We start from the raw sequence: 53787 nt of genomic DNA, 5'->3' as shown, positions 1-53787 counted from the left end.
GCGCACACAGTGCTCACCGACCAGCGGCTCGGCAATCAGCTTCACCCGATCAGACCACTACCGGTCGTAGGCTCGCTGATCAGTTCCCATTAGGCGCGCACGGCGATGGTCGACAGCAGATCGGCCAGCCGGTCCGGTCGGTCGACCATCGAGAAGGTGCGGGCGCCGTCGATGACCTCGAGGCGGGCCCCCGGGATGATCTTCGCGAGGCGTTCACCGTCGCCGAGTTCGAAGAACACGTCGTCGGCCGACCACGCGATGAGTGTCGGCTTGTCGAATTCGGGCAGCCGCTCGGCCACCTTCGTGGTGACCTCGGTGCGCAACGAAAGCGTGAACTGCCGGAGATCCTCGGCGATCGCGGGATTCGACAGCGCGGTACGCACCCACTCGTGGGTGAGCGCGTCGATGTTCGAGTGCGCCAGCCCGGCGTATGCCCGCTTGCGCACGGCCGGGATCCGCACGGCCTGGGTGCCGACCCGGAACAGTGCCTTGGATTTCGCCGCCGCGATGAGCGGTTTGAGGATCGGCGGCGGAAAGTGTTCGAACGCATCGCAACTCGTCAATACGAGGGCGCCGATCCGCTCCGGATGATGCACCGCGACCAGTTGCGTGACCACGCCGCCCGTGTCATTGCCGACCAGCACGACGTCGTCGAGATTCAGCGCGGTCAGGGTGTCGGCGACGATGTTCGCCACACCTGTGATGCTCCGGTCGACGCCGGGCCGCAGCGGCTCGGGGTGGGCACCCAGCGGCCAGGTCGGGACGATGCAGCGGAGGCCCTGCGAGGCCAGCCGGGCGCTGACCTGCCGCCACAGCTGACCGCCCATCATGTAGCCGTGCACGAAGACGACCGGCCTGCCGTCGGTTGGTCCGAATTCCTCGTAATGGATGGTTCCGGCGTTAATCTCAATGGTCGACATGGATGACTCCCAGCTCGATACACATTTACAAACAGCGTGTCCGTAACTTACCAACAGGGTGTATGGAAAACAAGAGACGTACCCAGGAAGAGCGTTCTGCGGCGACCCGCGAGGCGCTGATCGCTGCCGCCAGGAGACTGTGGGGCGAACGTGGGTATGCCGAGGTCGGCACGCCGGAGATCGCCACGGCCGCCGGCGTTACCCGTGGGGCGATGTATCACCAATTCGCTGACAAGGCAGCGCTTTTCCTCGCGGTGGTGGAGGTGGTGGAGCAGGACGTGATGGGCCGTCTGGCGGCCGAGGTGGCGGCATCGGGTGCGACGACGCCGGCCGACGCGATCCGGGCCGCAGTCGACGGCTGGCTGGAGGTGTCCGGTGATCCCGAGGTGCGGCAGTTGGTCTTGCTGGACGCCCCGAGTGTGCTCGGTTGGGCGGGCTTCCGCGACGTCGCGCAGCGCTACAGCCTCGGGATGACGGAGCAGCTGCTGGCCGAGGCGATCAAGGCAGGCCAGCTCGCCAAGCAGCCGGTGCGGGCGCTGGCTCATGTGCTGATCGGTGCGCTCGACGAGGCGGCCATGGCCATCGCCACCGCCGAGGATCAGAAAAAGGCCCGCCGCGAGATCCGGCAGGTGTTGCGCCGTTTGGTCGACGCGATGTTCACCCCCTGAGTGCCGAAACGGCATTCCAGCAGGAAAAGTCCGAGTAGGGACCTGCTGGAATGCCGTTTCGCGGGGGAGCGGGAGGAGCCCTAGCGCTCGGCGCGTTGGTAGGCCGTCACGACGGCGGCGCCGCCGAGGCCGATGTTGTGTTGCAGGGCCGCGTTGACTCCGTCGACCTGACGCTTGTCGGCGGTACCGCGCAACTGCCAGGTCAGCTCGGAGCACTGGGCCAGGCCCGTCGCGCCCAGCGGGTGACCCTTGGAGATCAGCCCACCGGAGGGGTTGACCACCCAGCGACCGCCGTAGGTGGTGTCGTTGTTGTCGATCAGCCGCGGGGCTTCACCCTCACCGCACAGGCCCAGGGCCTCGTACAGCAGCAGCTCGTTGGCGGAGAAGCAGTCATGCAGCTCGATAACCTGGAAGTCCTCGGGACCGAGACCGGACTGCGCGTAAACCTGCTGTGCGGCTTGGACATTCATGTCGTAGCCGATGATATTGGCGGCGCTGCCGTCGAAGGTCGAAGCGAAGTCGGTAGTCATCGCCTGACCGACGATCTCGACGGCCTGCCCGGCCAGGCCGTGCTTGTCGACGAACGCCTCGCTGGCCACGATCGCCGCGCCCGACCCGTCGGAGGTGGGGGAGCACTGCAGCTTGGTCAGCGGATCGGAGATCATCTTGGCGCCCAGGATGTCGTCGAGGGTGTACTCGTCCTGGAACTGCGCATACGGGTTGTTCACCGAATGCTTGTGGTTCTTGTAGCCGATCTTCGCGAAATGCTCGGCGGTGGTGCCGTACTTCTTCATGTGCTCACGGCCGGCGGCGCCGAACATCCACGGTGCGACGGGGAAGGCGAACTCGTCGATCTCGGCCAGCGCCTTGACGTGCTTGCCGAGCGGGGACTCGCGGTCCTGCGCACCCGCCTGAAGCGAGCCGGGCTGCATCTTCTCGAAGCCCAGCGCCATGGTGCAATCGGCCAGGCCGCCGCGAATCGCCTGTGCGGCAAGGTAAAGCGCAGTCGAGCCGGTGGAACAGTTGTTGTTGACGTTGACGATCGGGATGCCGGTCATGCCGAGCTCGTAGAGCGCGCGCTGGCCCGAGGTCGAATCACCCGAGCAGTACCCGACGTAGCCCTGCTGAACCTGGTCGTAGGAGATGCCGGCATCCTCGAGCGCCTTCGTGCCCGACTCGCGCGCCATGTCGGGGTAATCCCAACCCTCGCGCCGACCTGGTTTCTCGAACTTCGTCATCCCCACACCGACGACGAACACTTTGTTAGCCATGCAACGGAACATACTTCATCGCGAAACCGGGTCAACCGTCTTCAACTGGAGCTGTCGCAGCCGCACCACCAGCGCTGCCCCGGCCAGCACGGAGAACACCCCGAGCTGCCACCAGTTGGCCGGATTGCCGCCGTCGCGGTCCAAGAAATGATTGACCGCGTGCAGGGTGTTGGCCACCAGGAATCCCGTCAACACCACGGCGATCACGTCGCGCCACCAGAGCGCGAACAGCATGGTCACCGCGATGCCGATCTGGAAGACGCCGGCATCGTGCAGGAAGTGGACGTGGTTGGGCCAGTTCGCCCATTGGGCGAACGACGCTGGGTCGATACGCATCCACACCCCGGTCACCAGCATGCTCAACGCCGCGAGGACCACGACGATCTGAATGAATTTCATCTGCATCACCATCAGACGGCACAGCCCGCCGGGATGTGACAGTCACGTTTGGCCGGGCTGTCTCGTCCACGGAGCATGACCTACCTCGCGGACCATTCCCTGCTGCTGACCGTGCCGGCATTTCTCCCCGCGGTCCTGGTGGTGCTCGCCGTCTCGTACGCCGCGCGGCGGGGACGTACTTCCGCTGACGACGAGGGTGGTGTAGACCAGTAGAACGTGTTCTAGTTTCGCCGAGGAGGGGTCTTGACGCTCAAAGTCGTGCAGTGGGCAACCGGTGGCGTCGGCGTGGCCGCGATCAACGGCGTGCTGGAACACCCTGACCTGGAGCTGGTCGGCTGTTGGGTGCACTCGGACGCCAAGAACGGCAAGGATGTCGGCGAGCTCATCGGCACCGAGCCGATCGGGATCACCGCGACCAACAGCACCGAGGAGATCCTGGCACTCGACGCGGACGCGGTGATCTACTCGCCGCTGATCCCGAACCCCGACGAGGTGGCCGCGCTGCTGCGCTCGGGCAAGAACGTGATCACCCCGGTCGGCTGGCTGTACCCGAGCGAGAAGCAGGCCGCACCGATGCGGGCCGCGGCACTGGAAGGCAATGCCACGCTGCACGGCACCGGCATCGCGCCCGGCGGGATCAGCGAGAAGTTCCCGCTGGTGTTCTCGGCGATGGCGACGGGGGTGAACTTCGTTCGTGCCGAAGAGTTCTCCGACCTGCGCACCTATGACGCGCCCGACGTGGTGCGTCATGTCATGGGATTCGGCGGTACCCCCGACACCGCGCTGAGCGGGCCGATGCAGAAGATGCTCGACGGCGGCTTCATCCAGGCCGTCAAGATGGTCGTCGACCAGATCGGGTTCAAGATCGATCCACGGATCCGCGCCACCCAGGAGATCGCGGTGGCCACCGCGCCCATCGATTCGCCGATCGGCGTGATCGAACCCGGCCAGGTGGCAGGCCGCAAGTTCCACTGGGAGGCTCTCGTCGACGGCGAACCCGTCGTGCGGGTCACTGTGAACTGGCTGATGGGGGAGGAAAACCTCGACCCCGCATGGAATTTCGGGCCGGCTGGGCAGCGCTACGAGATGGAGGTCCGCGGCAACCCGGACTTCACCGTCATCATCAAGGGCTTCCAGTCCGAGGCCGGTGAGGAGGGCCCAGAGTCCGGCGTCGTCGCGACCGCCGCGCACTGCGTCAACTCGGTGCCCGCGGTGTGCGAGGCCGAGCCCGGCGTCGTCACCTACCCCGATCTGCCGCTTATCACGGGTAAGGCCCGCCGAACCTGAGCTTGTGTGCGAGATTTTCGCGAAAACTCGCACATGTCTTCAGATTCGGCGCGTAGCCCCTCAGGGCCGCACCAGGATCCGGATCGGATTGCCCTCCTGGCGCTCCAGCTTGTCGATGCCGAGGGCAATATCCTCCAGCGACACGATCTCGCTGATCGAGCGGGAGAGGTCCAGACGGCCCAGCGACACCAGCGTCGCCAACGTGGAGATGTCGACGTTCTGATAGCCCAGGTGGCCGAGCACCTGCTTCTGAGTAAGGCCGAACAACGACGTCGGACCGATCGTCGGCTCCTGGGCACTCATCCCGACCGCGACCAGTCGGCCGCCGACGGTCAGTTGGCTCAGCGCCTGCTCGAACGTCGACTTGAGTCCCACCGCGTCGAACGCCACGTCCAGACCACGGCCGCCGGTGACGTCGGCGATCTTCTCGCCCAGTCGCTCGTCGGCGGCGTCGAACGCATAATCGGCGCCGAGCTCCAGCGCGCGCTCCAGCACCTCGGGCTTGATATCGATGGCCACCACCGGCACCGCGCCCACCAACCGCGCCAGCTGAGCGATGTGCGTACCGACACCACCCAGTCCCCACACCCCGACCGACTCGCCGATCCCGACCTTGCCGGTGCGCACCACAGCGCCGTACGGCGTCGACACCGCGTCGGCGAGGATCGCGGCCTGCTCCAGTGGCACGTTGTCCGGAACTCGCGTCAGCCCGACCGCCTGCGCCAACGTGTATTCGGCCCATGCCCCGTCATAAGCGAAGGCCATCAACCGGATTCGCATGCAATTGGCGATGTCGCCGCGAGCGCAGTTCGGACATTCCATGCAGGGCCGGCCCGCCGCCACGATGACGCGGTCGCCCTCGGCCCAACCGGTGACGCCGGGGCCGAGCCGGGCGATGGTGCCCGACGCCTCGTGGCCCTGCGTCACCACCGGGGCCTGCGCCGGGAAGGTGCCGTTGATCAGGCTCAGGTCGGAATGGCAGATCCCGCAGAACGCCACCTTGACCAGAACCTCGCCCGGCCCCGGTTCCGGGATCGGAACATCCTCCACCACAACTCTTTTGGTGTCAGCGTAGAAGCGCTCGGCCCGCATGGTCGGCCCAAGATCGGATGTCATGGCGTCCCCTTCTTCTACCCGGCTACTATCGGAAATCATGGCACTTCATCGGGTGGGCTGAGGGCATGTGCCGATTGTTCGGTCTGCACGCCGGGCGCCGGCTCGTGCCGGCGACCTTCTGGCTACTGGACGCGCCCGACAACCTTGCCGAGCAGAGCAGGCACAACCCCGACGGTACCGGCCTGGGCGTATTCGGGGCCGACGGCGTCGGAGTCTTGCACAAGGAGCCCGTCGCGGCCTGGCAGGATTCCGAATTCGCCACGGAGGCGCACGATGTCACCGCTACGACGTTCATCGCGCACGTCCGTTACGCGTCGACCGGGGCGCTCGACGTTGCGAACACCCATCCCTTCCTCCAGGATGGCCGGATCTTCGCGCACAACGGCGTCGTCGAAGGATTGCCGGCCCTCGATGAGCGGCTGAAAGAACTGGGAGCCGCAGACCTGGTCAAAGGCCAGACCGACTCCGAACGCGTCTTCGCGCTCATCACCGCAGCCGTCCGGGCGAACGACGGTGACGTCGGCGCGGGCGTCGTCGAGGCCATCGGCTGGCTGGCCGACAACGTGCCGATCTACGCCGTCAACCTCCTGCTCAGCACGGCAACCGACATGTGGGCCCTGCGCTACCCCGATACCCACGACCTGTACGTGCTCGACCGCAGAAACCCGGCACAGCGCCGTCTCCGCCTGCGCAGTGCTCGGATCCGTGCCGAATCCGAGCACCTGACCTCCCAGCCATCGGTGGTGTTCGCCAGCGAACCGATGGACGGTGAGGACTGGCAGCTCATCGCCCCCGGCGAGTTGGTTCATGTCGACGCGGACCTGCGGATCGACCGGCAGCCGGCATTTCCGGACCCGCCGCGTCACGTGCTGCACCGCGACGACCTGTCCGAGAAGGCGGCCGCGTCGCAGCACGCGTAGCTGCCCCTCGAGGAGCCCTGGCACACTCGACTGTCGTGACTTCCAAACGCGCACTGGTCCTCGCCGGTGGCGGTATCGCAGGCATCGCCTGGGAAACCGGCATCCTGCAGGGCATCGCCGACGAATCCCCCGAAACAGCCGATGCATTGCTGGCCGCCGATGTGCTGGTCGGAACGTCGGCGGGTTCGACGGTGTCCGCGCAGATCAGCAGCGGGCTGCCTCTGGAGGAGCTGTTCGAGCGCCAGATCGGCGCGGAATCGGCCGAACTGGATCCCGGCGTGAGCATCGACACCGTCACCGACCTGTTCGTCAAGGCCGTGCTGACACCCAACACCACCAAGGCGCAGAAGCTGCAGCAGATCGGTGCCGTGGCACTGAGCGCCGCGACGGTCGATCCGGCCGTGCGGCGCAAGGTCATCGAAGCGCGCCTCCCGTCGCATGACTGGCCCTCTCGGGTGCTGCGGATCTCGGCCGTCGACATCGATACCGGCGAACTGGTGACGCTGGACCGGGACTCGGGAGTGTCGCTGGTCGACGCGGTGGAGGCCAGTTGCGCGGTGCCCGCGGTGTGGCCGATCGTGACGATAGCCGGCCGCCGGTTCATGGACGGCGGCATCGGCAGTGCGGTCAACATGGTGCTGGCCGCCGACTGCGACACCGTGGTGGCCCTGGTGCCGCAGGGCCGCTCGACACCGTCGCCCTTCGGGACCGGCGCCGCGCAGGAGGTTGACGGCTTCGCCGGACGGTCGCTCGGGATCTTCGCCGACGACGAGTCCCTGGCCGCCTTCGGGGAGAACCCGCTCGACCCCGCCTGCCGGGTGCCCTCAGCACAGGCCGGACGGGCACAGGGACGGCGTCTGGCGGCCGAGGTCGCGAAGTTCCTCGCGGGCTGATCAGCCGTCGAGTGCGCGCGCGGTCAACTCGCGGCCGACATCGATGACCTCTGCGGCGCGGTGGAACTCCAGGCTGCGGCACACCGTGCGCGGCACCTCGATGAGCAGGTCGGGCGGATAGGCCGCCAACGTGTGCCGGGCCAGCGCGGCCTGGGCGATGTCGACGGCACGGTTCAGCACCTCGAAGCTGCCGAGACGCGGAACCTCGACCGGATCGGCGGCTTCGGCAGGGGCGCTGGTGTCTTCGGTGGCGACAGGTTCCACAGCATCGGCCGCCTCATCGGACTCAACACCGTCCTCGGGTGGAAGCGAGGCCCCGAAACGGCTCAGCACCGCGCGGGCGGTCGGCCGGTCCAACACCGACCGCACCGAGGCAGTATCCAGCACAGCTGAAGTGCTGCGCATCATGCGGTTGAGCCACTCGGCGGTGGGGCGTCGTTCCGGGTCATCGGGGGTGGCCGCGGCGGTGCCCGGGTCGCCACCGGACAGGCTGACCGCGATCGTCAGGTCGGCGTTGACCGCGGCGATCGGCGCCATCGGAAGAGGGTCGAGGATGCCGCCATCCCCGAGCAGACGACCGTTGAGGACGTGCGGCGCGATCACGCCGGGGATGGCGATCGATGCCCGGATCGCCGAATCCACCGGGCCGCGTTGCAGCCACACCGACTTGCCCGCGATGAGATCGGTGGCAACCGCTGTGTAGGGGATCGGCAGATCCTCGATGGTGGCCTCGCCGAGGATGTCGCGGACCGCGTCGAGGATCTTCTCGGCACGCAGGATGCCGGACGCGGTGATCGACGGGTCCAGCAGCCGCAACACCGCCCGCTGGGTCAAAGTCCGTGCCCAGTCGGAGAAATCGTCGAGCTTTCCCGCCGCGTGCAGGCCGCCGACCAGCGCGCCCATCGATGATCCGGACACCCCGATGACCTCGTAACCACGATCGCAGAGCTCGTTGATCACTCCGATGTGCGCGTAGCCACGGGCACCACCACTGCCGAGGGCCAGAGCAACACGCATATGACCATTCTGAAGCACCTGAGGGGGATGGTCACCACCTCGACCCGGATCCGCGGCGCCGCTACCGAAAGTCTTAGAACATGGTTTGAGACGAGTTCTGGCTGCGCCGTACGCAGGCGATGCCAATTAACATCAGTACGAGGATATTTCGGCCTGTCCTGTGCCGCTGAGCGGGCAGGGTGGCCATATTCGTGGGCTGGCATGGTTGCATAGTCAGTCATTTCGAAGATGTGCAGATCGGCACTGCTGGGCCAGGTCCCGGATGCCTACCGTTCTGGCATCAGGTCAACCGACAACAGGAGAAGGCGTGACCACGATCGAACACACTGCGGCCGACCCCGCCCAGCTGGCCACCCCGGGAAATCCGTTCGGCGACGCGCGTGCTCAGTTGCACGACGCTGTCACGATCCTCGGCTACGACGACGGCACGTACGAGCTGCTGGCCAACCCGCGACGTGAGCTCACCGTGGCCGTACCGCTGCATCGGGACTCCGGTGAGATGGAGCTCCTCATCGGACATCGGGTGCAACACAACGTCTCTCGCGGTCCGGCGAAAGGCGGATTGCGCTATTCCCCCGACGTGACACTCGACGAAGTCCGTGCCCTGGCGATGTGGATGACGTGGAAGTGTGCGCTGCTCGACGTGCCCTATGGCGGCGCGAAAGGCGGCATCCGCATCGATCCGCGTCAGTACAGCCGCTCGGAACTGGAGCGGGTCACCCGTCGCTACACCAGTGAGATCAGTCCGCTGATCGGGCCGGACCATGACATCCCCGCACCCGATGTCGGCACCGACGAGCAGACCATGGCCTGGATGATGGATACCTATTCCGTCCAGAAGGGGCACACTGTTCTCGGTGTCAGCACCGGAAAACCGGTGAGCCTCGGCGGTTCTCTGGGCCGCGCCACGGCGACGTCGCGCGGGGTCGTTCATGTCGCGCTGGCCGCCCTGCGGTCTCGAGGCATCCGCGCCGACGATGCCACCGCGGCGGTGCAGGGCTTCGGGAAGGTCGGCCGGCACGCAGCACGCTTTCTGGCGGATGCGGGCATGCGCGTGGTCGCCGTATCCGACCAGTACGGCGCCATCAGAGCAGATTCCGGCCTCGACATCGCCTCGCTGGCCAGCCATGTCGACGCGACCGGTTCGGTGATCGGTTTTGCGGACGCCGACGCGACCACCAACGAGGATCTGCTCGGCGCCGACGTCGACCTGTTGGTTCCGGCTGCGGTCGAAGGGGTCATCCACGCGGGTAATGCAGCGCAGATCAAGGCGTCGATCGTCGTCGAGGGTGCCAACGGGCCCACGACGCCCGAGGCCGATCGGCTACTCGATGAGGCTGGAACACTGGTGGTTCCCGATATTCTCGCCAATGCCGGCGGCGTCATCGTGTCGTATTTCGAGTGGGTGCAAGCCAATCAGGCCTATTGGTGGGGCGCCGACGAAGTCGAGGCCCGACTGGCCGAACGCATGCTGACCGCATGGGAGCACGTCAGCGCCCACGCCGAGAAACTGCGCCTACCACTTCGAGCCGCCGCAACCTGCTTGGCGGTCGAACGTGTTGCCCAGGCCGGACAACTGCGCGGGCTCTACCCGTAGCGCCGATTCGGCCAGACCTGCCGCCACGCGGAATGCATCCGTGGCAGGGTTGACCCGTGGCTGCGCCGACATTCGCGCGAAAACTGGGCCGTCCCAAGCCTCGTGACGTTATCGCGGGCCTGGTAACCGGTCTGTTCTCCATTCCGGAAGGCATGGCCTACGCCAGCATCGGCGGTTTCAACCCGGTCACCGGTATCTATGCCGGTGTCATGCCCGGCATCATCGGATCACTGTTCGCCCGCACGGTGCTGATGGTGACGACGTTGACCAGTGCGATCGCCCTGACGTCGCGCAGTGTGCTCAAGGAAGCCGGCCTCGACCCGGCAGACCCGGCCAACGTCGCCGCACTGGCCCTCGTGGTCGGTGTCGTGATGCTGTTGTTCGGTCTCCTACGGTTCGGCTCGATCATGAACTTCGTCTCCAACGCGGTGATGACAGGCTTCTCCACCGGCATTGCCCTGCAGATCATCGCCGGCGTACTCGGCGACTCGACGGGGTACAAGCCGCAGAGCGGCAACACCATCGGAAAGTTCATCGACTCGCTCGCGCACATCGGGCTGTGGCACCCCGCGGCGGTAGGCGTGGCGCTGGGCACCGTGGCGGTATGGGCGGTGTTCCACTTCATCAAGCCGCTCGAATCCTTCGCGACGTTGCTCGCGCTCGTGGTGGTCACCGCGGTGGTGGCCGTCGCGCACATCGACGTCGAAACCGTCGGCGACATCGCATCGATCGCGAATGCGCTTCCGCCCGTGACCGTTCCGAACTTCGCTGCCATGCCCGAACTGATCGTCGGCGGCGTGGCAGTGGCACTCGTCGCGCTGGCCCAGGCCGCCGGAATCTCGGCGGCGGTGCCGAACCCGGATGGCAGCCGCACCAACATGAACGGGGATTTCCTGGCCCAGGGCGCGGCCAATGTGGCCGGCGGGCTGTTCGGCGCGCTGCCTGCCGGCGGCTCACTGTCGCGGACCGGGGTGGCGACCTCGGCGGGCGCCCAGACCCGGTGGGCCGGCATCTTCGCCGGGCTGTGGCTGGCCGTGCTGGTGCTGGTCGCGGGGTCGGCCGCCGAGATCATCCCGATGCCGGTGATCGGCGGGTTGATCCTGGTGATCGGCGCCGAACTGGTGGTCGGCCGGCTGCCCGACATCAAGCTGGTGCTGCGGGTCGCCCCGTTGTCGGCGGTGGCGATGCTGGTGACGTTCGCGGCCACCACCCAGCTGCCGCTGCACACCGCGATCCTGATCGGCGTGATCACCTCGCTGGTGCTCTACTGCGCCAAGGCGGCCGAGACCGTGCAACTGATGGCACTGACTCCGGACCCGGACGGCGGCTGGCAGCAGGCACCCGTACCCGAGCAGTGCGCGAGCAACGACGTCACCGTGCTGCACTACGCCGGGGTCGGGCTCTTCGCCGAAGTGGCCCGCATCGACGAAACCTGGCCGCGCGCCGAAGGCACCACCAATGCCGTCGTGGTGCTCAGCCTGCGGGCGCTGCCCGACGTGCCGTCGTCGGTGACGATCAAAGCCTTGCGGCGCTGGGCCGGCCAGCTGACGGCCAACAACGGCAAGCTCATCATCTCCGGGGTCAACCCCGGCACCGCCGAGGTGCTGCGGCGCGGGGGACTCGACGACCTGCTGGGCGATGACGGCATCGTCCCGGCCGACGACCGGATCTTCGGTGCGCTCGACACCGCCGTCGAGCGCGGCCGCGCCTGGGTGGCTGCCCAGGGTAGTCAGGGGGATTTACCGCAGCGTGATTCGAACTGACGGCGCCTAGCTGCAGAGCTCGTCGGCCGCCGCCTGCGCCGCGACGATCACCGCGGCCTGACGGCCCGGCTCCAGCTCGGGCCACGCCACGTTGTAGGTGCCCGGACCAGGTGCGGCTCCCGGAGCCTGCAGGCTTGCCAGGTAGGGCTCGATCTGTGCCTTGAGGTCCCCGCCCTTGCCCTCCATCCAGATCTTGGCGGCGTGACAGGCCTGGAAATACTCCTCTTCGGTGGACTGGGCGTCGGCGCCGACCGCCGTCGTGACCCCGCCGGGGGACGTCGCGATCTCGCCGGGCTTGACCGTCGGGGCCGCTGCCTCGGTGGTTGCGGTGGCTTGCGACGACGGTGCCGCCGACTCCCCGGACTGATCCTTGTCGGCCTGTGTCGAGCATCCGATGAGCAGGCTCAGACCGGCGGCTGCGACGGTTCCGGCGGTCAAGCGGGTGGTCCACGTGTAACGGCGCATCCCGCCAATCTATGCAACACTGGCGGCCATGACGGAAGGGACCGGATTCCGGGAGTGTTGTCGGGCTCGCTAGCGCGCCTGTCTGCCCTGTTCCGCCGTCATTCTTGGAGTTTCTCTGATGCTGTCCACGCTCGCGCCCGTTCCTGCCGTCTCGGCGCCCACCCGGCTGCGATTGCCCGACCTGCTGCACACCACCGACCGCGCTGCCGACGATGTGCTGTCGGGCCGCTACGACCGGTTGCTGCGCGGGCTGCCGAAGGACGACCGCTGGTACACCCGCTTGTCGGGTGATGACGAAGTCGAGGTCTGGCTGATCAGCTGGGTGCCCGACAAATCGACCGAAATGCACGACCACGGTGGCTCGCTGGGGGCATTGACCGTGGTGTCCGGTGCGCTGCGCGAAACCCGTTGGGATGGTGAGCTGCTCCGGAGGCGTCGTCTCACCGCCGGCGATCAGGCGGCGTTCCCGTTGGGGTGGGTGCATGACGTGGTGCATGCACCGGCGGCTATTTCCGGACCGACGCTGAGCGTGCACGCCTACTCGCCGCCGCTGACGGCGATGTCCTACTACGAGGTGACGCCGCAGAACACGTTGCGCCGCAACCGTACCGAGCTCACCGACGCGCCGGAGTGAATGCCATGAGCCGTATCGACACCGTGCTGGAGCAGGCCCGTACCCGGCTGCACCGGCTGCCCGCTGCCGACCTTCCCGAGGCGCTCGACGCCGGTGCCGTCCTGGTCGACATCCGTCCGGCCGCCCAGCGTGCCGCCGAGGGGTCGGTACCCGGGGCGCTGATCATCGAACGCAACGTGCTCGAGTGGCGCTGCGACCCGACCAGTGACGCGCGGATACCGGAGGCCGTCGACGACGACGTCTACTGGGTGATCCTGTGCTCGGAGGGCTATACGTCAAGCCTGGCCGCGGCCGCGCTCGTCGACCTCGGACTGCATCGTTCGACCGACGTCGTCGGCGGCTATCACGCGTTGGTCGCGGACGGCCAGGTGTAAACGCCTGGCGCTCAGGCGTTCTCGTTGCTGCTCAGCATGGGCCGCAGTTTCGCGGTCATCTCCGGTGTCCACCCCGGCGGCTGCAGGATCGCCGCCCAGGCGTCGGCCACATTCTGGACGTATACGTGCCCGTGGCCGTCGGGAACGTCGACGGCCACTGCCATGTCCGCCGAGACCTGAAGGAACGTCACCACCGGAATCCATTCCATCCGGCGGGACACGTCGTACCCACGGGGCTCACGCAGCCAGTCCGGCTTGGCGAACAGCAGGTCGGGCGTCCACCACGAGATCGGGTCGGACGCGTGTTGCAGGTACACCGCGCGCGGGTGACCCCACGGCGCGTCGGGCCGGTTCAGATTCTCGGCCTTCGCAACGAACCGGGCGTTCTCGCCGTTGTCATAGATCGGCAACCACTCCGGCGAACCGGCGTCGCGGTCGCGGGTCAGCGTCGTCCAGATCGTGTTCTTGAACGTCGGGCCGGAGAACAGCGCGCCGTCGGTCCGGGCGACGAGATTGTTCAGCGACAGGAACGGTGCCTCACCGCCGAACGATCCCAGGCTCTCCCCGAACACCACCAGCTTGGGGCGCTTGTTCTCGGGCATCGCCCGAACCAGGGCGTCGACCGCCTCGAACAACGCCTGCCCGGCCTGCCGTGCGTTCTCCTGGTCGACCAGGAACGACAACCAACTCGGCAGGAACGAGTACTGCATCGACACGATCGCGGTGTTGCCGTTGTACATGTACTCCAGGGCGGAGGCCTCGGCCTCGTTGATCCAGCCGGTGCCCGTCGTGGTCGCCACGGCGACCACCGCCCGGTCCAGGCCGCCGGTGCGCTGCAACTCTCGGGCCGCCAGGGCCGCGGTGGCCTTGATGCCGTCAGCGGAATGCAGACCCGCATAGGCGCGGATCGGTTCGATCGCGGGCTTGCCGGTGAACCGCGAAAGTTGTTGCACCGTAGGGCCTGCCGAGACGAACACCCGGCCCTGATGGCCGAGCGACTCCCAATCGGCCAATGACTGCGGGCCGCCTGAGCGCAGGGGCGACATCGGGGCGGCGAAGTCAGGATCGCTCTCGTCGTTGACCGCCGCGAACGTCCGGTTGATGGTGTCCATCGCCACCCGGACCACGACACCGTTCAGCAGGGCGATGCTCAACGCCACCAGCAACGCCACCACCACGACGGCCGAAACCCGCGGCGGCAGAAAGCGATCCAGCTTGAGGTCCAGGAACCGCACCAGCTTACGGATCAATTGCCCGATCTCGACGAACGCGAACAGGACCACGAGCGACAGCACCGCGGTCAGCGGGTGATCCCAGAATGTCAGCCGGGGTACCCCCATGAAGTCGCGGATCTCGTCCTGCCAGACGTGGAAGTAGACGATCATCAGGATCTGGCCGACGATGCCGACGGTCAGCAGGGACAACCATGCCCACTTCGGTGCCCGCGGGCTGGTTTCCGCCGAACGCATGTAGCGGACCAGCCACACCCCGAACACGCCCAGCCCATAACCGGTGGCGCCGGCCGCGCCGCTGACCAGACCCTGGAACAGCGGGCCACGGGGCAGCAGCGACGGAGTCAGCGAGAACCAGACGAAGACCAGACCGACCGCCGTCCCGAAGAACGTGTAATGACGCGCCCACCAGACAGGTTTGTCTGCCTCACCTGACTGGACTTCGGGTGCGTCGGCCTCGGGTTCGGCGGTCTCGGTCACCCGTCGACCTTAGCGATGGGTGAAGTTGGCGGCGCGCTTCTCCGAGAACGCTGCCATGCCTTCCTTCTGGTCTGCGGTGGCGAAGGCCGAGTGGAACAGCCTGCGCTCGTAGAGCAGTCCCTCGGCCAGGCTCACCTCGAAGGCGCGGTTGACCGCTTCCTTGGCCATCCGGGAGGCCGACAGGGACATCCCGGCGATGGTCGCGGCCACGGCCAGGGCCTCGTCGATCAGCGAGTCCGCCGGCACCAGACGGGAAACCAGGCCGGCACGCTCGGCCTCGACGGCGTCGATGGTGCGGCCGGTCAGGATCAGGTCCATCGCCTTGGCCTTGCCGATCGCCCGCGTCAGCCGCTGGCTGCCGCCCATGCCCGGTAGCACACCCAGCTTGATCTCGGGCTGACCGAACTTCGCCGAATCAGCGGCGATCAGGATGTCGCACATCATCGCCAGCTCGCAGCCGCCGCCAAGTGCGTAACCGGCGACCGCGGCGATCGTCGGGGTGCGGGTGGCTGCGAACTTCGACCAGAGCTCGAAGAAGTCGGCCGAATACACGTCGGCGAACGACAGCTCGGCCATCTCCTTGATGTCCGCGCCGGCGGCGAACGCCTTCTCGTTGCCGGTGACGATGATGGCGCCGACACTGGGGTCGCGGTCGAGTTCGGCTGCGGCCGTGGTCACTTCGGTCATCACCTCGGTGTTGAGCGCGTTGAGCGCCTTCGGCCGGTTCAGCGTGATGGTGGCGACCCGGTCGGTACGGGTCACCAGGATCGTCTCGAACTCACTCATTGGTTGTCCTCCTGGAAGATCAGATCGGGGTCGGCCGGAACGAAATACGCTTCGACGTCGGCGGTGGTGACCGCTGCGATCGAGGCGGGGGACCATTGCGGGTTGCGGTCCTTGTCGACGAGCTGAGCGCGGATGCCCTCGACGAAGTCATGCGATTTCACCGACGCGCACGAGGTCCGGTACTCCTGCTGCAGCACGTCCTCCAGTGTCTCCAGCTTGGCGGCCCGGCGCACCGCTTCCAGCGTGACGGCCAGGGAAACGGGGGAGCGGGTCTCGATGAGGTTGGCGGCATCTTCGGCGGCGGTGCCGCCAATGTGGCCGGCCGGCCCTGCGCTGTGGCCGCGCAGCGCGGTGAGGATGTCGGCCACGGTGTCGCCGGCGTAGCACTCGTCGATCCAGCCGCGCTGCTCGACCAGCGGGCTGGCGGGCGGTTCGACGGCGTAGGCCGCGAGGGCCTTCTCCACGCCGTCGCTGACCACGGCCGCGGTGAACTCGGCGACCTGGTCGTGCGGCACATAGTGATCGGCGAAGCCCATGGCGATCGCGTCGGCCCCGGAGAACGGGGCCCCGGTGAGCGCGGCGTGCAGCCCGAGGGCGCCCGGGGCGCGCGAGAGCAGATAGGTCCCGCCCACATCAGGGATGAAGCCGATGCCGACCTCGGGCATCGCCATCTTCGTGGTGTCAGTCGCGACGCGGATGTTGCCGTGGGATGCGACGCCGACGCCACCGCCCATGACGATGCCGTCCATCACCGCCACATACGGCTTCGGGTAACGGCCGATATAGGCGTTGAGCAGGTATTCGTCGTACCAGAACTGTCGCGCGGCCTCGCCGCCCTCACGGGCGCTGTGATAGAGCGCCACCACGTCACCGCCTGCGCACAGGCCGCGTTCGCCGGCGCCGGTCAGCAGAACTGTGTGAACCGCATCGTCGTTCTCCCACGCATGCAGCGCTTCGGAGATGCCCGCGACCATCGCATCGTTGAGCGAGTTGATCGCCTTGGGCCGGTTCAGCGTGAGGATCCCGACGCCGTTGCGGACACTTACTAGGACGTCCTCGTTTTCTGTCACGAGATGCAATCTAGTTCGGTCCCCCAGTTGTGGTGCGCTACGGGTAGGGTTTGCCCCAAGATCAAACCTGTCAGTTTCCTGGGAGTCATTTCGCCTCCACGGGAACCCGCCCGGAACATTGATCGTTGAGCTACTAGTTCGTACTCGAACACATCTCATCAGAGAGGACCCGACGGTGCGCGAAACCAGCAACCCGGTATTCCGCAGCCTGCCCAAGACGCAGGGCGGATACGCACAATTCGGTACCGGAGCCAGCGGCTTCGGTGCACAGCAGGTGCATGCGCAGCCCTACGCGCAGGAGTACCTGGAACAGCCGCAGACCGGCGTTTCCCGTCCGCTGACCATCGATGACGTCGTCACCAAGACCGGCATCACGCTGGCCGTCGTGTCGGCCGTCGCGGTCGTGTCCTACTTCCTAGTGGCCGGAAACACGGCCCTGATGATGCCGTTCACCCTGATCGGCGGCCTCGGCGGTCTGGTGATGGTGCTCATCGCCACCTTCGGTCGTAAGCAGGACAACCCGGCCATCGTGCTGACCTACGCGGCGCTGGAGGGTCTGTTCCTCGGCGCGGCGTCGTTCCTGTTCGCCAACCTGGTGTCCAGCGGTGGACCGAGCATGATCTTCCAGGCCGTGGTGGCCTCGATCGGTGTGTTCATCGGCATGCTCGTGGTCTACAAGACCGGCGCCATCCGCGTGACGCCCAAGTTCACCCGGATGATCGTCGCCGCGATGTTCGGTGTCCTTGCGCTGATTCTGGTGAACTTCGTACTCGCGATGTTCGGTGTGGGCGGTGGCGAAGGCCTGGGCCTGCGTTCCGGCGGCGGCCTGTCCATCGCGTTCTCCCTGTTCGTGATCGCCCTGGCGGCGTTCAGCTTCCTGATCGACTTCGACGCTGCTGACCAGATGATCCGCGCCGGTGCTCCGGAGAAGGCCGCATGGGGCATCGCCCTGGGCCTGACCGTCACCCTGGTCTGGCTGTACATCGAGATCCTCCGGTTGCTGTCGTACTTCAACAACGACTAGCAACCCTGCCCCGAGAAAGGCGTCCGCGATTGCGGGCGCCTTTTTCTTTTGCCCTGTGGTCAGGTTGAACTCTGCGCTGAGGGCGTTGGCTACTCGTACTTTTGCGCCGTGGATGCAGAGTGAATCGTGTGCCTGGTCGTGGCGGGCTTGACTCTGCGGTGAGGGCGTTGGCTTCTCGCACTTTCGCGCCGTGAGCGCAGAGTGAACCAGCACTGGGTCAACCAGCGCGGGTTATCCCCACAGCGAGCTTCATGCCCAAGGTCAGGCCATGGCGTGGCCTGGGCTGAGTCGGGTGTCGGCAGCTCAAACCAGCCTGGCGCCATGGACATCGGCAGCGATCCCTTCGTCGGCAGCGAGGCTCGGGCAGGTGGCGCACTGAACCGCCATGAATTGCGCCGCTACTACCGGCCGCTGATGCCAAATGTGTACCTGGACAAACGGATTGCTCCGAATCTGCGGCGCCGAACGCAGGCAGCATGGTTGTGGTCACATCGAGAATCGGTGGTCGCGGGGCTCACGGCATCCGCCTGGCATAGGCCAAGTGGATCGATGACGACATTCCCGTCGAGTTGATCTGGGCGAACGCGCGGGCGCCGAAACGGGTGATCACCCGTGCTGACCTGCTGCTACCGGGGGAGTCGCAACGGCGCGACGGGCTGAACGTGACCACACCGGAGCGGACGGCCTTCGACATAGGCCGGCGCGGAACCCTGAGGGAGGCGGTGGCTCGGCTCGACGCGCTGGGCAATGCGACGGGGATAAAAGCAGCTGATGTGTTGGCACTGGCGGATTGTCACGCCCATGTACGTGGTCTACGTCAGCTCGAGACGGCCCTGGACCTCTACGACCCAGGGGCACAGTCGCCGCAGGAAACCTGGCTTCGGTTGATGATCATCAACGAGGGATATCCGCGGCCGCAGACGCAGATACCGGTGCTCGGTCAGAATGGCCGACCGCGCTACTACCTCGACATGGGCTGGGAGGAGCACATGCTCGCGGTGGAGTACGACGGAATCCAGCATGCCGATGCGCTCGGCTACGACATCGTCCGTCACGAGTACATCAGCCAGGCCGGCTGGACCACGATCCGAGTGGCGGCGGGCCATCGTCGGCCGGAAATCATGTGGCGGCTGCGCCGTGCATGGGATCAGGTTGCGCCGCCATTGGCTCTGCGGTGAGGGCGCGAGCTACTCGCACTTTTGCGCCCTCAGCGCAGAGCCAAAGCTGAAACTAGGAGAGACGCTCCACAACCATCGCCATACCCTGGCCGCCACCGACACACATGGACTCGATGCCGAAGGTCTTGTCGTGGGTCGACAGGTTGTTCAGCAGCGTGGCGGTGATGCGGGCACCGGTCATGCCGAACGGGTGGCCCAGCGCGATCGCGCCGCCCGAGACGTTCAGCTTGTCCTCGTCGATGCCGAGCTCACGAGCCGAACCGAGCACCTGCACGGCGAACGCCTCGTTGATCTCGACCAGGTCGATGTCCGAGATCTTCTTGCCGGCCTTGGCCAGCGCCTTCTTGATGGCCTCGATCGGGCCCAGGCCCATGATCTCCGGCGACAGGCCGGACACCCCGGTGGAGACGATGCGGGCCAGCGGGGTCAGGCCCAGCTCCTTGGCCTTGGTGTCGCTCATGATGACGACCGCGGCCGCGCCGTCGTTCAGTGGACACGCATTGCCCGCGGTGATGGTGCCGTTGGGCCGGAACACCGGCTTGAGCTGGCTGATCTTCTCGTAGGTGGTGCCGGCGCGCGGGCCGTCATCGGTGGAAACCACCGTGCCGTCGGGCAGCGTGACGGGAACGATCTCGCGCTCGAAGAACCCGCTCTTGATGGCCTCCTCCGCGCGGTTCTGCGAACGCACGCCCCAGTGATCCTGGTCCTCACGGCTGATGCCGGTGAAGGTGGCGACGTTCTCGGCGGTCTGGCCCATGGCGATGTAGACGTCCGGGATCAGGCCGTCTTCGCGCGGGTCATGCCACTTGATGTCGCCCTCGGCCTGCGCGAGCGTGCGGGCCTGGGCCTCTTCGAACAGCGCGTTCTTCGAATTCGGGGCGCCGTCGGCGGCACCGACGCCGAAGCGCGACACCGTCTCGACACCGGCGGAGATGAACACGTCACCCTCGCCGGCCTTGATGGCGTGGAAGGCCATCCGGGTGGTCTGCAGCGACGACGAGCAGTACCGGTTGACGGTGGTGCCGGGCAGGAAGTCGTAGCCGAGCTCGACGGCCACGGCGCGGGCGATGTTGTAGCCGGCCTCACCGGCGGGCTGGGCGCAGCCCATCATCAGATCGTCGATGTCGCGGGGATCCAGCGAGGGCACCTTGTCCAGAACGGCCTTCACCATCTGCGCGGCGAGGTCGTCGGGGCGCATGGTGGCCAGCGACCCCTTGACGGCGCGACCGATAGGCGAGCGGGCGGTGGCAACGATGACGGCTTCAGGCATGACGGCTCCTGCTGATCGAATGGCTTAGAAAACTCAGTTGAAACTAGCCCGCGTGCACCACGATGGGTGCGGGCACCCCGGTTGAGCGGCGCCAAAGCCTGCTGACACCGCCCAGGCGGGTCAACAGTGTCCTCGTGTCGGCGGCTCCCGATTCCAGCGCCTCGTCGCCGTCCCAGTCGCCGAGAGCAGTGCACACTGCCGGCAGCAACTGCTTGGCGGCCAGTGCGTACCCGGCTGCCGACGGATGGAACATGTCCTCGGAGAACAGCAGGTCAGGGGCCTTGTAAAACTCCGGAGCCAGCAGATCCGAGAACGGCACCGGAACGCCGCCGGCGGCGCGTACCGCAGCGGCCTGGGCGCGGGCCAGTCGCAGGCCTTGACGGCGGGCGAACGCGCGCAGTGGCTGGGGGATCGCGCTGATCACCCCGAAGTCGGGGCAGGTGCCGACCACGACGACGGCTCCGGCCGCGCGTAGTCGGCGCACCGCGTCGCCGACCCGGCGGGCCGACGGACCGATGCCGTTGGGTTTGGTGATGTCGTTGGCGCCGATCATGATCACGGCGGCATCCGGCGGTGGGCCCGCGACGAACATGGCGTCGATCTGACCGGACAGCCCCTTCGAGGTGGCGCCGACGATTGCCTTGGTGCTCAAGCGAATCCGCTTGTCGAATTGCTCCGCCACGCCGCGGGCGATCAGCACCCCGGGTACCTCGTCGGGCACCCGGCAGCCGTATCCGGTGGCGGTGGAGTCGCCGAAGATCATCAGATGCAGGTCGAAGGGGACTCCGCGTTCCCATTTCTCGACGGGCCCGCCGCCGGGCAGATACACGCCGTCCGCGCGGGGAGGGATGTCCCAGGATTTGGGGATGACCTGACGCGCCTGGTTGGCCTGCCCGCTCAGTAAGTTGCGGGCTCCGATATAGGCCGATCCCGTAGAAGCCAGCGTCGCCGCAGCGGCGAGGGCGATGGTCGACCGGCGCGGGACGCGCACGTGAGGAGCACTTCGGCTTGGACCCACGAGATCAGTTTAGGCGGATGAGACAGGTTGTCCGCGTGGCGGCGCAGCGTGCCGATCACAGTGCTGTATCAAGTCCGGTATCAATTCAGTTTATTTGACTGTTGAACTGTTTACGGATGTCAAGCTAAGTTACCCGGGTTGTCTGAGTGACGAAGCTCACCTAGCACTACAAAGACGTAGGAAGTGGTGACGATGACTGCACCGAGCAAGGTATCCAGGTCGCATCATGCTGGCATAAGCCCAGCTAGGGCCCACCGCGGGCGTAGGTTCCCGATCAGTGACGGCGCGCCCGTCGAGGTGGTCGAGGACGGACCGAGCCTGGCGGGCCGATTGGCTTCGCTGGCGGCCACGCTGACAATCAAGCCGACCTTGGCGATTGGTAGCCATGTGCCGCATCTGCCGTGGCCATTCGGGTTGGTCAATTTCGCCGCCCGGCTGATCCGGCCGGTGCCCGGGACCATCAAGGCCACCATCGCGCTGCCCCACTGCACCGCGCAGCTGGTGCGGGCCGACGGCGTACTTCCCGCCGACGGGAAGCGCAGCGTCATCCTGTACCTGCACGGCGGTGCGTTCCTCGCCTGCGGGGCCAACACGCACTCGGGGATCGTCACGGCGCTGTCGGAGTACGCCGACAGCCCGGTGCTCGTGGTCGATTACCGGATGGTTCCCAAGCACTCGGTGGGCACCGCGATCGAGGACTGTTACGACGCCTATCAGTGGCTGCGGCTACGTGGATATGAGCCGGACCAGATCGTCCTGGCCGGCGACTCGGCGGGCGGCTACCTGTCGTTGGCACTGGCCGAGCGCCTGGTCGACGAGGGCGAGATGCCTGCCGCGTTGGTGACCATGTCGCCGCTGTTCGAGATCGACAACGAGTCACGGGCCAACCACCCGAACATCCACACCGACGCGATGTTCCCCGCCAAGGCGTTCGACGCGCTCGTGGAGCTCATCGAGCGCGCCGCCGGGCGCAAGGGCGAGGAAGTCTACGAACCCCTCGACCACATCGAGCCCGGTCTGCCGCGCACGCTGATCCACGCATCGGGCTCGGAGGCTCTGCTCAGCGATGCCCGAAAGGCCGCGCACATGCTGGCCGCTGCCGGGGTTCCCGTCGAGCTGCGGATCTGGCCCGGTCAGATGCACGTTTTCCAGCTCGCGTCGCCGATGGTGTCCGAAGCGAAGCGCTCGTTGCGGCAGATCGGCGAATACATTCGAGAGGCCACCTGGTAAGCGTTTCGCGGGCCTGAGACCATTGACGTATGCGCATCGCCAGGCACATCAGTGAGCTCATCGGCAATACCCCGCTGGTAGAGCTGAACTCGGTTGTCCCCGAAGGCTCGGGCAAGGTCCTGGCCAAGATCGAGTACCTGAACCCCGGCGGCAGCTCCAAAGACCGCATCGCGGCCAAGATGATCGACGCCGCCGAGGCCAGCGGCGAGCTCAAGCCGGGCGGCACCATCGTCGAACCCACGTCCGGCAACACCGGCGTCGGGCTGGCGATAGTCGCCCAGACCCGCGGCTACAAGTGCATCTTCGTCTGCCCCGACAAGGTCAGCGAGGACAAGCAGAATGTGTTGCGCGCCTATGGCGCCGAGGTCGTGGTGTGCCCGACGGCGGTGCCACCGGATCATCCGGACAGCTACTACAGCGTCTCCAACCGCCTCGTCGAGGAGATCGACGGCGCCTGGAAACCCGACCAGTACTCCAACCCGATGGGGCCGGAGAGCCACTACGAGACGACCGGTCCGGAGATCTGGGCCGATACCGACGGCACCGTGACGCACTTCGTGGCCGGGGTCGGTACCGGCGGCACGATCACCGGCACGGGCCGCTACCTCAAAGAGGTGTCGGACGGCAAGGTTCAGGTGATCGGTGCCGATCCGGAGGGCTCGGTGTACTCCGGCGGGACCGGGCGGCCCTATCTGGTGGAAGGCGTCGGTGAGGACTTCTGGCCGTCCGCCTACGATCCGTCGGTTCCCGACGGGATCATCGCCGTCTCCGACGCCGACTCGTTCGACATGACCCGGCGGCTGGCCCGCGAAGAGGCGCTGCTGGTCGGTGGATCCTGCGGTATGGCGGTCGTCGCCGCACTCGAGGTGGCCCGCACGGCCGGACCAGACTCGGTTGTCGTGGTGCTGCTGCCCGACGGTGGACGCGGTTACCTCTCAAAGATTTTCAACGACGCGTGGATGTCGTCGTACGGATTCCTCCGCAACCGGCTCGACGGTTCGATCGAGCAGTCGACGGTCGGCGATGTCCTTCGCGGCAAATCCGGGGCGCTGCCCGACCTGGTACACACGCACCCTTCCGAGACGGTGCGCGATGCGATCGGCATCCTGCGCGAATACGGCGTCTCGCAGATGCCGGTGGTCGGGGCCGAACCTCCCGTGATGGCGGGCGAGGTGGCCGGCAGCGTGTCCGAGCGGGAGCTGCTGTCGGCGGTGTTCGAGGGCCGGGCGAAGCTGGCCGACGCAGTGGCCGAACACATGAGCCCGCCGTTGCCGTTGATCGGCGCGGGAGAGTTGGTCTCCACGGCGGCGAAATCGCTGCGGGACTGCGACGCGGTGATGGTCGTCGAGGAGGGCAAGCCCGTCGGTGTGATCACCCGCCACGATCTGCTCGGGTTCCTGTCCGAGGGCAGCGGCAGGCACTAGTCAGGGCGAATTGCGCGCCTTCGCGTGGAATGCCTTGTCTTCAGCGACTTCTCAGCTAGGGTGAGTTCGCCTCGGGCTAGCAAACTCAGACAGCATCACTGCCCGCGGTGAGAACCGGCCCACTGTGCCCGGCGAATACGCTCGTGTTGTTCTGCCAAAGGGCGTTGGCGATGCGTAATCTGCCTGTGGAGCAGTCTGTCTGTATAGGTGCTGGCAGAACGTAGCGTCCGCCCGCGGAGCGCTATCCGAGATGAGGAGAGCTTTCGACGTGACCGATCAACCGCCCCCGCCCGGGAACTACCCGCCGCCGCCGGAGGGTGGCTATCCGCCTCCGCCCCAGCACGGCGGTTTCGCACCGCCGCCTCCGCCGCAGGGTGGTGCCTATCCGCCGCCGCCTCCGCCGCAGGGTGGCGGCTACCCGCCCCCACCACCGCCACAGCAGGGTGGCTATCCGCCCCCGCCGCAAAGCGGTGGCTACCCGCCGCCTCCGCCGCAGGGTGGCGGCTATCCACCGCCTCCCGGTGGCTACCCGCCTCCGGGCGGTTACCCATCGCCGGGCGGTTACCCGCCGCCCAGTTACGGGGCCCCTGGCTACCCGCCCGCGGGCGCACCCGGATTCGGCGGTGCGCCGTACAGCGTCGGTGACGCCTTCTCGTGGGCCTGGAACAAGTTCCTCAAGCATCCGGCCGAGCTGATCGTGCCGACGGTGGTGTACGCCTTGATCGCCGGGGCCGTCTACGGCGTCTTCTACGGCATCGCCTATGCGATGTCGCCGGACTCGACCAGTAGCTACGAGTCCTATCAAGATGGCTTCAGCTACTCGGCCTCGAGCGACTTCGGGACCGGGGGCAGCATCGTCATGTTCATCGGCTCGATCGTGCTCTTGGTAGTCGGCGGCTGGATCGCAGCGGGGTACACCGCCGGTCTGCTCGACATCGCCAACGGCCAGCCGGTCACCATCGGTTCGTTCTTCAAACCGCGCAACGTCGGCAACGTGATCCTCGCGACCGTGATCGTCGGTGTGATCTCGTTCCTGGTCAACCTGGTGCTGTTTGCTCCCACATTCCTACTGGGCGCATGGGCCTTCGTGGCCTTTCCGTTGTCGTTCGTCGCTTCGATAGTCCTCGCCGTCCTGTTTCTGTTCACCACGGTCGCAGCGGTGGACCGCAATCTCAGCGGCGTCGATGCGGTCAAGGCGAGCTTCGACCTCGCGAAGGCCAATTTCGGCACGGTGCTGCTGACGGCGCTCGTGATGGGTGTCATCGCCTTCATCGGCGCGATTCCCTGTGGCCTCGGCCTCATCGTGGCGGTTCCGTTGATCCTCCTCATCGAGGTGTACGCCTGGCGTCGGCTCAGCGGCGGCCCGGTGGCACCGCTGACCCCATAGGCAGAACAACCGACCTCAGCGCCCACGGCGCGTACGGCAGAAATGCCTGCGCCGTGGGCGCTTTGGCGCATGACATCATTTGCGCATGACATTTCAGCCGCCGCCCGGCCCCGGATACATCGCCGGCCCCAATACCCCGGGAATGAATCCGTACCCGAGCCCGTACCCCAGTGCGGCGCAGGGCAGTCCGTACAGCGCCGGGCCCACCGGCTATCCGCCGGCCGGCCCGTCGCCCTACCCGGCACCGGGGCCCTCGTCGCAGTGGAACTACGGCCAGCCGGCGACGAATCCGAATGCCTACACGCCCTGGTTGGACCGGGTGCTGGCCTCGGTGATCGATCAGATTCCGTTCCTGGTGATTTTTTTCGTGGGATACGGCGTCCTCATGGGTATCGCGGCGGCGGTCGCGTCGTCGGCGGATTCATCCGGTGAGCCGTCCGGCGGTGCCGTCGCATTCCTGGTCCTGGGAATGTTCGTGCTCTTTGCGGTGACGTTGGCCTTTCCGGTGTGGAACTTCGGGTACCGCCAGGGCAAGACCGGGCAGAGCCTCGGGAAGCAGGTCATGAAGTTCAAGGTGGTCAGCGAGAAGACCGGCCAGCCGATCGGTTTCGGCATGTCGCTGGTGCGCCAGCTCGCCCATGTCCTCGACAGCTTCTTCTACATCGGCTACCTGATGCCGTTGTGGGACGGCAAGCGTCAGACCATCGCCGACAAGGCGCTCACGACGGTGTGTGTGCCTGCCCCGGTGTCTGCTCCACCTCCTTCTCCGACGGCGTTTCCCGGCCCGCAGGGCGGTCCCAACCCGTACGCGTACCTGCCCCGATAGGCTCGTCACGTTATGAGTGAACAGCGCAGGTGGCACGGTCTGGCCACAAAAGCCATCCACGCCGGTTACCGACCCGACCCGGGCACCGGAGCCGTCAACACCCCGATCTACGCCAGCTCGACCTTCGCCCAGGACGGCGTCGGCGGTCTGCGCGGCGGATTCGAATACGCCCGCACCGGCAACCCGACCCGGCAGGCTCTGGAAGCGGCGCTGGCGGCGGTCGAGGAAGCCGCCTACGGGCGGGCCTTCGCTTCGGGCATGGCCGCCACGGACTGTGCGCTGCGCGCGGTGCTGCGGCCGGGCGACCACGTGGTAATTCCCGACGATGCCTACGGCGGCACGTTCCGCCTCATCGACAAGGTGTTCTCGCAGTGGAACGTCACCCACACCCCGGTCCCGCTGAGCGATCTGGACGCTGTGCGTTCGGCCCTCACCCCGCGGACCCGGCTGATCTGGGTCGAGACACCCACCAACCCGCTGTTGAGCGTGGCCGACATCCCCGGAATCGTCCAGCTCGCGTCGTCCTCCGGGGTCAAGGTGTTGGTGGACAACACGTTTGCCTCGCCTGCGCTGCAGCAGCCGCTGCTGCTCGGGGCCGACATCGTGCTCCACTCGACCACCAAGTACATCGGTGGGCACTCGGATGTGGTGGGCGGCGCGCTGCTGACCAACGACGAGGAACTCGACGCGGCATTCGCATTCCTGCAGAACGGTGCCGGTGCGGTGCCTGGGCCATTCGACGCGTACCTGACCATGCGCGGGCTCAAGACGCTGGTGCTGCGCATGCGTCAGCACAGTGAAAACGCTGCACTGATAGCCGAATTCCTCGACGGGCACCCAGCCGTCGAGACCGTGCTCTACCCAGGCCTGGCCAGCCACCCCAACCACGATGTGGCGGCGCGGCAGATGTCGGGCTTCGGTGGCATGGTGAGCCTGCAGCTACGTGGTGGTCCCCGAGCGGCACGTGAATTGTGCTCGCGCACTGAGCTTTTCATTCTCGCCGAGTCGCTCGGCGGCGTGGAGTCGCTGATCGAGTACCCAGGGGCCATGACGCATGCGTCGACCGCGGGCTCGCAGCTGGAGGTGCCTGACAACCTGGTGCGGCTGTCGGTGGGTATCGAGCATGCCGCCGATCTGCTGGCCGATCTTGAGCAGGCCCTCGGCAAGTAACGCCGCGGTTAGGACATCAGGGCCGGACGTAACGCCGACGTCGTCACTGCCAGATTCATCTCCGGCAGTGCCGACGCGGTCTCGTCCACCCAGATGCCCGTCGCGATTTCGGTGGACCGGGCATGCACCCAGCGCCAGCCCCGGTCGTTGAGGCTGAGGATCGCGCCCAGGCCGTCGACCGCATGCAACAGGCAGATGATCGCGGCGATCGCGGGGACCGGGTTGTGCCCGTCGAACAGCGCCGCCAGCAGCGCTGCCCGCGCCTGGCTGACCCGCTCCCGGCTGGTCAACGGCCAGCAGTACGCGGGCTTACGCGGGAAGCCTTTACCGGGCATGCGGACTCGGCGGACCAGACCCATCCGTTCGAGATGCTGTTCCAGGTTGGCCTGGGAGTGCCTGCTCAGCTTGGCCAGCGCGGTGTCGGCCGGAAGCGGCCGGCGCTGCAGAAGTTCGAATGCCGGGTCACCGACCGGATCGGCGGGCCAATCGCCGGCCAGCGCGACCAGGTGGCCGGCCTCGATTGGTTCATCCGCCATGGCAGGGCGGATCCGGCAGGCATACGCCAGATCCAGCAGTACCGCCGCGCTGAGTACTTTCTCCCTGCGATGCCGATCAAGTGCGGGCTGCGCGGCTGCGTTGTCCAGCAATAGCAAGAACAGGTCTTCGGCGATTTGCGCCATTTCCCCGACTGTACTGCTTGCCCCGCCCCGACCCGTCAGTCGTGATAGGGCTCGGCGCTGACCAGCGTGACCTTGACGGTGTTGCCGTTCGGCACGGTGTAGGTGCGCGACTCGCCGACCTTGGCGTCGATCAGTGCACTGCCCAGCGGAGAGTTGGGGGAGTACACCTCGAGCTTGCCGTCGCTGATGCCCTCCTGGCGCGTGGCGATCAGGAACGTCTCGGTGTCCTTCTTGTCGTCGTCGTAGTACACCTTGACGACCGAACCGGGCAGCGCGACACCCGACTGCTTGGGCGCCTCACCGACCTTGGCGTTGTTGAGCAGCTCCTGCAGCTGGCGGATGCGGGCCTCCTGCTGGCCCTGCTCCTCGCGGGCGGCGTGGTAGCCACCGTTCTCGCGCAGGTCGCCCTCTTCGCGACGGTCGTTGATCTCGGCGGCGATCACCGGCCGGTTGGCGATCAGCTGATCGAGCTCCGCCTTCAACCGGTCGAATGCGTCCTGAGTGAGCCAGGTGACCTGTGTATCGGTCATGTTCTTGTGCTCCTTCTGTCTTGCTTGCCCTCGCGGCGCTCTTGCGCCTTCCCTCGCGTACGAAGTCCGTCGTTTCCGGGCCGGGGCATGCGCATGTATTGCCGCGGACGTACGCACCTAACTGAGTGCTAATGCAGCAATACACGGCCCCAGCGAGGAACCGTGTATCGCACAATCGTACCACCGAGTAGCCGGCGAATCTTCATGTAATGGCTGTTCGACGTTTGTTGCGAACGTCAAATTCAGGGCGCTACCAGGTAGGACGGCACATCCGTCCCGCAACCGTAGACATCGCCGATCACGGGGGGTCGGCTGGATTTCACTTCGGCCGTCACCTGCACCACCCGCTGATCGGACGGACCCACCAGGATTTCGCGTCGCCCGGTTTCGCTCCCGTCGATCGAGCGGGCCCGAACGATGCACACCACCGGCGTCGACGGATCAGGCCGGGTCACCCCGATCGTCACGGACACAGTCTGGTTGTCGATCAGCTCGTAGGCAGAGAGCTCGCCTTTCACCTCGCCGGTGCCCAACCGCTGGAAGGCCACGACCGCCAGGATCACACCGGCCACCACCACCACGCCGACCAGCGCGAACGTGATCCATCGCCGGGTCCGGCGGGACAATTGGCGGGATCCGTAGCGGGCGGCGGGGCGTTCGATCATCAGAACTGGAACTATAGGGCCAGACGAAACCGTCACCGCAGCCCAGGGACCGGGCTGAAGGTTTGGGTACAGGGATTAGGTAAGAGGACGCCGTAGTTAGATGAAAGCGAAATGAGTGAACTGCGGTTGATGGCGGTGCATGCCCACCCGGATGACGAGTCCAGCAAGGGTGCGGCTACCACCGCGCGCTATGCGGCCGAAGGTGTGCGCGTCATGGTCGTGACGCTCACCGGCGGCGAGCGCGGAGACATACTCAATCCGGCGATGGACCTGCCCGAGGTGCACGGCCGGATCAGCGAGGTGCGCCGTGACGAGATGGCCAAGGCCGCCGAGATCCTCGGCGTCGAGCACCACTGGCTGGGATTCGTCGACTCGGGTCTGCCCGAGGGCGATCCGTTGCCGCCGCTTCCGGACGGCTGTTTCGCGCGTGTGCCGCTTGCCGAGCCGGTCAGCCGCCTGGTCCGGGTGATCCGCGAGTTCCAGCCGCACGTGCTGACCACCTACGACGAGAACGGCGGCTACCCCCACCCCGACCACATCCGGTGCCACGAGGTCTCGGTGGCGGCCTACGAGGCGGCCGCCGACTATCGGCTATACCCCGATGCCGGGGCCCCGTGGAACGTCTCGAAGCTGTACTACAACCACGGCTTCCTGCGTGAGCGCATGCAGCTGCTGCAGGACGAGTTCGCCAAGTACGGTCGGCAGGGCCCCTTCGGCAAATGGCTGGAACACTGGGACCCGGACCACGACCCGTTCGCCAACCGGGTCACCACCCGTGTTGAATGCTCGGAGTACTTCAGTCAGCGCGACGACGCGCTGCGCGCGCACGCGACCCAGATCGACCCGAAAGGCGATTTCTTCCATGCGCCGATCGAGTGGCAGCAGCGGCTCTGGCCGACTGAGGAGTTCGAGTTGGCTCGGTCGCGTGTCCCGGTGAATCTGCCGGAAGACGACCTGTTCACCGGGATTGAGAAATGATCGACACTTTGACCGCAGTGATCACACTGCTCGCCGACGAGCCGCGAAATACCGGGCCGGAGTTCGGTAAGGCAACTCCGCTCGGCTTGCTCGTCACGGTCGCGCTGCTGATCGGCACCTTCGCGCTGGTCTGGTCGATGAACCGCCACCTGCGCAAGCTGCCCGAGTCCTTCGACCGGGAACACCCCGAACCCGACCAGGCCGCCGACGAGGGCACTGCCGACGGTGCCGGTGACGGCGACCCGGTCGAGAACATCGCCGATGACCACCAGAGTCAGCCCCGTGAGCCGGGTAGCGGGTAACACGCTCGGCGGGTCCACCAGCCCGTACCTTCGCCAGCACGCCGACAACCCGGTGCACTGGCGAGAATGGACGCCCGAGGCGCTCGCAGAAGCGGCCTCCCGGGACGTCCCCATCCTGCTGTCCATCGGATACGCGGCCTGCCATTGGTGCCATGTGATGGCGCATGAGTCGTTCGAAGATGTAGAGGTCGCAGCGGCCGCGAACGACGGGTTCGTCTGCATCAAGGTCGACCGCGAAGAACGTCCCGACCTGGACGCGGTCTACATGAACGCCACCGTCGCCCTGACCGGGCAGGGCGGCTGGCCCATGACCTGCTTCCTCACCCCGGATGGTCGGCCGTTCTTCTGCGGCACCTACTACCCGAAGCTCGGATTTCTGCAGCTGTTGGACGCCGTCGCCGAAACCTGGCGGGACCGGCGCGACGAGGTCGAGCGCGCCTCCGATCAGATCGCCACCGAGCTGCGCTCGATGTCGGCCGGGTTGCCCGGCGGCGGGGCGCCGGTGGGGCCCGAGTTGTGCGATCACGCGGTGGCGGCCGTGCTGAATGACGAGGACGTGTCTCACGGCGGCTTTGGCGGTGCGCCCAAGTTCCCGCCCTCGGCCTTGTTGGAAGGGCTGCTGCGCCACCACGAACGCACGGGGTCGGTGGCGGCGTTGTCGGCTGTCGAGCGCACGTGCGCGGCGATGGCCCGCGGTGGCATCTACGACCAGCTGGCCGGAGGATTCGCCCGCTACAGTGTCGACCCGCACTGGGTGGTGCCGCACTTCGAGAAGATGCTGTACGACAATGCGCTGCTGTTGCGGGCCTATGCGCATCTGGCCCGGCGGACCGATGATCCGTTGGCGCGCAGGGTGACTGCCGAGACAGCTGGGTTCCTCATCGCGTATCTGGGTGCCGGTGCCATGTTCACCTCCTCGCTCGACGCCGACGCCGGTGGCCGCGAAGGGCTGACCTACGTGTGGACGCCGGCCGAACTGCGCTCCGTCCTCGGTGAGGACGACGGAGCTTGGGCGGCTTCACTTTTCGGGGTCACCGAGCGTGGCACCTTTGAACACGGCGCCTCGGTGCTGCAACTGCACCGCGATCCGGACGAAACTGCCCGCTTCGAGTCGGTGCGCACGACGCTGTTGGCGGCCCGCGCGTCGCGTCCTCAGCCGGCCCGCGACGACAAGGTGGTGACCGCCTGGAACGGCCTGGCCATCACCGCGCTGGCCGAAGCCTCGGTGGCGCTCGAAAGCCCGGAATTGCTTTCTACGGCAGTCGAATGTGCGCGCCGGCTGCTGGATCTGCACGTGGTGAACGGCCGGTTGCGCCGGGCCAGTCTTGGGGGTGTCGTCGGGGAGAGTGCGGCGATCCTGGAGGATCACGCGGCGCTGGCCACCGCATTGCTGACCCTGCACCAACTCACGGGATTCGGACTGGACGAGGCAGTGCGGCTCCTGGATGTCGCACTCGAACATTTCGCCGACCCCGATCAGCCGGGCCGCTGGTTCGACACCGCCGACGACGCCGAGCAGCTGATGGTGCGTCCCGCCGACCCGATCGACGGCGCGACACCGTCGGGCGCGTCGCTGATCGCCGAGGCCCTGCAGGCGGCGGGATACCTGACCGGCTCGCAGCGCTATGTCGATGCGGCGCAAGCGACTTTGTCTTCGGCCACGCCGATCCTGGCCCGCGCGGCCCGCTCCGGCGGGCACTGGCTGGCTGTGGCCGAAGCCCAGGTACGCGGACCGATCCAGATCGCGGTGGCCGGGGATCCGTCGTCGCCGCTGTTGTACGCTGCGCGCCGGTTGGCGCCCGGTGGGGCGCTGGTGGTCGGCGGTGCCCCAGGGACCGCCGACTCGTCGCCGTTGCTTCGAGGACGCGACCGGGTGGACGGCGCCGACGCCGCGTACGTGTGCCGTGGGACGGTCTGCGACCTGCCCGTCACCACGGTCGAAGCTCTGGCTGTCTCGCTGGGCGGTCAACCGCCGGACGGCGGAAGTGGCGCCGTGTAGCCTCGCGGCCATGAGCCACGATGCTGCAGCCCTGGAGTCCTTCGTCAAGCGCTATCTCGACACCGTTGCGGGCGGGTCCGCTGCCGAGGTCGCCGCGCTGTACACCGATGACGCGACGCTGGAGGATCCGGTGGGCAGCGGTGAAGTGCACATCGGTCGTCAGGCGATCGAGGGCTTCTACAAGAACCTGACCGCGGCGGGAGCCGAGATCACGACCGAGCTGCTCAAGTTCCGTCCCGGCGGACACGAGGCGGCCTTCCTGTTCGCGATCGTCGTCGGCGGGGCGATGCGTATCGAGCCCATGGAGGTCATGACGTTCGACGCCGAGGGCAAGATCACCGGCATGAAGGCCTACTGGTCGGCGGCTGACATCACGCAGCTTTAGCAGTGTCTGCGGAGCCCCGCACCGCTTCGGTGGTGCGGGGCTTTTTCGTGGGCTCAGAAGACGGCGAACCACATGGCGATGTAGTGGCAGATCGCCGCTACCGCCGTGCAGGCGTGGAAGAACTCGTGATGGCCGAATGTCGTCGGCCATGGGTTGGGCCACTTGAGCGCGTAGAGCACGCCGCCGATGCTGTACAGCGCGCCGCCGACGATCAGCAGCACCACCGCGGCCACGCCGGCACCGTTCATGATCGGCCCGATGAACCAGGCCGCGACCCAGCCCAACAGGATGTAGAGCGGCACGCCCAGCCAGCGTGGTGCCGACGGCCAGAACATCTTGAGCAGCACGCCGGCGATCGCCCCACCCCAGACGATCCAGAACAGCACCATGCCTTTGGATTCGGGCAGGGCCAGCAATGCGAACGGGGTGTAGCTGCCCGCGATGAAGATGAAGATCATCGAGTGGTCGGCGCGCTTCATCCATTTGCGCGCGTTCGGCGACTTCCACGTCACCCGGTGATACGTACCGCTCACGGCGAACATCGCCACGATCGTGAACGTGTAGAGCAGCGTGGCCAGACCTGCGCGGGTGGACTCCAGCGACCACGACACCGAAACCAGGGCCGCCCCGGCGATGAACGCGATGACCGCCGAATACACATGGATCCAGCCCCGTGCGCGCGGCCTACCGAGGAACTGGGCGACGCCTTCGGCGACCGCTTCCGGAAGATCTTCAGCCGGCCGGTTCAGCGCGGCCGCAGAGCGGTAGGGCTTGGTGCTACCCGTCGGCGCAGTCATGTCACCTCCATTGAGAACCGTGGTGTACCCCGACGCTCACAGTAGTCTGGACTCTCGTGGACATCATTCCCCCGCGGCTCAAGGAACCGGCCTATCGGCTCTACGAGATGCGGTTGCGTCAGGAACTGGCGCAGTCCAGATCCGAACTGCCACGCCATATCGCGGTGCTGTGTGACGGGAATCGCCGCTGGGCGCGTGACGCAGGTTACGACGATGTCAGCATCGGCTACCGGATGGGAGCCGCCAAGATCGCCGAGATGCTGCGCTGGTGTCAGGCCGCAGGCATCGAGATGACGACGGTCTATCTGCTCTCGACCGAGAATCTGCAGCGCGATCCGGAAGAGCTGTCGGCCCTGCTCGAGATCATCACCGATGTGGTCGAGGAGATCTGCGCCCCGACGAACACCTGGACGGTGCGTACCGTCGGTGACCTGGAGTTGTTGGGGGAGGAGCCGGCCCGGCGACTGCGCGAGGCCGTAGAAAGCACGGCATCGAACGCGCCCGGTTCATTCCATGTGAACGTCGCCGTCGCCTACGGCGGCCGCCAGGAGATCGTCGACGCCGTGCGCTCGCTGCTGTCGAAGGAACTGGCCAATGGAGCCACCGCCGAGCAACTCGTCGAAGCTGTCACCGTCGAGGGCATCTCGGAGAACCTCTACACATCGGGCCAACCCGACCCGGACCTCGTCATCCGCACCTCAGGTGAGCAACGGCTCAGCGGATTCCTGTTGTGGCAGAGCGCATATTCGGAGATGTGGTTCACCGAGGCGTATTGGCCGGCCTTCCGGCGCGTCGACTTCCTGCGAGCCCTGCGCGATTACACCGCCCGCCACCGCAGATTCGGCAAGTAGTGCCAAACTGAACCTATGGCTGCGCTGTCGGCAGTGGTTTACACGCTCAGCTGGTGGCTGGGTCTCTACCTGCTTGCCCGCGACCCGCGTAAGCCCGTCCTGGTACTCGCCGCGCTCGGGCTGACCAGCTTCGCTCTCGTGGTCGCGCTCGACGCGGTCCGGTTGGTTACCGGCTCGGAAGTGCTCAGCCGCATCGAGATCTACCTGGTGGCGTTGCCCGGCATCGCCTGGTTCGCGGTCATGGTGGAACTCGCGCGCCCGGCCGACACGTTCCGATCGCGCGCCGGTGAGATCGCGGCGATCTTCGCCGTGGCCGTCCTGGCCTTCGCCGGGGCGGGGTTGGCAGGCAGCGTCGACGGGCCGTTGCGGACCGGCCACTGGGTGATGTTCGCGGTGATCTCGCTGTCCTCGCTGGGCGCCATGGTCAAGGCCGTCCTCGGCGGCGCCAAGCCCGGGTCGGTGGTGGGGTTCATCATCGTCGCGACACTGTTCTTCGCTCTCGGCAACGCGATCCTGGTGATCCCGCTCGGGTTGGTGCCGAGCTGGCTCGCGCTGGCATCGACCGGATTCGATGTCGCCCTGCTCGGCGTCGCGGTCGCGATCTGGGATGCCTTCGACGAGGGCCAGGCGCTACGCGCGGACATGCGCCGCTCGATCATCGGCACGTTGGTGATCGCAGTTCCGTTCGCCGCCCAGGCCCTGATCGGCATGGTCGTGCTCGACGCCGGGGCCGGCCGCACCGTCATGACCATCCTGCTGTTCACCAGCCTGGCCGTCGCCGTCGCGGTGGAGGTGCTGGCCGATCCGCTGGCGGGCCTGCTCGACCGGCTCGCCTTCTCCAGGTCTCCGGACCTGCGCGCCGATCGTGAAGCCCTGCGCCAGACGGAGGCCGCGCTCCCGCTGCGATCTCCTCACCCGTTGGGCGGTATCGACGACGACGCCTTCGCCCGGCTCACCCGGCGCGCACTCGGCCATTACGGCGATCTGTCCAAGCTGGTCGCCAGCCCGCTGACGTCTCTGCCCGCCATCGACGACCGTCTGGCTCGACGCGGGGCACCGGATCAGCCGCTGGAACGCGCCAGCGAACTCAAGGCGCTGCTGGCCGATCGCATCGCCGCGCTCAAGCCGCGCGACAGCGGCGACTTCGGCACCACCGAGCAGTGGCGCCACTACAACTCGCTCTACTTCCCATATGTCGTCGGGGTCCGCGCCTATGCGCAGAACGCCACCGCCGCCGGGCTCGACCCGGTGGCTCGGCAGGCCTGGCAGTGGTTGGTCACCGAGGTGCCGCAGCGCTCCCTGCACAACTGGCAGAACGCGGCGGCACGCGTGATCGCGGCGGATCTGCGCGGCGATCTGGTCACTGCCAACGACTGACGCCCGCACCGCGCTGACCTGGGCTTGGCAGTGCTTGGCAGTGTTTGGTGTCGATCTGGCAGCGGCTGGTGAGCAGTGTCGGAGGTGTTCCACCAATCGACACCCTCATCGCCGAGGAGCCCGACATGACCGCCACCCTGAACCAACCATTGGCCGACCCCACCGCCGGATCGGCCATCCACGATTCCCTGCTGCGGTTCGCCCTGCGCGCCGATGCCACCGTCTGCGCCGGCGTCGGACTGCTGGTGGCCATGGCTGCCGATCAGCTGGCCCGCATCGCGGGCGTGTCGGCAACCGCCGGCTGGTTCGTCGGCGCGGCGCTGGTCGGCTACGGCGCCCTGCTGTACGTACTCGCCGCCGCCCCGCGCGTGCGGCGGGTGGGCATCGGCGTCCTCGCCGGGAACGTGGCCTTCACGATCAGCACAGTCGTCGCCATCGTGACGGGCTGGTCGGCGTTGACCGGTGCCGGAATCGAACTGGTTCTCGGATTTGTCGGTGCCACCGCAGTACTGGCCTGGCTGCAATACCGCGGAGTGCGCCGTCTGGCGTGACTCCCTCCCGAGCCGGTGCGGGGTGCCCGCCGGAAGAGGTTACGGCGTGTATCCCCGCACCGTGCTCCACCGCTCGAAGTGAATGCACGACAAGTAATCACCATCAGAGAAGGAGAATCATGTCCGCCATCACCTCCGCCGGATACGCAGGCACGACGAAGGCAACCGATTCGCTACTGCGGCTGGCCATGCGGCTCGACGCAGTCCTCGTCGGTATCAGTGGGATCGCTCTGCTGGCTGCGGCCGGATATTTCGCCGATCTCACCGGGCTGCCGAAATCCGTCGAGTACGGCGTCGGCATCTTCTCGGTGGTCTACGGAATCGCCGTGTTCGCCCTCGCCGGCATCGAACGGGTGCGCCCCGCCGGTATCGGCACCGTGATCGCCAACGCGGCCTGCACCGTCATCGCTCTGGTGGCCGTCTTCACGATGGCGCTGACCACCGCGGGCGTCGTGGTCGTCATCGGCGCCGGTCTCTACACGCTGGCGATGGCCGAGCTGCAGTACGTCGGGGTCCGGCGGATCCCGGCCTGACCGTAAGCCGGTACAGCGCCCAGAGCCCAGGCTCTGGGCGCTGCCTGTCACCGATAATGGCCGGGTGGACTTGAAGTGGGCGACAGAGCACACCGAGCGGCTTCGAGCGGTACGGGTTGGCTGGGACGGGACCGAGGTAGGCGCACCATGTTTTGCGCCGGACTGGGAGACCGAAACCCACGATATCGATCTGCTGCGCATCGCCACCGGGTTCGGTGCTTGTGCCACAGGCGAATACGGATATCAGCGCCCGCCGGCCGACCATGAATACTCGTTCTTTGTCCAAGAACTGCCGGAGTCGGGTGAGTTCGACTTCACCGATCAGCACCGCACCCTGCTGGCGCAGATGAGTTGGGAACTGTCCGATCCCTACTTCGACGAGGAGGTGCCTGGTTGTGATCCCAAGCGGCCGTACGGCGATTTCACCTTCTACCAGCTGGAGATGGCGCTCCACCTGGGGCTGATCCCCCCGAAGAAGCCGAAGGGGGAGGACCCGATGACGCCCGAGTTGGTCACTGCGATGACGGACCTGCACCAGCGGATGCAGCCCGCGCTGCAGGTGTTTCTGCACCACTTCGTGATTCCCGACGGGCAACGATTCGTCGGCAACGACTGGGGCGGCTGGGAACGCGCCTGAGCCATCCGCCCTTCGAAACTCGGGTAGCGCACTACTCATGGCGCGGCGACCGCACGCGCCCACACTGAGCTCAAACGGCGCTACCCGGGAGATTCGCGATGCCAGAAGATTGTGACGTTTGCATTGTCGGTGCCGGCCTGTGCGGCATGAACGCGCTGTTCGTGGTCAGCACGTACCTCAGACCCGATCAGAAGATCATCCTGATCGACCGTCGTCCCCGGGTCGGTGGAATGTGGGTGGACACGTATCCGTATGTGCGGCTGCACCAGCCCCATCCGATGTTCACTGCAGGCAACATCAAATGGACCCTTGGCCGTGAGCCCTCCTATCTGGCCACCAAACCCGAGGTGCTCGATCATTTCGGCTACTGCCTGCAGCAGATCAAGCAACGGGTGCGGGTCGAGGAACGCTACGGTTGGGATTTCCAGTCCGCTGATGCCGGCGGTGGTGCCGTACAGGTCACCTGCCGGGACGCGGACGGGCAACTGCACACCATCCAAGCCGAGCGTTTGATCAAGGCGTACGGCGTGCGGGTGACTCCCAACGACGCACTGGAGTTGTCCAGCGATCGGGTGCAGTCGGTGTCACCGGACTCGTGTGATGTCCGCTCCGGGGACATACACGAAAGCGACACCCCGGTGTGGGTGATCGGCAGCGGCAAGACCGCCATGGACACCGCGCACGCGTTGATCACGTCGAGTCCGGGGCGCGAGGTGAACATGGTGGCGGGCTCGGGCACCTTCTTCTCCAGCCGGGATCGGTTTTTCCCTGCCGGTGCCCGGCGCTGGTCGGGCGGGGTCTCGTTGACCAAGATGTCCATCGAGATGACCCGGCTCTATGACGGCACCAACGAGGACGACGTCGCCCGGTGGTACCGGTCGAACTACGGCACCTCTCCGACCCCGCAGGCCACCCATTTCATGGCGGGGGTCCTGTCGGAGGCGGAGAACGCCGCCATTGTCGCGGGCCTGAACGATGTGGTGATGGACCATCTGGTCGATGTGGTCGACACCAACGGTTCGGCCGATCTGGTGTTGCGTAGCGGGGCCAGGAAAACCGTCGCACCGGGCAGCTGGATCGTGAACTGCACCGGGTATCTCTCCAAAGGCGAGCATCCGTACGAGCCGTATGTTTCCGGTGACGGCTCCATCTTGTCGATTCAAATGCGTTCGGCCACCATGCATCTGACGTCATTCGCGGGCTATTTTGCGACGCACCTGATGTTTTTGGGCAAGCTGAACACGGTGCCGCTCTACGAACTCGACCTGCAGGACTTGGCGCAGAAGTCCAAAACAGCGGTGCTGTATGCGATGTTCACCCTGGCTCAACACAACCTGAGTCTCATCTCGGATGCGGTGCCGGTCAAGGTGTTCCGTGCGTGCGGCCTGGACTACAACCGCTGGTATCCGATGCCGCGCCAGCTCTCGGCCACCGCCCGTTTCATGGCGACCCATCATCGGGACCGCGAGCATCTGCGTCGCACCCTGGACACCGTGCGGGAGCGCTTCGACGTGCGCTGCGGGCCGCTGGTCGCAACGCCGGCCGGGACCGGCTAGAGCTTCCGCAGTCGCAGCCGGTTGATCGAATGGTCGGCGTCCTTGCGCAGCACCAGGGTGGCGCGCGGCCGGGTCGGCAGGATGTTTTCGATCAGGTTGGGCCGGTTGATGGAATGCCAGATGTCGCGGGCCGCGAACACAGCCTGCTCGTCGGTCAGGGTCGAGTAGTGGTGGAAGTGCGATGCCGGGTCGGCGAACGCCGTCGAGCGCATCGTCAGGAACCGCGAGATGTACCACTTCTCGATGTCCTCGATGCGCGCGTCGACATACACCGAGAAGTCGAACAGGTCCGAGATCATCAGGGCCGGACCGGTCTGTAGGACGTTGAGGCCTTCGAGGATGAGGATGTCCGGATGCCGGACCACCTGCTTCTCACTGGGCACGATGTCGTAGAGCAGGTGTGAGTACACCGGCGCGCAGACCTCGTCGGCACCGGATTTCACCGCGGTGACGAACCTCATCAAGGCGCGTCGGTCATAGCTTTCCGGGAAACCTTTGCGGTGCATGAGGTTCCGCCGGTGAAGCTCTTTGTTCGGGTAGAGAAACCCGTCGGTCGTCACCAGGTCCACGCGGGGGTGGTGGCCCCAGCGGGCCAACAGGGCCTGCAGCACACGGGCCGTGGTCGACTTCCCGACCGCGACACTGCCGGCGACGCCGATGACGAACGGCACCGGTCGGTCCGGATTCTGCTGTGGCTCACCGAGGAACTCCGCGGTCGCGGCGAACAGTCGCTGGCGGGCGGCGACCTGAAGATGGATCAACCGGGCCAGCGGCAGGTAGACCTCTTCGACCTCGAGAATGTCGAGTTTCTCGCCCATACCCCGCAGGCGCAGCAGTTCGTCCTCGGTGAGTTTCAGCGGTGTCGACATGCGCAGTGCACGCCATTGACTTCGGTCGAACTCCACATAGGGGCTCGGCTCGCTCGGCCGCGGCATCCGATCAGTCTTACATCTACGGTTGGGGGCATGGCTAACGGGATCGAGAAAAAGACGGGCTCCGGAACCGGCACAGTGACGGACTCGGCCACTCTCATTCGCGAGTACCTGCTCCTCGGACTGCGTTTCGACCGGGTCGAGGAGGGTTATGTCGATTCGTTCACCGGCGACCCGCAGCTGCGTCGTGTGGTCGAGAACGAGCCTGCGCCCGACCCGGCCGACCTCGCTCGTCAGGCGGACCGGCTGCTGGCCCAGATCCCCGACGACCTCGACCGCGACCGTGCCGAATACATTGCCGCGCACCTGAGGGCGCTCAACTGTGCGGGCCGCAAGTTCGCCGGTGAGCAGGTCGGCTTCGTCGACGAGGTGCAGGCCTATTTCGACGTCCGGATCAGCAAGGGCGATCCGGAGAAATACCGGCAGGCCCACGTCCAGCTCGACGAGGCCCTCGGCGGCACCGGCCCACTGGCCGAGCGGATCCAGGCGCACCGCACCGGAGACGAGATCCCTCCGGCCCGGCTGGAGGAGTGCATCCACGCGTTCTCCTCGGCACTGCGCGACAAGGTGCGCGCCGCGTATCCGCTGCCCGAGGCGGAGACCATCACGTACGAGGTGGTCACCGACAAGCCGTGGTCGGGGTTCAACTACTACCTGGGCGACTACAAGTCCACCGTCGCGGTCAATGCCGATCTGAAACAACAGATGGCCAACCTGCCCCGACTGGTGGCCCACGAGTCATACCCGGGCCATCACACCGAGCACTGCCGCAAAGAATCAGGGCTGGTGGCTGGACAAAATCAACTCGAACAGACGATCTTCCTCGTCAACACCCCGCAATGCCTGATGGCCGAGGGCCTGGCAGATCTGGCATTGCACGCCATTGTCGGGCCGGGTTGGGGCGCATGGGCGGCCGATATCTATGCCGATCTGGGCCTTCGGTTCGACGGGGAGCGTGCCGAGTCGATCTCGGAGGCGGTGGCGGGGCTGGCCGACGTGCGCCAGGACGCTGCGCTGATGCTGCACGACGAGCATCGCGACGTTGACGAGGTGGTGGAGTTCCTCAAGCGCTGGCTGCTGGTCGACGACGATCGGGCCAGGCAGTCGCTGCGGTTCCTGTCCTCGCCGCTGTGGCGGGCCTACACCAGCACCTACATCGAGGGGTACCGGTTGTTGCGCGGGTGGTTGGACGACCGCCCCGTCGGAGTGACGTTGACGGAGCGGTTCGGCCGGCTGCTCGATGAGCCGCTGATCCCGTCAACCTTGCGCGCTTAGGGCCTCCGCCGGCCGGACAGCAACTTGGTGTCCCTGATTTCAGCGCCTCTATCGTAGGGCGTCTGACGTTTGCCCAAAGGTGTCCTGCGTTGCGTTACTTCACCGATATGACGGTGGTCTCAAGTGCTTGATTACCTTAGTTACCGATCAGTAACATTGTTGCCATAGGGCCTGGTGGCACTACCGGGTCGGGCAAAGGAAATGACCATGGCAGCAAGGGAAAGACTGGACAAGATCAAGCGCATGGCCGGCGTGATCGTGGCGGCCGGCGCGGTGGCGCTCGCCGGGATCCTCGGCTCGGGTGCGGTGGCCAATGCCGCCGGACCTGTCACGAAGGTCGGCAGCGATCCGGTGGCGCCGGTCAGCCCCGGGGGCAAAAAGGCTCCGTTCACCAAGGTCGGTAGCGATCCGGTGACGTCCGTCATCTCGGGCATTGCCGACGCCGCCACCTCTGGCGGCTCTGGAGTCGAGCTTCCGCCCCTCGTCAGCCCGTGGCCCGGCGGGGCGTGGGCCGGCCACGATTGGAGCAAGGGATACCCCGGTGGTGGTTTGGCCAACGGCAAGGGCGGCGGCGCTGCCATCCACGGCAAGGCCGGCGGCGCCTGGAATCACCGCTGACAACCGCGAAACCGGGTGAACCGATGGTCCGCCCGGTTTTCGGCGTGGTGCCAGTCGTCGGTGCCGCCTTCTCGAAATTTGCTGATGCGATCTCTGCCGTTCAGGCCCAGCCACCGCGAACCTGTTGTGCCTGCGGTGGGTGCGTTTCCCGAAAAATGCAGTTGAAAAGACAAATACTGACCTTGATTCGCTGATCGTCAGGCCCTGGGTTCGGCGGTCGCGATGCCTTGATCGGGCTCGCCGCCCAGGCGTAAAATATTTGCTGAGCATCGTGCGACGTACCGGGCGGCAGCAAGGGGTCGACATGACTACAACGAGCACGAAACCGAACCGGGTCAAGCGCATGGCCGGTGTGGTGGTGGCGGCAGCCGCGATGGGCCTGGCCGGACCTGCGATGGTGGCCAATGCCGATCCCGTCGTGGTCTTGAACGGCGAGACGGTGGCCCCGCCGAAGCCTCCTCTGGTGAGCCCGTGGCCCGGCGGCGCGTGGGCCGGCTGGGACTGGAGCAAGGGCTGGCCCGGTGGTGCCTGGGCTGGTCACGACTGGAGCAAGGGGTGGCCGGGTGGTGGTTATGCCAACGGCAAGGCCGGTGGCGCGTGGAACCACACCGCCGACTGATCTGACCGCCGACACCTCCCGCGATGAGCTGCTCCTCGCGTGGACATTGCGGGCCTAGGCTCGGAGGGTGTCTGAGTTTCGGCTGTACGTCCCCGCGTTGGCCATGCCGCTCAACATGCTCTTGCTGGCGTGGATGGTGATCGGCCGGGGACTGTTCGTGCAGCTCGGGTGGATGGTGGTGTTCGGCGTCCTCGCCGCACCCGTGCTGGCACTCTGCCTGGTATTCACGAGCAGGTTGATGCGGAAGCAGCCGGAGGGGGAGCTCACCTCCGGGCAGGCCTGGGCCCAGGTCATCCTGTGGGCGTCGATGTTCGTGTTCGGGCTCGCCTGTGTCGACGGCGGAGACAGCCCCGGCGCATTCCCGTCGGTCCTGATGAAGCTGGTCGGTGACGGACCGCGAATGGAAACCGTCAGCAACCTGCTGTGGACCGGATCGGTGATCGTCGGGGTTGCCGCCTGGTTCGTGTTGCTCACCAAGCTCACCCGGGGCATCGCTGTCCCGCCGCCGACTCAGCCGCCCTATCCCTATCCCGGATACCCGCCGCCCTATCCCTACCCCGGATACCCACCGGGCCAACCCGGCCCGGGACCGTCGAGCTGACCCGCTCCGACTAGGCTGAATGCCATGGCAGCAGACCCGTCCTCCACCTTGCCCGCGGCTTCCGGCGCCGATTACGCCGATACTTCAAGCGCCGCGTACCAGGCCGCATTGCAGGTCATCGAGTCCGTCGAGCCCCGGGTCGCCGCAGCCACCCGCAAAGAGCTTGCCGATCAACGGGATTCGCTCAAGCTGATCGCCAGTGAGAACTACGCCTCCCCGGCGGTGCTGCTGACCATGGGCACCTGGTTCTCCGACAAGTACGCCGAGGGCACCGTCGGGCACCGCTTCTACGCGGGCTGCCAGAACGTCGACACCGTCGAGGCCCTGGCCGCCGAGCATGCCCGCGAACTGTTCGGCGCCCCGTACGCCTACGTCCAGCCGCACTCGGGCATCGATGCGAATCTGGTTGCCTACTGGGCCATCCTGGCCACAAAGGTGGAGGCCCCAGGCCTGGCCGAACTCGGCGCCAAGCACGTCAACGACCTGTCCGAAGCGGACTGGGAGACCCTGCGCAACAAGCTGGGTAACCAGCGTCTGCTCGGCATGTCCCTGGATGCCGGTGGGCACCTGACCCACGGCTTCCGGCCCAACATCTCCGGCAAGATGTTCCATCAGCACAGCTACGGGACCAACCCTGAGACGGGTTTCCTGGACTATGACGCCGTGGCCGCCGCGGCCCGCGAGTTCAAGCCGCTGGTGCTGGTCGCCGGCTACTCGGCCTACCCACGCCGGGTGAACTTCGCCAAGATGCGCGAGATCGCCGACGAGGTCGGCGCCACCCTGATGGTCGACATGGCGCACTTCGCCGGCCTGGTGGCCGGCAAGGTGTTCACCGGTGACGAGAACCCGGTGCCGCACGCCCACGTCACCACGACCACCACCCACAAGTCGCTGCGCGGCCCGCGCGGCGGCATGGTGCTGGCCACCGAGGAATTCGCCCCCGCCGTCGACAAGGGCTGCCCGATGGTGCTCGGCGGCCCGCTGAGCCATGTCATGGCGGCCAAGGCCGTCGCCCTGGCCGAGGCACGCCAGCCGGCGTTCCAGACCTACGCCCAGCAGGTCGCTGACAACGCCCAGGCGCTGGCCGACGGCTTCGTGAAGCGCGACGCGGGCCTGGTCACCGGTGGCACCGACAACCACCTGGTGCTGCTCGACGTGCGTTCGTTCGGCCTGACCGGCCGTCAGGCCGAGTCCGCTCTGCTCGACGCGGGCGTCGTCACCAACCGCAACGCCATCCCGGCCGACCCGAACGGCGCCTGGTACACCAGCGGCGTCCGGCTGGGCACCCCGGCGCTGACCAGCCGCGGATTCGGCGCCGACGACTTCGACCGGGTGGCCGAGCTGATCGTCGACGTGCTGTCCAACACGCAGGCCGAGGGCACCTCGAAGGCCAAGTACAAGTTGGCCGACGGCACCGCCGAGCGCGTGCACGCGGCCTCGGCCGAGCTGCTCGACGCCAACCCGCTGTACCCGGGCCTCACTCTCTGAGTCGGCGCGGGCGACATCACACGTGGCCCGGGTTTTAGAAACCTGTAAACCTCGGTTACAGTTACCTCATGGCACAGAAACCTGTAGCTAATGCGTTGACCTTGGAGCTCGAGCCCGTTGTCGAAGCCGAGCTGCGTCGCCACCTGGATACCGAGGACCTCTGGTACGCACACGATTACGTGCCGTTCGACCAGGGCGAGAACTTCGCGTTCCTCGGTGGTCAGGACTGGGATCCCTCGCAGGTGACCCTGCCCAAGACCGTCACCGACGCCTTGGAGATCCTGCTGATCACCAAGGACAACCTGTCGGGCTATCACCGTGAACTCGTCGAGCACTTCATTCTCGAGGACAAGTGGGGCCGCTTCCTTGGTCGCTGGACCGCTGAGGAGCACCTGCACGCCGTGGCGCTGCGCAACTACCTCGTCGTCACCCGCGAGATCGATCCGACGGCCAACGAGGACGTCCGCGTCGAGCACGTGATGAAGGGTTACCGCGCCGACAGCTACAGCCAGATCGAGACGCTGGTGTTCATGGCGTTCTTCGAGCGTGCCCACGCGGTGTACACCCGCAACCTGCGCGCTCAGATCACCGAGCCGGTGCTGGGTTCGATGGTCGACCGCATCGTCCTCGACGAGGAGCGCCACGAGCTGTTCTTTGCCAACCTCGTGTCGCACCTGCTGGGCACCCATCGCGACGAGACCGTGGCGGCCATCGCCGCGCGCGCCCGTGAGCTCGACGTGATCGGCGCGGACATCGACGCCTACCAGGACAAGGTGGCGGTGGTGGCCGAGGCCGGAATCTTCGACAAGGCCGCTCTGGCCCAGGTCATCTCCGACCGGATCACCGCGTGGGGACTGGCCGACGAGGCAACGCTCCAGGAGTTCATCAAGGCGTAACTCGCCAGGCGTTATTCACGCGGCGCGCCAGCCAGCAACCCCGCCACGGCGGGAGTAGCGTCGAATCCGATGGCTAGCGACATGCTCTGCTGTCCGGACGGTACCGATCGGTTTGATCACGAGAGGACCGGCTCCGGTCCTGGTGCCGCAGTGTCCACCGAGCAACTCGTGTGGGGCCGCGCGGGTTCTAGGAGCGCCACGTGACTGATCTGCCTGTCCGTACCTATGTGCTCGACACATCCGTGTTGCTGTCCGATCCCTGGGCATGCACCCGGTTCGCCGAGCATGAAGTGGTGGTCCCGCTGGTCGTGATCAGCGAGCTGGAGGCCAAACGGCATCACCACGAGCTGGGCTGGTTCGCCCGGCAGGCACTGCGGATGTTCGATGATCTGCGGCTTGAGCACGGGAGGCTGGATCAGCCGATTCCCGTTGGGGCGCAAGGCGGCACGCTACAGGTCGAGTTGAACCACATCGACCAGTCCGTCTTGCCTTCGGGCTTCCGCACCGAAACCAACGACACCCGGATCCTGGCCTGCGCTGCGAATCTCGCAGCCGAGGGCAAGCATGTCACGCTGGTGAGCAAGGACATCCCGCTGCGCGTCAAGGCCGGCGCGGTGGGCCTGGCCGCCGACGAGTACCACGCCCAGGATGTCGTGGTGTCCGGGTGGACGGGCATGACCGAATTCGACGTCGCGGCTGAGGACATCGACACGTTGTTCTCCGACGGCGAGATCGATCTGGCCGATGCTCGGGATCTACCGTGCCACACCGGTATTCGGTTGCTGGGTGGTAGTTCGTCGGCGCTCGGCCGGGTCAACGCCGAGAAGCGGGTGCAGCTGGTGCGTGGTGATCGCGAAGTGTTCGGCCTCCGGGGAAGGTCAGCCGAACAACGCGTCGCCCTCGATCTGCTGCTCGACGAGTCTGTCGGCATCGTGTCGCTCGGTGGCAAAGCCGGCACCGGCAAATCCGCGCTGGCCCTGTGTGCCGGCCTGGAAGCGGTGCTGGAGCGCAGAACCCAGCGCAAGGTGGTGGTGTTCCGTCCGCTCTACGCCGTCGGCGGTCAGGATCTCGGCTACCTGCCGGGCAGCGAGAGCGAGAAGATGGGGCCATGGGCACAAGCCGTCTTCGACACCCTGGAAGGGCTCGCCAGCCCGGCGGTGCTCGAAGAGGTCCTCTCCCGCGGCATGCTGGAAGTGCTTCCGCTGACCCATATTCGGGGCCGTTCGCTGCACGATTCGTTCGTCATCGTCGACGAGGCCCAGTCCTTGGAGCGCAACGTGCTGCTGACCGTGCTGTCGCGGCTGGGTGCGGGCTCGCGGGTGGTGCTCACCCACGATGTGGCCCAGCGCGACAATCTGCGGGTGGGCCGCCATGACGGTGTCGCAGCCGTCATCGAGAAGCTCAAGGGGCACCCGCTGTTCGCCCACATCACGCTGCAGCGCAGCGAGCGGTCGCCGATCGCTGCGCTGGTGACCGAGATGCTGGAGGAGTTCAGTCCGGGCGCGCTGCCCTGATTCCGAGTGATCTGTGGAGTCTCAGCCGTGTCAACCACGGTTGAGACTCCACAAATCGCCAGCCGGTAGGCTGCCGGGGTGGCGAGGCTCCCCAACAGTCAGGCATGGCGGTGGACTGTGGTCGGCGTGGTCGCCGCCGTCGTGGTCCTGGTGGTGGGGGCGCTCACCGGGCACATCCGCCGCGACGACCCCGACGACGTGGATTGCGCGACCGAGCGGTGCATCGCGCTGACGTTCGACGACGGGCCCGGCCCATACACCGACCGGCTGCTGCAGATCCTCAAGGACAACGACGCCAAGGCGACGTTCTTCGAGATCGGAAACAAGGTCGCCGCCAACCCCGAGGGTGCCAAGCGGGTGGTCGACGCCGGTATGGAATTGGGCAGCCACACCTGGGAACACCCCAACATGACGACCATCCCGCCCGAAGAGATCCCGGCCCAGTTCAGCAAGGCCAGTGACGCCATCGAGGCCGCGACCGGTCAGCGGCCGAAGCTCGTGCGCACCGCGGGTGGGCTGGTCAACGACCAGGTGCTCGCCGAGGCCGGCAGGCAGGGGTTGGCTGACATCAACTGGGACGTCATCCCGTTCGACTGGGCCAACGACGCCAACATCGCCGCGACCCGCTACATGCTGATGACGCAGATCAAACCGGGTGCTGTCGTACTTTTTCACGACACCTACTCGTCCACCGTCGACCTGGTGGAGCAGTTCATCCCGGTGCTCAAGGCCAACGGCTACCACCTGGTGACCGTGAGCCACATGCTCGGTGAGCGCGAGCCGGGCACCAGTTACGGCAGCCGGGAGAACGGTCCGCCCGTGCCGCCGGCCGAGGCGCTCAAGGACATTCCGCCGGAGGAGATCCCGTCGCTGCCCGCGACGCCGTCGCCTCCGCCGATGCCGAACTTCCCGATCACCGACATCCCCGGTGCGAACTCGGGGGGCCCCAACAACGGGGCGTGAGACGCACATCGCGTCGGTTTGAGGACCAAAGACCCTAACCGACGGGCCTCGGCACGACGAGGCTTGAAGCATGGCCAAGACGATGTTCGATTCAGCGACCCTCACCCATGCGGTGCAGCTGGCATCGCGTGCGCCGTCATTGCACAACACCCAGCCGTGGCGGCTGGTGGCCGACGGCAGCGGGGTACATCTGCACCTGGACCCGAGTCGCGTGGTGACCGCGACCGATCGATCGTCGCGTGAGGCGGTCATCAGTTGCGGGGTGTTGCTGGATCATCTGCGGGTCGCGATGGCCGCGGCCGGCTGGGCCACCAGTGTCGACCGGTTCCCGAACCCGAACGACCTCGATCACCTGGCGACGCTGCAGTTCTCGCCGATGGACTTCGTCACCGATGCACATCGCCGGCGGGCGGATGCGATTCTGGCCCGGCGAACCGACCGGCTGCCGATGGCCGGGTATGCGGACTGGGATTCCTTCGAGGTGCTGCTGCGGGCGAGGCTGGAGGACGGCCCGGTACACCTCGACGTACTGGCCGAGGAGATGCGTGCCGACGTGGCCGAGGCGGCGGCACTGACCGAGACGCTGCGTCTCTACGATTCGGCCTACCATTCCGAACTTGCCTGGTGGACAACTCCGTTCGCGACCGAGGACGGTATCCCGCAGAGCGCCCTGATCTCGGCTGCGGAAAGTGAGCGGGTCGCCGTGGCGCGGACCTTCCCGGTCACCTCGCACAGCGACCGACGCCCCTCCGTCCACGACGATTCGGCCACCCTGGTGGTGCTTTCCACCGACGGGTACAGCCGGGCTGACGCCCTCGACACCGGCGAGGCGCTCTCGGCGCTGCTGCTGGAATGCACGATGACGGGGCTGAGCACCTGCCCCGTGAGCCACGTGACCGAATTGCACGCCAGCCGCGACATCATCGGCACGCTGATCGGCCGTGATGCCTGCCCACAGGTGCTGGTCCGGATCGGCATCGCCCCGACCCTCAGCGATGCACCACCGCCGACCCCGCGCCGCACCGTCGACACCTTCCTGACCTTCGAATAGGAGCTGACCATGACCGACACCCTGATCGCCCCTGCCCACGCCACCGCACCTGTTGCCGCTGGTGCGGCCGTCGTTGTCGAAGCCGACGGCCGCACCGCCAGCAACGATGCGCTGCACGTCGCGATCGAGGAGGCAGTGCGCCGTGGCGCAGCACTGCGGGTGCTGACCACCTGGGGAGCCCGGCATCGCGAGATGTACGACGCGACCGCCGTCGCCGAGCGTGACCGGTTGTCCGCGGCACAGCTCGAGCGCCGCCTGGCCCGTGCGCTGAAACGATCCCCGGACCTCGATGTGCAGAGCATCGACGGCTACAGCAGCATTGCGGAATACCTGACGGCGCACCCAGAGTCGGCTCAGCTGCTCGTGCTGGGTGCCGACCACCCCGATTCGGCCGGGTTACAGGCGGCGTTGGCGCACTCGGGTTGTGCCGTGCTCACTTGCGATCGGCGCCATCGGTTGTGAGACTCGGGGGATGATCAGAGTCTTTCTGGTCGACGACCATGAGGTAGTTCGCCGCGGGCTGATCGACCTGCTCAGCGCCGACCCTGAGCTCGACGTGATCGGCGAGGCCGATTCGGTGGCGCAGGCCCTGGCCCGGGTTCCGGCACTGAAGCCCGACGTCGCGGTGCTCGATGTCCGTCTGCCCGACGGCAACGGCATCGAACTGTGTCGGGACCTGTTGTCGCGCATGCCCGATCTGCGCTGCCTGATGTTGACGTCGTTCACCTCCGACGAGGCCATGCTGGACGCCATCCTGGCCGGCGCCAGCGGCTACGTCGTCAAGGACATCAAGGGGATGGAACTGGCCCAGGCGATCAAGGACGTCGGGGCCGGTAAATCGCTGCTGGACAATCGGGCCGCCACGGCGCTGATGGCGAAACTGCGCGGCGACGCCGAGCGGTCCGACCCGTTGGCCGGGCTGACCCAACAGGAGCGGGTCCTACTCGACCTGCTGGGGGAGGGGCTGACCAATCGGCAGATCGCGGCCCGGATGTTCCTTGCCGAGAAGACCGTCAAGAACTATGTGTCGCGGCTGCTGGCCAAGCTGGGCATGGAACGCCGCACCCAGGCCGCAGTCTTTGCTTCCACGCTGGACCGTCGTAACCATCAGTGATGCCAGGGTCTTTGGTCCCTGACCGATAGGGCCTTTGCCCATGGCGCCGCGCTCTGCGCCGCCATAGCGTCGTCGCTATGGAAACCGGAATATCAACGCGCAGTGAGCCGGTCGAGATTCTGTCCGAGCGCGAGAGTTGGGCGCTGTTGGGCAGTGCGTCGCTCGGCCGCCTCGTCACCGCGGTCGACGACGAGGCACACGTCTTCCCGGTGAACTTCGTGGTGCAGAACCGAACGATCCTGTTCCGCACCGCGGCGGGAACGAAACTGATCAGTGCGGCGATCAACAACCACGTGGTGTTCGAAGCCGACGATCACAACGCGGCCGAAGGCTGGAGCGTGATCGTGCGCGGCGTGGCACGCACCCTGCGCACCGACGAAGAGCTCGACGAGGCCGAGCGGGCGCAGTTACTGCCATGGACGGCGACGGCCAAGACGCACTATGTCCGGGTGTCACCCGTACGGGTCACCGGTCGCAGGTTCCGGTTCGGACCTGAGCCGGCTGCGCGGTGACACGTTGGACGAGCTTGGTGCGTTGCGGCCGGTAGTGCCAGCATGGTGGACGTGACTGGTCATGGTGCGCACCCCGACGATGAACAGCGAACTCCTCCGTTGCGGGACACCCTCTCGCAGTTGCGACTGCGCGAACTGCTCACCGAGGTCCAGGACCGGGTCGAGCAGATCATCACCGGCCGCGACCGGATCGACGGCCTGGTGGAGGCCATGCTCGCAGTGACCTCGGGCCTGGACCTCGAGCTAACCCTGAGCACCATCGTTCGGACCGCGATCGAGTTGGTCGACGCGCGCTATGGCGCACTGGGAGTACGCGGCGACGACCACGAGCTGACCGAGTTCGTCTATCAGGGCATCGACGACGAAACCCGCGCACTCATCGGGCATCTGCCCGAAGGACGAGGTGTGCTCGGCGTGCTGATCGACGATCCGAAACCCATCCGGCTCAACGACATCCACCACCACCCCGCCTCAGTCGGATTCCCGCCCAACCATCCGCCGATGCGGACCTTTCTCGGCGTCCCGGTGCGCATCCGCGACGAGGTGTTCGGCAACCTCTACCTCACCGAGAAGACCAACGGGCAGCCGTTCAGCGAGGACGACGAGGTGCTGGTGGAGGCCCTGGCCGCAGCCGCAGGAGTCGCGGTCGAGAACGCCCGGCTCTACCAGGTGTCCCGTGACCGGCAGGCCTGGATTGCGGCGACCCGCGACATCGGGACCGAACTACTCGGCGGCACCGACCCGGCCAGAGTGTTCCGGATGGTGGCCGACGAGGCGCTCAACCTGACCGGCGCCGACCGCATCGTGGTTGCGGTGCCCGGCAGCGACGTTCCCGCCGCCGAAGCCGACGCCCTCGTGGTCGCCGCCACGGCAGGGCGTCCGACCACGATCGACTCGATCCCGGTGGACCCGCACGCAGCGGAGGGCGCGGTGGGCGCGGCGTTCCACGACGGCACCCCGCATCGGCTCGACCGCCTCGAGCTGGATGGCGCGGGTGGCCCGGCGCTGGTGTTGCCGCTGCGTGCCACCGACACCGTGGCGGGCGTGCTGGTGGCCGTGCGCGCAGACGGCGCCCAGAGCTTCACCGCCGAGCAACTCGACATGGCCGCCGCTTTCGCCGACCAGGCCGCGGTGGCCTGGCAGCTGGCCAGTTCCCAGCGCGACGTACGTGAGCTGGAGATCCTGGCCGACCGCGACCGGATCGCAAGGGACCTGCACGATCACGTGATCCAGCGCCTGTTCGCGGTCGGACTGTCCTTGCAGGGCACGATCCCGCGGGCGCATTCTCCCGAGGTGCAGCAGAGGCTCACCGATACCGTCGACGATCTGCAGGCGGTCATCCAGGAGATCCGGACCGCGATCTTCGACCTGCACGGTGCCCACGCCGGCACGACGCGGCTGCGCCAGCGGCTCGATGAGGTGATCGCCCAGTTCGCCGACGCGCCGATACACATCAGCACACGGTTCGTCGGCCCGCTGTCGGTGGTCGATGCGACTCTGGCCGATCATGCCGAGGCGGTGTTGCGTGAGGCGATCAGCAATGCGGTACGCCACTCGGGGGCAAGCGAACTCGCCGTTCTCGTCGAGGTGGCCGACGACCTGTCCATCGAGGTGTCGGACAACGGCTGCGGGATCGCCGCCGAGATCACCGAGAGCGGTCTGGGGAATCTGCGGGCCCGTGCGTTGAGTGCGGGCGGTCAGTTCACCATCACCGACCGGCCCGGTGGCGGAACCGTGTTGCGCTGGGCCGCACCACTTCCCGACTAGTTCCTTCGCCGAGCAGACACAAAACTGCCCCTCTTCTGAAGTGGTCCCCGAAAGTTGGACACTGACGTTTGGAGCTTAAGCGGCAAGGGCCTGGGCTCGGTATTGGACCGGGCTCAGGCCCTTGAGTTTTGTCGAGATTCGTTCGGTGTTGTACCAGTGGATGTAGGTGTCAAGGGCGGCAGTGAAGTCCTCGACAGTGTCGAACCGGTTGTGGTGGAACATTTCTGACTTCAGGTGACCGAAGAAGTTCTCCATGACCGCGTTGTCATAGCAGTTGGCTTTCCGCGACATCGACTGCAGCGCCTGCGCGTCGCCGAGCAACTTGCGCCAGGACCAATGCCGGTATTGGAAGCCCTGATCGGAGTGCACCAGCGGACACTGGCCGGGCTCCAAGGTGGCGATCGCTGCGGTCAGTGAGGTGTTGGTCAACTCCACATTCGGGCTCATCGACCACGCGTAGGACACCACCGACCGGTCGAACAAATCGAGCACCGGGGACAAGTAGACCTTGCGATCGGTGATGCGGAACTCGGTCACGTCGGTGACCCACTTCTGATTCGGCGCGGCAGCGGTGAACTCGCGGTTGAGAAGATTTTCGGTGACCTGACCGGGGCCGCCGGTGTAGGAGTTGTAGCGCCGGCGGCGCCGCACCCGGCAGATCAGCGCCAGCTCGCGCATCACCGCCAGCACGGTCTTTTTTGCCACCACGAATCCCTGCTTGGTCAGCACCGTGTGGATGCGGCGGTGCCCGTAGCGGCCGTGGGCGGCCTTGAATGCCTCGGTGATCGCGGTCTTGAGGTCGGCGCGCGGGTCGAGCGCCTCGGGTTTGCCCTGGTGGTAGTAGAACGTCGAGCGCGCCAGTCCCGCGACCTGCAGCAGCACCGGCAGCCGATGATCAGCCTTGAGAGCGGCGACAGCGGCGGCTTTCACCGCCGTTCGTGCGCCCTCAAGGCCCGCAATTTTTTTAGGTAGGCGTTCTCGGCTCGCAGCCGCTCATTCTCCTGCTCCAGCCGCGCCAGGTCCGTCAACTCCTGTGACGAGGAATCAGCGTCTTTGGGTTGGCGCCCTTTGGGTTTGGGTTTCAACCCGTCCTCACCGAGCCGGCGGTAGGTCCGCACCCAGGTCTGCACCAGCGTGGCCGAGGACAGCCGGTACTGCTGAGCTACTTGCTGGGCGA

The 53787-nt window shown here is 66.6% G+C and carries 56 protein-coding genes and 1 pseudogene; 39 read left to right on the top strand and 18 right to left on the bottom strand.

Features of this window, described 5'->3' with window-relative positions; translation table 11 throughout:
* Nucleotides 1-89: 89 nt before the first annotated feature.
* A complete protein-coding gene (locus tag AC4ELS_RS26220) occupies nt 90-920 on the bottom strand; it encodes an alpha/beta fold hydrolase (protein ID WP_463805451.1) in 831 nt (276 codons plus the stop codon).
* A 62-nt stretch (nt 921-982) separates the two neighbouring features.
* Here AC4ELS_RS26220 and AC4ELS_RS26215 point away from each other — a divergent pair, with 62 nt between their 5' ends.
* Nucleotides 983-1588: a TetR/AcrR family transcriptional regulator gene (locus tag AC4ELS_RS26215; RefSeq protein ID WP_463794828.1), complete on the top strand. Its 606-nt coding sequence runs from the start codon at nt 983-985 to the stop codon at nt 1586-1588.
* 80 nt (nt 1589-1668) lie between these two features.
* Here the strand turns inward: AC4ELS_RS26215 and AC4ELS_RS26210 are convergent, their stop codons facing one another.
* Entirely contained in the window at nt 1669-2859 is a 1191-nt protein-coding gene (locus tag AC4ELS_RS26210; protein WP_463794826.1) for a lipid-transfer protein, read from the bottom strand.
* Between the two features lie 15 nt (nt 2860-2874).
* Complete coding sequence (locus AC4ELS_RS26205) at nt 2875-3258, bottom strand: hypothetical protein (RefSeq protein ID WP_236734934.1); 384 nt, start codon at nt 3256-3258, stop codon at nt 2875-2877.
* A gap of 75 nt (nt 3259-3333) precedes the next feature.
* Here AC4ELS_RS26205 and AC4ELS_RS26200 point away from each other — a divergent pair, with 75 nt between their 5' ends.
* Nucleotides 3334-3471, top strand: a complete 138-nt coding sequence (locus tag AC4ELS_RS26200; protein ID WP_165609848.1) for a hypothetical protein — start codon at nt 3334-3336, stop codon at nt 3469-3471.
* Between the two features lie 30 nt (nt 3472-3501).
* On the top strand, nt 3502-4545 hold the full coding sequence (locus tag AC4ELS_RS26195) for an NAD(P)H-dependent amine dehydrogenase family protein (RefSeq protein WP_064960082.1): 1044 nt from the start codon (nt 3502-3504) through the stop codon (nt 4543-4545).
* Between the two features lie 60 nt (nt 4546-4605).
* On the opposite strand, the gene AC4ELS_RS26190 is transcribed toward AC4ELS_RS26195, so the two are convergent.
* The gene (locus AC4ELS_RS26190) at nt 4606-5661 is read right to left on the bottom strand and encodes a zinc-binding dehydrogenase (RefSeq protein ID WP_055116794.1); all 1056 of its coding nucleotides are present in this window, start codon (nt 5659-5661) and stop codon (nt 4606-4608) included.
* Between the two features lie 65 nt (nt 5662-5726).
* Between AC4ELS_RS26190 and AC4ELS_RS26185 the strand changes: the two genes are divergently transcribed.
* Together AC4ELS_RS26185 and AC4ELS_RS26180 are read left to right on the top strand one after the other, a co-directional pair.
* The gene (locus tag AC4ELS_RS26185; protein ID WP_064960083.1) at nt 5727-6581 is read left to right on the top strand and encodes a class II glutamine amidotransferase; all 855 of its coding nucleotides are present in this window, start codon (nt 5727-5729) and stop codon (nt 6579-6581) included.
* Between the two features lie 35 nt (nt 6582-6616).
* Nucleotides 6617-7474: a patatin-like phospholipase family protein gene (locus tag AC4ELS_RS26180; RefSeq protein ID WP_499049929.1), complete on the top strand. Its 858-nt coding sequence runs from the start codon at nt 6617-6619 to the stop codon at nt 7472-7474.
* On the opposite strand, the gene AC4ELS_RS26175 is transcribed toward AC4ELS_RS26180, so the two are convergent.
* A complete protein-coding gene (locus tag AC4ELS_RS26175; protein WP_499049927.1) occupies nt 7475-8491 on the bottom strand; it encodes a patatin-like phospholipase family protein in 1017 nt (338 codons plus the stop codon). It abuts the gene before it with no gap.
* Between the two features lie 307 nt (nt 8492-8798).
* On the opposite strand from AC4ELS_RS26175, the gene AC4ELS_RS26170 reads away from it, so the two are divergent.
* Both AC4ELS_RS26170 and AC4ELS_RS26165 read left to right on the top strand, forming a co-directional pair.
* Nucleotides 8799-10088 (top strand): Glu/Leu/Phe/Val family dehydrogenase, encoded by a 1290-nt coding sequence (locus tag AC4ELS_RS26170; protein ID WP_499049924.1) that lies wholly within the window; start codon nt 8799-8801, stop codon nt 10086-10088.
* Nucleotides 10089-10144: 56 nt separating this feature from the next.
* The gene (locus tag AC4ELS_RS26165; protein WP_499049921.1) at nt 10145-11851 is read left to right on the top strand and encodes a SulP family inorganic anion transporter; all 1707 of its coding nucleotides are present in this window, start codon (nt 10145-10147) and stop codon (nt 11849-11851) included.
* Nucleotides 11852-11857: 6 nt separating this feature from the next.
* Here the strand turns inward: AC4ELS_RS26165 and lpqV are convergent, their stop codons facing one another.
* Nucleotides 11858-12316, bottom strand: coding sequence for a lipoprotein LpqV (gene lpqV / locus AC4ELS_RS26160; RefSeq protein WP_448442233.1), 459 nt, complete (start codon nt 12314-12316; stop codon nt 11858-11860).
* Between the two features lie 118 nt (nt 12317-12434).
* Between lpqV and AC4ELS_RS26155 the strand changes: the two genes are divergently transcribed.
* Nucleotides 12435-12950 (top strand): cysteine dioxygenase, encoded by a 516-nt coding sequence (locus tag AC4ELS_RS26155; RefSeq protein ID WP_064887557.1) that lies wholly within the window; start codon nt 12435-12437, stop codon nt 12948-12950.
* 5 nt (nt 12951-12955) lie between these two features.
* Nucleotides 12956-13324, top strand: coding sequence for a rhodanese-like domain-containing protein (locus tag AC4ELS_RS26150; RefSeq protein WP_499049918.1), 369 nt, complete (start codon nt 12956-12958; stop codon nt 13322-13324).
* Between the two features lie 11 nt (nt 13325-13335).
* On the opposite strand, the gene AC4ELS_RS26145 is transcribed toward AC4ELS_RS26150, so the two are convergent.
* From AC4ELS_RS26145 to AC4ELS_RS26135, 3 genes are read right to left on the bottom strand one after another with little or no spacing between them, the layout of a single operon-like run.
* Nucleotides 13336-15036: an alpha/beta hydrolase gene (locus tag AC4ELS_RS26145; protein ID WP_499049915.1), complete on the bottom strand. Its 1701-nt coding sequence runs from the start codon at nt 15034-15036 to the stop codon at nt 13336-13338.
* A 9-nt stretch (nt 15037-15045) separates the two neighbouring features.
* Nucleotides 15046-15822 carry an enoyl-CoA hydratase gene (locus tag AC4ELS_RS26140; RefSeq protein WP_448442240.1) on the bottom strand — a complete coding sequence of 259 codons (777 nt, stop codon included), beginning with the start codon at nt 15820-15822 and terminating at the stop codon, nt 15046-15048.
* Nucleotides 15819-16892 (bottom strand): enoyl-CoA hydratase/isomerase family protein, encoded by a 1074-nt coding sequence (locus AC4ELS_RS26135; protein ID WP_499049913.1) that lies wholly within the window; start codon nt 16890-16892, stop codon nt 15819-15821. Before AC4ELS_RS26135 ends, AC4ELS_RS26140 begins: the two co-directional genes overlap by 4 nt.
* 175 nt (nt 16893-17067) lie before the next feature.
* Here AC4ELS_RS26135 and AC4ELS_RS26130 point away from each other — a divergent pair, with 175 nt between their 5' ends.
* Nucleotides 17068-17916 (top strand): Bax inhibitor-1/YccA family protein, encoded by an 849-nt coding sequence (locus AC4ELS_RS26130; protein WP_064887567.1) that lies wholly within the window; start codon nt 17068-17070, stop codon nt 17914-17916.
* 327 nt (nt 17917-18243) lie between these two features.
* Nucleotides 18244-19094 (top strand): annotated as a pseudogene (locus AC4ELS_RS26125) (endonuclease domain-containing protein).
* Between the two features lie 52 nt (nt 19095-19146).
* Here the strand turns inward: AC4ELS_RS26125 and AC4ELS_RS26120 are convergent.
* A complete protein-coding gene (locus tag AC4ELS_RS26120; protein ID WP_064960090.1) occupies nt 19147-20364 on the bottom strand; it encodes an acetyl-CoA C-acetyltransferase in 1218 nt (405 codons plus the stop codon).
* Between the two features lie 43 nt (nt 20365-20407).
* Nucleotides 20408-21355 carry an SGNH/GDSL hydrolase family protein gene (locus tag AC4ELS_RS26115; RefSeq protein ID WP_448442248.1) on the bottom strand — a complete coding sequence of 316 codons (948 nt, stop codon included), beginning with the start codon at nt 21353-21355 and terminating at the stop codon, nt 20408-20410.
* A 219-nt stretch (nt 21356-21574) separates the two neighbouring features.
* Here AC4ELS_RS26115 and AC4ELS_RS26110 point away from each other — a divergent pair, with 219 nt between their 5' ends.
* From AC4ELS_RS26110 to AC4ELS_RS26090, 5 genes are all read left to right on the top strand, one after another.
* Entirely contained in the window at nt 21575-22612 is a 1038-nt protein-coding gene (locus AC4ELS_RS26110) for an alpha/beta hydrolase (RefSeq protein ID WP_064887607.1), read from the top strand.
* Between the two features lie 29 nt (nt 22613-22641).
* The gene (locus AC4ELS_RS26105) at nt 22642-24036 is read left to right on the top strand and encodes a cystathionine beta-synthase (RefSeq protein WP_064960092.1); all 1395 of its coding nucleotides are present in this window, start codon (nt 22642-22644) and stop codon (nt 24034-24036) included.
* Nucleotides 24037-24304: 268 nt separating this feature from the next.
* Nucleotides 24305-25423: a DUF2189 domain-containing protein gene (locus tag AC4ELS_RS26100; protein WP_499049909.1), complete on the top strand. Its 1119-nt coding sequence runs from the start codon at nt 24305-24307 to the stop codon at nt 25421-25423.
* 85 nt (nt 25424-25508) lie between these two features.
* Nucleotides 25509-26249: an Rv1078 family RDD domain-containing protein gene (locus tag AC4ELS_RS26095; protein ID WP_499049906.1), complete on the top strand. Its 741-nt coding sequence runs from the start codon at nt 25509-25511 to the stop codon at nt 26247-26249.
* A gap of 12 nt (nt 26250-26261) precedes the next feature.
* Nucleotides 26262-27419 (top strand): cystathionine gamma-synthase, encoded by a 1158-nt coding sequence (locus AC4ELS_RS26090; protein WP_064887581.1) that lies wholly within the window; start codon nt 26262-26264, stop codon nt 27417-27419.
* 8 nt (nt 27420-27427) lie between these two features.
* Here AC4ELS_RS26090 and AC4ELS_RS26085 read toward each other — a convergent pair whose 3' ends face one another.
* The 3 genes from AC4ELS_RS26085 to AC4ELS_RS26075 form a co-directional block, all read right to left on the bottom strand.
* The gene (locus AC4ELS_RS26085; protein WP_499049903.1) at nt 27428-28099 is read right to left on the bottom strand and encodes a GOLPH3/VPS74 family protein; all 672 of its coding nucleotides are present in this window, start codon (nt 28097-28099) and stop codon (nt 27428-27430) included.
* Nucleotides 28100-28134: 35 nt separating this feature from the next.
* The gene (gene greA / locus AC4ELS_RS26080; protein ID WP_055116762.1) at nt 28135-28629 is read right to left on the bottom strand and encodes a transcription elongation factor GreA; all 495 of its coding nucleotides are present in this window, start codon (nt 28627-28629) and stop codon (nt 28135-28137) included.
* A gap of 242 nt (nt 28630-28871) precedes the next feature.
* Complete coding sequence (locus AC4ELS_RS26075; RefSeq protein ID WP_064887585.1) at nt 28872-29294, bottom strand: DUF4307 domain-containing protein; 423 nt, start codon at nt 29292-29294, stop codon at nt 28872-28874.
* Between the two features lie 111 nt (nt 29295-29405).
* On the opposite strand from AC4ELS_RS26075, the gene mca reads away from it, so the two are divergent.
* The 4 genes from mca to AC4ELS_RS26055 are packed head-to-tail and all read left to right on the top strand — an operon-like array spanning nt 29406 to nt 32958.
* Nucleotides 29406-30272, top strand: coding sequence for a mycothiol conjugate amidase Mca (gene mca / locus AC4ELS_RS26070; protein WP_064960096.1), 867 nt, complete (start codon nt 29406-29408; stop codon nt 30270-30272).
* Entirely contained in the window at nt 30269-30574 is a 306-nt protein-coding gene (locus tag AC4ELS_RS26065; protein WP_064960097.1) for a hypothetical protein, read from the top strand. Before mca ends, AC4ELS_RS26065 begins: the two co-directional genes overlap by 4 nt.
* Complete coding sequence (locus AC4ELS_RS26060) at nt 30534-32573, top strand: thioredoxin domain-containing protein (RefSeq protein WP_499049900.1); 2040 nt, start codon at nt 30534-30536, stop codon at nt 32571-32573. Before AC4ELS_RS26065 ends, AC4ELS_RS26060 begins: the two co-directional genes overlap by 41 nt.
* A 10-nt stretch (nt 32574-32583) precedes the next feature.
* The gene (locus tag AC4ELS_RS26055; protein WP_064887592.1) at nt 32584-32958 is read left to right on the top strand and encodes a nuclear transport factor 2 family protein; all 375 of its coding nucleotides are present in this window, start codon (nt 32584-32586) and stop codon (nt 32956-32958) included.
* 53 nt (nt 32959-33011) lie between these two features.
* Here the strand turns inward: AC4ELS_RS26055 and trhA are convergent, their stop codons facing one another.
* Complete coding sequence (trhA, locus tag AC4ELS_RS26050; protein WP_064887594.1) at nt 33012-33755, bottom strand: PAQR family membrane homeostasis protein TrhA; 744 nt, start codon at nt 33753-33755, stop codon at nt 33012-33014.
* Between the two features lie 56 nt (nt 33756-33811).
* On the opposite strand from trhA, the gene AC4ELS_RS26045 reads away from it, so the two are divergent.
* From AC4ELS_RS26045 to AC4ELS_RS26020, 6 genes are all read left to right on the top strand, one after another.
* Nucleotides 33812-34606, top strand: coding sequence for a (2Z,6E)-farnesyl diphosphate synthase (locus tag AC4ELS_RS26045; RefSeq protein ID WP_064887596.1), 795 nt, complete (start codon nt 33812-33814; stop codon nt 34604-34606).
* Nucleotides 34607-34621: 15 nt separating this feature from the next.
* Nucleotides 34622-35983: a hypothetical protein gene (locus AC4ELS_RS26040; RefSeq protein ID WP_499049897.1), complete on the top strand. Its 1362-nt coding sequence runs from the start codon at nt 34622-34624 to the stop codon at nt 35981-35983.
* A gap of 125 nt (nt 35984-36108) precedes the next feature.
* On the top strand, nt 36109-36534 hold the full coding sequence (locus tag AC4ELS_RS26035) for a hypothetical protein (protein WP_499049959.1): 426 nt from the start codon (nt 36109-36111) through the stop codon (nt 36532-36534).
* A gap of 119 nt (nt 36535-36653) precedes the next feature.
* Complete coding sequence (locus AC4ELS_RS26030; RefSeq protein WP_064887599.1) at nt 36654-37067, top strand: hypothetical protein; 414 nt, start codon at nt 36654-36656, stop codon at nt 37065-37067.
* A 64-nt stretch (nt 37068-37131) separates the two neighbouring features.
* Complete coding sequence (locus AC4ELS_RS26025) at nt 37132-37704, top strand: hypothetical protein (protein ID WP_499049894.1); 573 nt, start codon at nt 37132-37134, stop codon at nt 37702-37704.
* 146 nt (nt 37705-37850) lie between these two features.
* The gene (locus tag AC4ELS_RS26020) at nt 37851-39260 is read left to right on the top strand and encodes a potassium transporter (RefSeq protein WP_499049891.1); all 1410 of its coding nucleotides are present in this window, start codon (nt 37851-37853) and stop codon (nt 39258-39260) included.
* On the opposite strand, the gene coaA is transcribed toward AC4ELS_RS26020, so the two are convergent.
* A complete protein-coding gene (gene coaA / locus AC4ELS_RS26015; protein ID WP_055116732.1) occupies nt 39257-40195 on the bottom strand; it encodes a type I pantothenate kinase in 939 nt (312 codons plus the stop codon). The genes AC4ELS_RS26020 and coaA overlap by 4 nt on opposite strands.
* A 30-nt stretch (nt 40196-40225) precedes the next feature.
* Between coaA and AC4ELS_RS26010 the strand changes: the two genes are divergently transcribed.
* The 13 genes from AC4ELS_RS26010 to AC4ELS_RS25950 all read left to right on the top strand — a co-directional run bounded on the left by AC4ELS_RS26010 (nt 40226) and on the right by AC4ELS_RS25950 (nt 52610).
* A complete protein-coding gene (locus AC4ELS_RS26010) occupies nt 40226-41467 on the top strand; it encodes a DUF885 domain-containing protein (protein ID WP_499049889.1) in 1242 nt (413 codons plus the stop codon).
* Between the two features lie 207 nt (nt 41468-41674).
* The gene (locus AC4ELS_RS26005; protein ID WP_448442269.1) at nt 41675-42085 is read left to right on the top strand and encodes a hypothetical protein; all 411 of its coding nucleotides are present in this window, start codon (nt 41675-41677) and stop codon (nt 42083-42085) included.
* Nucleotides 42086-42389: 304 nt separating this feature from the next.
* The gene (locus tag AC4ELS_RS26000) at nt 42390-42704 is read left to right on the top strand and encodes a hypothetical protein (RefSeq protein ID WP_131811649.1); all 315 of its coding nucleotides are present in this window, start codon (nt 42390-42392) and stop codon (nt 42702-42704) included.
* Nucleotides 42705-42771: 67 nt separating this feature from the next.
* Entirely contained in the window at nt 42772-43305 is a 534-nt protein-coding gene (locus tag AC4ELS_RS25995) for a hypothetical protein (RefSeq protein WP_499049886.1), read from the top strand.
* Nucleotides 43306-43329: 24 nt separating this feature from the next.
* Nucleotides 43330-44793, top strand: coding sequence for a glycine hydroxymethyltransferase (locus tag AC4ELS_RS25990; protein WP_064882849.1), 1464 nt, complete (start codon nt 43330-43332; stop codon nt 44791-44793).
* Nucleotides 44794-44861: 68 nt separating this feature from the next.
* Entirely contained in the window at nt 44862-45689 is an 828-nt protein-coding gene (locus tag AC4ELS_RS25985; RefSeq protein WP_064882850.1) for an acyl-ACP desaturase, read from the top strand.
* Nucleotides 45690-45889: 200 nt separating this feature from the next.
* Nucleotides 45890-47203, top strand: coding sequence for an RNA 5'-3' helicase PhoH2 (gene phoH2 / locus AC4ELS_RS25980; RefSeq protein WP_064882852.1), 1314 nt, complete (start codon nt 45890-45892; stop codon nt 47201-47203).
* 78 nt (nt 47204-47281) lie between these two features.
* Complete coding sequence (locus AC4ELS_RS25975; protein WP_064882855.1) at nt 47282-48166, top strand: polysaccharide deacetylase family protein; 885 nt, start codon at nt 47282-47284, stop codon at nt 48164-48166.
* Nucleotides 48167-48236: 70 nt separating this feature from the next.
* Nucleotides 48237-49217 carry an Acg family FMN-binding oxidoreductase gene (locus AC4ELS_RS25970; protein WP_064960104.1) on the top strand — a complete coding sequence of 327 codons (981 nt, stop codon included), beginning with the start codon at nt 48237-48239 and terminating at the stop codon, nt 49215-49217.
* A gap of 9 nt (nt 49218-49226) precedes the next feature.
* Nucleotides 49227-49679 carry a universal stress protein gene (locus AC4ELS_RS25965; protein WP_499049882.1) on the top strand — a complete coding sequence of 151 codons (453 nt, stop codon included), beginning with the start codon at nt 49227-49229 and terminating at the stop codon, nt 49677-49679.
* Between the two features lie 10 nt (nt 49680-49689).
* The gene (gene dosR / locus AC4ELS_RS25960; RefSeq protein WP_064882861.1) at nt 49690-50331 is read left to right on the top strand and encodes a hypoxia response regulator transcription factor DosR/DevR; all 642 of its coding nucleotides are present in this window, start codon (nt 49690-49692) and stop codon (nt 50329-50331) included.
* 77 nt (nt 50332-50408) lie between these two features.
* Nucleotides 50409-50843: a pyridoxamine 5'-phosphate oxidase family protein gene (locus AC4ELS_RS25955; RefSeq protein ID WP_064882862.1), complete on the top strand. Its 435-nt coding sequence runs from the start codon at nt 50409-50411 to the stop codon at nt 50841-50843.
* A gap of 42 nt (nt 50844-50885) precedes the next feature.
* Complete coding sequence (locus AC4ELS_RS25950) at nt 50886-52610, top strand: sensor histidine kinase (protein ID WP_499049877.1); 1725 nt, start codon at nt 50886-50888, stop codon at nt 52608-52610.
* Nucleotides 52611-52685: 75 nt separating this feature from the next.
* On the opposite strand, the gene AC4ELS_RS25945 is transcribed toward AC4ELS_RS25950, so the two are convergent.
* Nucleotides 52686-53540, bottom strand: a complete 855-nt coding sequence (locus AC4ELS_RS25945; RefSeq protein ID WP_499049874.1) for an IS3 family transposase — start codon at nt 53538-53540, stop codon at nt 52686-52688.
* A partial coding sequence (locus AC4ELS_RS25940; RefSeq protein ID WP_499049871.1) for a helix-turn-helix domain-containing protein occupies nt 53537-53787 on the bottom strand: 251 nt, incomplete at its 5' end. The genes AC4ELS_RS25940 and AC4ELS_RS25945, both read right to left, overlap by 4 nt.

It is taken from the genome of Mycobacterium shunyiense (assembly GCF_058270035.1).
This window is presented reverse-complemented; position numbering and strand designations above follow the sequence as displayed.

What these genes read in the sequence shown, in the direction of transcription:
- AC4ELS_RS25970 (WP_064960104.1), top strand. Translation starts at nt 48,237, where the DNA reads ATGGCCAAGACGATGTTCGATTCAGCGACCCTCACCCATGCGGTGCAG.
- AC4ELS_RS26060 (WP_499049900.1), top strand. Translation starts at nt 30,534, where the DNA reads ATGACCACCAGAGTCAGCCCCGTGAGCCGGGTAGCGGGTAACACGCTC.
- AC4ELS_RS26190 (WP_055116794.1), bottom strand. Translation starts at nt 5,661, where the DNA reads ATGACATCCGATCTTGGGCCGACCATGCGGGCCGAGCGCTTCTACGCT.
- AC4ELS_RS26110 (WP_064887607.1), top strand. Translation starts at nt 21,575, where the DNA reads ATGACTGCACCGAGCAAGGTATCCAGGTCGCATCATGCTGGCATAAGC.
- AC4ELS_RS25955 (WP_064882862.1), top strand. Translation starts at nt 50,409, where the DNA reads ATGGAAACCGGAATATCAACGCGCAGTGAGCCGGTCGAGATTCTGTCC.
- AC4ELS_RS26040 (WP_499049897.1), top strand. Translation starts at nt 34,622, where the DNA reads ATGGCTGCGCTGTCGGCAGTGGTTTACACGCTCAGCTGGTGGCTGGGT.
- AC4ELS_RS26200 (WP_165609848.1), top strand. Translation starts at nt 3,334, where the DNA reads ATGACCTACCTCGCGGACCATTCCCTGCTGCTGACCGTGCCGGCATTT.
- trhA (WP_064887594.1), bottom strand. Translation starts at nt 33,755, where the DNA reads ATGACTGCGCCGACGGGTAGCACCAAGCCCTACCGCTCTGCGGCCGCG.
- AC4ELS_RS26090 (WP_064887581.1), top strand. Translation starts at nt 26,262, where the DNA reads ATGAGTGAACAGCGCAGGTGGCACGGTCTGGCCACAAAAGCCATCCAC.
- AC4ELS_RS26210 (WP_463794826.1), bottom strand. Translation starts at nt 2,859, where the DNA reads ATGGCTAACAAAGTGTTCGTCGTCGGTGTGGGGATGACGAAGTTCGAG.
- coaA (WP_055116732.1), bottom strand. Translation starts at nt 40,195, where the DNA reads ATGCCGCGGCCGAGCGAGCCGAGCCCCTATGTGGAGTTCGACCGAAGT.
- lpqV (WP_448442233.1), bottom strand. Translation starts at nt 12,316, where the DNA reads ATGCGCCGTTACACGTGGACCACCCGCTTGACCGCCGGAACCGTCGCA.
- AC4ELS_RS26205 (WP_236734934.1), bottom strand. Translation starts at nt 3,258, where the DNA reads ATGAAATTCATTCAGATCGTCGTGGTCCTCGCGGCGTTGAGCATGCTG.
- AC4ELS_RS26085 (WP_499049903.1), bottom strand. Translation starts at nt 28,099, where the DNA reads ATGGCGCAAATCGCCGAAGACCTGTTCTTGCTATTGCTGGACAACGCA.
- AC4ELS_RS26095 (WP_499049906.1), top strand. Translation starts at nt 25,509, where the DNA reads ATGACATTTCAGCCGCCGCCCGGCCCCGGATACATCGCCGGCCCCAAT.
- AC4ELS_RS26105 (WP_064960092.1), top strand. Translation starts at nt 22,642, where the DNA reads ATGCGCATCGCCAGGCACATCAGTGAGCTCATCGGCAATACCCCGCTG.
- AC4ELS_RS26220 (WP_463805451.1), bottom strand. Translation starts at nt 920, where the DNA reads ATGTCGACCATTGAGATTAACGCCGGAACCATCCATTACGAGGAATTC.
- AC4ELS_RS26000 (WP_131811649.1), top strand. Translation starts at nt 42,390, where the DNA reads ATGACTACAACGAGCACGAAACCGAACCGGGTCAAGCGCATGGCCGGT.
- AC4ELS_RS25985 (WP_064882850.1), top strand. Translation starts at nt 44,862, where the DNA reads ATGGCACAGAAACCTGTAGCTAATGCGTTGACCTTGGAGCTCGAGCCC.
- dosR (WP_064882861.1), top strand. Translation starts at nt 49,690, where the DNA reads ATGATCAGAGTCTTTCTGGTCGACGACCATGAGGTAGTTCGCCGCGGG.
- AC4ELS_RS26140 (WP_448442240.1), bottom strand. Translation starts at nt 15,822, where the DNA reads ATGAGTGAGTTCGAGACGATCCTGGTGACCCGTACCGACCGGGTCGCC.
- AC4ELS_RS26215 (WP_463794828.1), top strand. Translation starts at nt 983, where the DNA reads ATGGAAAACAAGAGACGTACCCAGGAAGAGCGTTCTGCGGCGACCCGC.
- mca (WP_064960096.1), top strand. Translation starts at nt 29,406, where the DNA reads ATGAGTGAACTGCGGTTGATGGCGGTGCATGCCCACCCGGATGACGAG.
- AC4ELS_RS26175 (WP_499049927.1), bottom strand. Translation starts at nt 8,491, where the DNA reads ATGCGTGTTGCTCTGGCCCTCGGCAGTGGTGGTGCCCGTGGCTACGCG.
- AC4ELS_RS26030 (WP_064887599.1), top strand. Translation starts at nt 36,654, where the DNA reads ATGTCCGCCATCACCTCCGCCGGATACGCAGGCACGACGAAGGCAACC.
- AC4ELS_RS26120 (WP_064960090.1), bottom strand. Translation starts at nt 20,364, where the DNA reads ATGCCTGAAGCCGTCATCGTTGCCACCGCCCGCTCGCCTATCGGTCGC.
- AC4ELS_RS26020 (WP_499049891.1), top strand. Translation starts at nt 37,851, where the DNA reads ATGAACGCGCTGTTCGTGGTCAGCACGTACCTCAGACCCGATCAGAAG.
- AC4ELS_RS26075 (WP_064887585.1), bottom strand. Translation starts at nt 29,294, where the DNA reads ATGATCGAACGCCCCGCCGCCCGCTACGGATCCCGCCAATTGTCCCGC.
- AC4ELS_RS26065 (WP_064960097.1), top strand. Translation starts at nt 30,269, where the DNA reads ATGATCGACACTTTGACCGCAGTGATCACACTGCTCGCCGACGAGCCG.
- AC4ELS_RS26150 (WP_499049918.1), top strand. Translation starts at nt 12,956, where the DNA reads ATGAGCCGTATCGACACCGTGCTGGAGCAGGCCCGTACCCGGCTGCAC.
- AC4ELS_RS25990 (WP_064882849.1), top strand. Translation starts at nt 43,330, where the DNA reads ATGGCAGCAGACCCGTCCTCCACCTTGCCCGCGGCTTCCGGCGCCGAT.
- AC4ELS_RS26185 (WP_064960083.1), top strand. Translation starts at nt 5,727, where the DNA reads ATGTGCCGATTGTTCGGTCTGCACGCCGGGCGCCGGCTCGTGCCGGCG.
- AC4ELS_RS26055 (WP_064887592.1), top strand. Translation starts at nt 32,584, where the DNA reads ATGAGCCACGATGCTGCAGCCCTGGAGTCCTTCGTCAAGCGCTATCTC.
- AC4ELS_RS25950 (WP_499049877.1), top strand. Translation starts at nt 50,886, where the DNA reads ATGGTGGACGTGACTGGTCATGGTGCGCACCCCGACGATGAACAGCGA.
- AC4ELS_RS26010 (WP_499049889.1), top strand. Translation starts at nt 40,226, where the DNA reads ATGGCTAACGGGATCGAGAAAAAGACGGGCTCCGGAACCGGCACAGTG.
- greA (WP_055116762.1), bottom strand. Translation starts at nt 28,629, where the DNA reads ATGACCGATACACAGGTCACCTGGCTCACTCAGGACGCATTCGACCGG.
- AC4ELS_RS26035 (WP_499049959.1), top strand. Translation starts at nt 36,109, where the DNA reads ATGACCGCCACCCTGAACCAACCATTGGCCGACCCCACCGCCGGATCG.
- AC4ELS_RS26155 (WP_064887557.1), top strand. Translation starts at nt 12,435, where the DNA reads ATGCTGTCCACGCTCGCGCCCGTTCCTGCCGTCTCGGCGCCCACCCGG.
- AC4ELS_RS26005 (WP_448442269.1), top strand. Translation starts at nt 41,675, where the DNA reads ATGGCAGCAAGGGAAAGACTGGACAAGATCAAGCGCATGGCCGGCGTG.
- AC4ELS_RS25965 (WP_499049882.1), top strand. Translation starts at nt 49,227, where the DNA reads ATGACCGACACCCTGATCGCCCCTGCCCACGCCACCGCACCTGTTGCC.